This window comes from Dyella ginsengisoli LA-4 (assembly GCF_000334915.1).
In the GTDB taxonomy this organism is placed as follows: Bacteria; Pseudomonadota; Gammaproteobacteria; order Xanthomonadales; family Rhodanobacteraceae; genus Dyella_A; species Dyella_A ginsengisoli_A.
This window is the reverse complement of sequence record NZ_AMSF01000017.1, coordinates 1-56,362: the sequence shown is the minus strand read 5'-3', so window position 1 is coordinate 56,362 and position 56,362 is coordinate 1. Positions and strand designations below refer to the sequence as shown.

55 protein-coding genes (1 of these 55 cut by a window edge) are annotated in these 56,362 nt (G+C 67.0%); 36 read left to right on the top strand and 19 right to left on the bottom strand.

The genetic code is table 11. The annotated features are described in order from the left end of the window. From C693_RS0105925 to C693_RS0105895, 6 genes are all read left to right on the top strand, one after another. On the top strand, window positions 1-557 hold the 3' portion of the coding sequence (locus C693_RS0105925; protein WP_017461331.1) for a response regulator. 85 nt of this gene lie to the left of the window's left edge; only the last 557 of its 642 coding nucleotides appear in the window; its start codon lies beyond the left edge, outside the window; it ends in the stop codon at window positions 555-557. Window positions 558-834: 277 nt separating this feature from the next. Continuing rightward, the gene (locus C693_RS0105915; protein WP_017461329.1) at window positions 835-2,208 is read left to right on the top strand and encodes a hypothetical protein; all 1,374 of its coding nucleotides are present in this window, start codon (window positions 835-837) and stop codon (window positions 2,206-2,208) included. Window positions 2,209-2,387: 179 nt separating this feature from the next. After that, entirely contained in the window at window positions 2,388-3,320 is a 933-nt protein-coding gene (locus C693_RS0105910) for an ABC transporter ATP-binding protein (RefSeq protein WP_017461328.1), read from the top strand. Beyond that, a complete protein-coding gene (locus C693_RS0105905) occupies window positions 3,317-4,051 on the top strand; it encodes an ABC transporter permease subunit (RefSeq protein ID WP_017461327.1) in 735 nt (244 codons plus the stop codon). Before C693_RS0105910 ends, C693_RS0105905 begins: the two co-directional genes overlap by 4 nt. 2 nt (window positions 4,052-4,053) lie before the next feature. After that, on the top strand, window positions 4,054-5,931 hold the full coding sequence (locus C693_RS0105900; protein WP_017461326.1) for a GldG family protein: 1,878 nt from the start codon (window positions 4,054-4,056) through the stop codon (window positions 5,929-5,931). An 85-nt stretch (window positions 5,932-6,016) separates the two neighbouring features. Next, a complete protein-coding gene (locus C693_RS0105895; protein ID WP_017461325.1) occupies window positions 6,017-6,886 on the top strand; it encodes a cytochrome c oxidase assembly protein in 870 nt (289 codons plus the stop codon). A gap of 12 nt (window positions 6,887-6,898) precedes the next feature. Here the strand turns inward: C693_RS0105895 and C693_RS0105890 are convergent, their stop codons facing one another. Further along, window positions 6,899-7,375, bottom strand: a complete 477-nt coding sequence (locus tag C693_RS0105890) for a copper chaperone PCu(A)C (RefSeq protein ID WP_017461324.1) — start codon at window positions 7,373-7,375, stop codon at window positions 6,899-6,901. Beyond that, the gene (locus C693_RS0105885) at window positions 7,372-7,989 is read right to left on the bottom strand and encodes an SCO family protein (protein WP_017461323.1); all 618 of its coding nucleotides are present in this window, start codon (window positions 7,987-7,989) and stop codon (window positions 7,372-7,374) included. Before C693_RS0105885 ends, C693_RS0105890 begins: the two co-directional genes overlap by 4 nt. 81 nt (window positions 7,990-8,070) lie before the next feature. Here C693_RS0105885 and C693_RS24365 point away from each other — a divergent pair, with 81 nt between their 5' ends. Both C693_RS24365 and C693_RS0105875 read left to right on the top strand, forming a co-directional pair. Beyond that, the gene (locus tag C693_RS24365) at window positions 8,071-8,451 is read left to right on the top strand and encodes a DUF423 domain-containing protein (protein ID WP_043598493.1); all 381 of its coding nucleotides are present in this window, start codon (window positions 8,071-8,073) and stop codon (window positions 8,449-8,451) included. A 40-nt stretch (window positions 8,452-8,491) separates the two neighbouring features. Next, complete coding sequence (locus C693_RS0105875; protein ID WP_017461321.1) at window positions 8,492-8,887, top strand: hypothetical protein; 396 nt, start codon at window positions 8,492-8,494, stop codon at window positions 8,885-8,887. 21 nt (window positions 8,888-8,908) lie between these two features. Here the strand turns inward: C693_RS0105875 and C693_RS21165 are convergent, their stop codons facing one another. The 4 genes from C693_RS21165 to C693_RS0105855 form a co-directional block, all read right to left on the bottom strand. Beyond that, window positions 8,909-10,252, bottom strand: coding sequence for a serine aminopeptidase domain-containing protein (locus tag C693_RS21165; RefSeq protein ID WP_198506837.1), 1,344 nt, complete (start codon window positions 10,250-10,252; stop codon window positions 8,909-8,911). Window positions 10,253-10,262: 10 nt separating this feature from the next. Then, window positions 10,263-10,448, bottom strand: coding sequence for an Arc family DNA-binding protein (locus tag C693_RS0105865; protein WP_017461319.1), 186 nt, complete (start codon window positions 10,446-10,448; stop codon window positions 10,263-10,265). Between the two features lie 88 nt (window positions 10,449-10,536). After that, the gene (locus C693_RS0105860; protein WP_017461318.1) at window positions 10,537-11,406 is read right to left on the bottom strand and encodes an SPFH domain-containing protein; all 870 of its coding nucleotides are present in this window, start codon (window positions 11,404-11,406) and stop codon (window positions 10,537-10,539) included. 60 nt (window positions 11,407-11,466) lie between these two features. Continuing rightward, on the bottom strand, window positions 11,467-12,984 hold the full coding sequence (locus tag C693_RS0105855; protein ID WP_017461317.1) for a transglutaminase-like domain-containing protein: 1,518 nt from the start codon (window positions 12,982-12,984) through the stop codon (window positions 11,467-11,469). Window positions 12,985-13,097: 113 nt separating this feature from the next. Here C693_RS0105855 and purT point away from each other — a divergent pair, with 113 nt between their 5' ends. Then, window positions 13,098-14,288 carry a formate-dependent phosphoribosylglycinamide formyltransferase gene (purT, locus tag C693_RS0105850; RefSeq protein WP_017461316.1) on the top strand — a complete coding sequence of 397 codons (1,191 nt, stop codon included), beginning with the start codon at window positions 13,098-13,100 and terminating at the stop codon, window positions 14,286-14,288. Between the two features lie 43 nt (window positions 14,289-14,331). Then, a complete protein-coding gene (locus C693_RS0105845; RefSeq protein WP_017461315.1) occupies window positions 14,332-15,840 on the top strand; it encodes an FMN-binding glutamate synthase family protein in 1,509 nt (502 codons plus the stop codon). Between the two features lie 321 nt (window positions 15,841-16,161). On the opposite strand, the gene C693_RS0105840 is transcribed toward C693_RS0105845, so the two are convergent. The 3 genes from C693_RS0105840 to tesB all read right to left on the bottom strand — a co-directional run bounded on the left by C693_RS0105840 (window position 16,162) and on the right by tesB (window position 18,272). Continuing rightward, the gene (locus tag C693_RS0105840; protein WP_017461314.1) at window positions 16,162-16,875 is read right to left on the bottom strand and encodes an arginyltransferase; all 714 of its coding nucleotides are present in this window, start codon (window positions 16,873-16,875) and stop codon (window positions 16,162-16,164) included. A gap of 124 nt (window positions 16,876-16,999) precedes the next feature. Further along, window positions 17,000-17,392 (bottom strand): putative signal transducing protein, encoded by a 393-nt coding sequence (locus C693_RS0105835; RefSeq protein ID WP_017461313.1) that lies wholly within the window; start codon window positions 17,390-17,392, stop codon window positions 17,000-17,002. 13 nt (window positions 17,393-17,405) lie between these two features. Beyond that, entirely contained in the window at window positions 17,406-18,272 is an 867-nt protein-coding gene (gene tesB, locus C693_RS0105830) for an acyl-CoA thioesterase II (RefSeq protein ID WP_017461312.1), read from the bottom strand. 95 nt (window positions 18,273-18,367) lie between these two features. Between tesB and tgt the strand changes: the two genes are divergently transcribed. From tgt to motB, 6 genes are all read left to right on the top strand, one after another. Beyond that, on the top strand, window positions 18,368-19,492 hold the full coding sequence (gene tgt / locus C693_RS0105825; protein ID WP_017461311.1) for a tRNA guanosine(34) transglycosylase Tgt: 1,125 nt from the start codon (window positions 18,368-18,370) through the stop codon (window positions 19,490-19,492). A gap of 179 nt (window positions 19,493-19,671) precedes the next feature. After that, a complete protein-coding gene (gene yajC, locus C693_RS0105820) occupies window positions 19,672-20,007 on the top strand; it encodes a preprotein translocase subunit YajC (RefSeq protein ID WP_017461310.1) in 336 nt (111 codons plus the stop codon). Between the two features lie 87 nt (window positions 20,008-20,094). Further along, entirely contained in the window at window positions 20,095-21,981 is a 1,887-nt protein-coding gene (gene secD / locus C693_RS0105815; RefSeq protein WP_017461309.1) for a protein translocase subunit SecD, read from the top strand. A 139-nt stretch (window positions 21,982-22,120) separates the two neighbouring features. Beyond that, window positions 22,121-23,098: a protein translocase subunit SecF gene (gene secF / locus C693_RS0105810; protein ID WP_017461308.1), complete on the top strand. Its 978-nt coding sequence runs from the start codon at window positions 22,121-22,123 to the stop codon at window positions 23,096-23,098. A gap of 166 nt (window positions 23,099-23,264) precedes the next feature. After that, a complete protein-coding gene (gene motA / locus C693_RS0105805; RefSeq protein ID WP_017461307.1) occupies window positions 23,265-24,125 on the top strand; it encodes a flagellar motor stator protein MotA in 861 nt (286 codons plus the stop codon). Beyond that, entirely contained in the window at window positions 24,122-25,363 is a 1,242-nt protein-coding gene (gene motB, locus C693_RS0105800; RefSeq protein ID WP_017461306.1) for a flagellar motor protein MotB, read from the top strand. Before motA ends, motB begins: the two co-directional genes overlap by 4 nt. Here the strand turns inward: motB and murU are convergent. Both murU and C693_RS0105790 read right to left on the bottom strand, forming a co-directional pair. Beyond that, window positions 25,360-26,067 (bottom strand): N-acetylmuramate alpha-1-phosphate uridylyltransferase MurU, encoded by a 708-nt coding sequence (murU, locus tag C693_RS0105795; RefSeq protein WP_020379885.1) that lies wholly within the window; start codon window positions 26,065-26,067, stop codon window positions 25,360-25,362. The two genes, motB and murU, sit on opposite strands and share 4 nt — an antisense overlap. Continuing rightward, window positions 26,064-27,089 carry an aminoglycoside phosphotransferase family protein gene (locus C693_RS0105790; RefSeq protein WP_017461305.1) on the bottom strand — a complete coding sequence of 342 codons (1,026 nt, stop codon included), beginning with the start codon at window positions 27,087-27,089 and terminating at the stop codon, window positions 26,064-26,066. The genes murU and C693_RS0105790 overlap by 4 nt, the downstream gene beginning before the upstream one ends. 387 nt (window positions 27,090-27,476) lie before the next feature. On the opposite strand from C693_RS0105790, the gene C693_RS0105785 reads away from it, so the two are divergent. Both C693_RS0105785 and C693_RS0105780 read left to right on the top strand, forming a co-directional pair. Beyond that, complete coding sequence (locus C693_RS0105785) at window positions 27,477-28,700, top strand: HD-GYP domain-containing protein (RefSeq protein WP_017461304.1); 1,224 nt, start codon at window positions 27,477-27,479, stop codon at window positions 28,698-28,700. 40 nt (window positions 28,701-28,740) lie between these two features. Beyond that, entirely contained in the window at window positions 28,741-29,973 is a 1,233-nt protein-coding gene (locus C693_RS0105780; protein ID WP_017461303.1) for a putative bifunctional diguanylate cyclase/phosphodiesterase, read from the top strand. A gap of 66 nt (window positions 29,974-30,039) precedes the next feature. On the opposite strand, the gene C693_RS0105775 is transcribed toward C693_RS0105780, so the two are convergent. Next, a complete protein-coding gene (locus C693_RS0105775; RefSeq protein ID WP_017461302.1) occupies window positions 30,040-31,374 on the bottom strand; it encodes an ammonium transporter in 1,335 nt (444 codons plus the stop codon). After that, window positions 31,364-31,702 (bottom strand): P-II family nitrogen regulator, encoded by a 339-nt coding sequence (locus C693_RS0105770; RefSeq protein ID WP_017461301.1) that lies wholly within the window; start codon window positions 31,700-31,702, stop codon window positions 31,364-31,366. Before C693_RS0105770 ends, C693_RS0105775 begins: the two co-directional genes overlap by 11 nt. A gap of 268 nt (window positions 31,703-31,970) precedes the next feature. Here C693_RS0105770 and C693_RS0105765 point away from each other — a divergent pair, with 268 nt between their 5' ends. From C693_RS0105765 to C693_RS0105735, 7 genes are all read left to right on the top strand, one after another. Next, window positions 31,971-32,429: an SUF system Fe-S cluster assembly regulator gene (locus tag C693_RS0105765; protein ID WP_017461300.1), complete on the top strand. Its 459-nt coding sequence runs from the start codon at window positions 31,971-31,973 to the stop codon at window positions 32,427-32,429. Then, on the top strand, window positions 32,426-33,892 hold the full coding sequence (sufB, locus tag C693_RS0105760) for a Fe-S cluster assembly protein SufB (RefSeq protein WP_017461299.1): 1,467 nt from the start codon (window positions 32,426-32,428) through the stop codon (window positions 33,890-33,892). Before C693_RS0105765 ends, sufB begins: the two co-directional genes overlap by 4 nt. Continuing rightward, window positions 33,889-34,377: a lysozyme inhibitor LprI family protein gene (locus tag C693_RS22540; RefSeq protein WP_017461298.1), complete on the top strand. Its 489-nt coding sequence runs from the start codon at window positions 33,889-33,891 to the stop codon at window positions 34,375-34,377. Before sufB ends, C693_RS22540 begins: the two co-directional genes overlap by 4 nt. 25 nt (window positions 34,378-34,402) lie before the next feature. Next, complete coding sequence (sufC, locus tag C693_RS0105750; RefSeq protein ID WP_017461297.1) at window positions 34,403-35,164, top strand: Fe-S cluster assembly ATPase SufC; 762 nt, start codon at window positions 34,403-34,405, stop codon at window positions 35,162-35,164. After that, window positions 35,161-36,471, top strand: a complete 1,311-nt coding sequence (gene sufD, locus C693_RS0105745; RefSeq protein ID WP_017461296.1) for a Fe-S cluster assembly protein SufD — start codon at window positions 35,161-35,163, stop codon at window positions 36,469-36,471. Before sufC ends, sufD begins: the two co-directional genes overlap by 4 nt. A gap of 23 nt (window positions 36,472-36,494) precedes the next feature. Beyond that, window positions 36,495-37,739, top strand: coding sequence for a cysteine desulfurase (locus tag C693_RS0105740; RefSeq protein WP_017461295.1), 1,245 nt, complete (start codon window positions 36,495-36,497; stop codon window positions 37,737-37,739). A 352-nt stretch (window positions 37,740-38,091) separates the two neighbouring features. Further along, the gene (locus C693_RS0105735; protein ID WP_017461294.1) at window positions 38,092-38,982 is read left to right on the top strand and encodes an acyltransferase; all 891 of its coding nucleotides are present in this window, start codon (window positions 38,092-38,094) and stop codon (window positions 38,980-38,982) included. 45 nt (window positions 38,983-39,027) lie between these two features. On the opposite strand, the gene C693_RS0105730 is transcribed toward C693_RS0105735, so the two are convergent. The 5 genes from C693_RS0105730 to C693_RS0105710 form a co-directional block, all read right to left on the bottom strand. Continuing rightward, complete coding sequence (locus C693_RS0105730) at window positions 39,028-39,642, bottom strand: hypothetical protein (protein ID WP_241762637.1); 615 nt, start codon at window positions 39,640-39,642, stop codon at window positions 39,028-39,030. Beyond that, complete coding sequence (locus C693_RS0105725; protein WP_157798557.1) at window positions 39,639-40,634, bottom strand: alpha/beta hydrolase; 996 nt, start codon at window positions 40,632-40,634, stop codon at window positions 39,639-39,641. The genes C693_RS0105730 and C693_RS0105725 overlap by 4 nt, the downstream gene beginning before the upstream one ends. Window positions 40,635-40,645: 11 nt before the next feature. Next, window positions 40,646-41,824: a hypothetical protein gene (locus tag C693_RS21155; protein WP_157798556.1), complete on the bottom strand. Its 1,179-nt coding sequence runs from the start codon at window positions 41,822-41,824 to the stop codon at window positions 40,646-40,648. Between the two features lie 421 nt (window positions 41,825-42,245). Continuing rightward, on the bottom strand, window positions 42,246-42,617 hold the full coding sequence (locus C693_RS0105715; protein ID WP_017461290.1) for a YciI family protein: 372 nt from the start codon (window positions 42,615-42,617) through the stop codon (window positions 42,246-42,248). Window positions 42,618-42,807: 190 nt separating this feature from the next. Continuing rightward, window positions 42,808-43,380 carry a hypothetical protein gene (locus C693_RS0105710; protein WP_017461289.1) on the bottom strand — a complete coding sequence of 191 codons (573 nt, stop codon included), beginning with the start codon at window positions 43,378-43,380 and terminating at the stop codon, window positions 42,808-42,810. Window positions 43,381-43,755: 375 nt separating this feature from the next. Between C693_RS0105710 and C693_RS0105705 the strand changes: the two genes are divergently transcribed. Further along, window positions 43,756-45,564: an amidase gene (locus C693_RS0105705; protein ID WP_017461288.1), complete on the top strand. Its 1,809-nt coding sequence runs from the start codon at window positions 43,756-43,758 to the stop codon at window positions 45,562-45,564. A 215-nt stretch (window positions 45,565-45,779) separates the two neighbouring features. Here C693_RS0105705 and C693_RS0105700 read toward each other — a convergent pair whose 3' ends face one another. Further along, entirely contained in the window at window positions 45,780-47,180 is a 1,401-nt protein-coding gene (locus C693_RS0105700; protein WP_017461287.1) for a serine hydrolase domain-containing protein, read from the bottom strand. 155 nt (window positions 47,181-47,335) lie between these two features. Here C693_RS0105700 and C693_RS21150 point away from each other — a divergent pair, with 155 nt between their 5' ends. The 10 genes from C693_RS21150 (at window position 47,336) to C693_RS23980 (ending at window position 56,306) form a co-directional block, all read left to right on the top strand. Next, window positions 47,336-47,761, top strand: a complete 426-nt coding sequence (locus C693_RS21150) for a hypothetical protein (protein WP_017461286.1) — start codon at window positions 47,336-47,338, stop codon at window positions 47,759-47,761. 85 nt (window positions 47,762-47,846) lie between these two features. After that, window positions 47,847-48,650 (top strand): hypothetical protein, encoded by an 804-nt coding sequence (locus C693_RS0105690; RefSeq protein ID WP_017461285.1) that lies wholly within the window; start codon window positions 47,847-47,849, stop codon window positions 48,648-48,650. A 167-nt stretch (window positions 48,651-48,817) separates the two neighbouring features. Beyond that, entirely contained in the window at window positions 48,818-49,471 is a 654-nt protein-coding gene (locus C693_RS0105685; RefSeq protein WP_017461284.1) for a glutathione S-transferase family protein, read from the top strand. A 77-nt stretch (window positions 49,472-49,548) separates the two neighbouring features. After that, window positions 49,549-50,625, top strand: a complete 1,077-nt coding sequence (locus C693_RS0105680) for a serine hydrolase domain-containing protein (RefSeq protein ID WP_017461283.1) — start codon at window positions 49,549-49,551, stop codon at window positions 50,623-50,625. Between the two features lie 208 nt (window positions 50,626-50,833). Beyond that, window positions 50,834-51,181: a hypothetical protein gene (locus C693_RS0105675; protein ID WP_017461282.1), complete on the top strand. Its 348-nt coding sequence runs from the start codon at window positions 50,834-50,836 to the stop codon at window positions 51,179-51,181. Window positions 51,182-51,341: 160 nt separating this feature from the next. Next, complete coding sequence (locus C693_RS23575; RefSeq protein ID WP_157798555.1) at window positions 51,342-52,799, top strand: P-loop ATPase, Sll1717 family; 1,458 nt, start codon at window positions 51,342-51,344, stop codon at window positions 52,797-52,799. 123 nt (window positions 52,800-52,922) lie between these two features. Continuing rightward, window positions 52,923-53,342 (top strand): hypothetical protein, encoded by a 420-nt coding sequence (locus C693_RS23570; RefSeq protein WP_157798554.1) that lies wholly within the window; start codon window positions 52,923-52,925, stop codon window positions 53,340-53,342. Window positions 53,343-53,511: 169 nt separating this feature from the next. After that, on the top strand, window positions 53,512-54,960 hold the full coding sequence (locus C693_RS0105670; RefSeq protein ID WP_017461281.1) for an esterase-like activity of phytase family protein: 1,449 nt from the start codon (window positions 53,512-53,514) through the stop codon (window positions 54,958-54,960). Window positions 54,961-55,179: 219 nt separating this feature from the next. Next, window positions 55,180-56,022 (top strand): helix-turn-helix transcriptional regulator, encoded by an 843-nt coding sequence (locus C693_RS0105665; RefSeq protein WP_017461280.1) that lies wholly within the window; start codon window positions 55,180-55,182, stop codon window positions 56,020-56,022. A gap of 146 nt (window positions 56,023-56,168) precedes the next feature. Continuing rightward, window positions 56,169-56,306: a hypothetical protein gene (locus tag C693_RS23980; RefSeq protein ID WP_017461279.1), complete on the top strand. Its 138-nt coding sequence runs from the start codon at window positions 56,169-56,171 to the stop codon at window positions 56,304-56,306. Window positions 56,307-56,362 lie beyond the last annotated feature (56 nt).

Here is a 56,362-nt window from a genome sequence, read left to right as displayed (position 1 = left end):
TGGTGGCCGAGTGCGCCGACGGTGCCCAGGCGGTGCTGGAGATACCCCGGATCAAGCCGGACGTGGTGCTGCTGGACCTGCGCATGCCCAACATGAGCGGGCTGGAGGTGCTGCAGGCGCTGTCGGCCCGCAACGAGCTGCCGCCGACCATCATCCTGACCACCTTCGACGACGACCAGCTGGTGCTGCAGGGCCTGAAGGCCGGCGCACGCGGCTACCTGCTCAAGGATGTGTCGCTCGAACAACTGGTCGAGGCCGTGCGGACGGTGGCCGCCGGCGGTTCGCTGGTCGCGCCGATGGTGACCCAGCGCCTGCTGGCCGGCGTGGGGCGGATCCAGAACCAGTTCACCAGCCTGGAGCAGCCGGACCCGCTGACCGAGCGCGAGACCGAGATCCTGCGGCTCCTGTCCGGCGGCTACTCCAACAAGGAGATCGCCAACTCGCTGAAGGTGGCCGAGGGCACGGTGAAGAACCACGTGTCCAACATCCTCTCCAAGCTGGGCGTGCGCGACCGCACCCGGGCGGTGCTGAAGGCACTGGAGCTGGGTATCGTCTGAGCGATTCGGGCGTCCGGCCGTCCATTCGGCGACGCATGTTGGCGGTCCGGGCATGGGCCGCGGAGGCCCGCTGCGCCTCATTTTCGGCCATGGAACGGGTGTTGCGGGTGCGGATGGCGTTCCTCCGCGCGAGCAAGTAACATCCGTCGCTTCGGCATATGCCTCCCCCCCACGGCCGGTTTCCCGGGAAGTCTTCTTGGCGGAGACGGCAATGCTTTCAAGTGCTGCGTAGAGACGCTCGGAGAACCTTGGAATGATGCGTGTTCTTGAATTACTTATGGCCCTGGTCATCGTGGCCGTGCTGGCCGTGGTGGTGGGCATTGCGATGCCTGGCAGCGGCCATGTGGAGAGGTCGCTGGTCATCGGCAAGGACATCCGTCAGGTCTATGACGTGCTGAACAATTTCCGCCGCTTCCCGGACTACTCCGAGTTGAACGGCAGCGATCCGAGCATCAAGTACCAGCTCGCCGGCAAGGCCTATGGCCCGGGCGCCGAGATCGACTGGACCGGCGATCCGAAGAAGGCCGGCGACGGCAAGCTGACCGTGGCCAGTGCGGAGCCGGGCTTCGCGAGCATCAATGCCGCGGTGAACAACGCCAAGATCGTCTGGAACCTGGACAACGACTGGCGCGGTGCCGACAAGCACTTCACCCTCGACATGTCGCGCGAAGGCCGCACGCACAAGCTGACCCGCGTGAACTGGGCCTATGACGTGCAGTACGGCTGGAACCTGATCGACCGCTACTCCAATCTGTATATCCACGGTTCGCCCGACGCGTTCATCGAGTACAGCCTGAGTGGCCTGCAGAACATGATGGCCTCGGTGAAGAACGTCGACTATTCCGACCTCATTCCCTACATCGTGCAGACCAAGCCGACGCCGGTGCTGATGGTGTCGACCCAGATCGAGCGCAAGGGCGGTCTGGATGCGCTGAACGAGACCACCAACGACGCGGTCAAGCTGCTCACCGACACCGCCAAGAAGCTGGGTGTCAACGTCACCGGTCCGCGCATCCTCGTGGTCAGCAACTACGGTGACCAGACCTTCACCTTCGACATCGCGCTGCCGATCGACTCGACCACGATCACCGTGGCCGGCCAGAGCCACGACCTGACCGCTGCGGCCCAGCCGCAGCTGCCGAACGCCGCTCCGGCCGCTGCCGGCAGTGCTGCTGCCCCGGCCTCGTCCTCGTCCGCCGCCGCTCCGGCCGCGGTGGCCGCCAACACCCCGGGCAGCAACGACAAGTACGGTCGCCTGATCATCGACCAGGACGTCCGCGCCACCATGCTGGCCGGTGGCCCGGCGCTGAAGGGCGAGTGGAACGGCACCTACGCCGGCGTGCCGCAGACCCGCGACGAGCTGGAAGCGTACGCGCAGACCCACGGCTACAAGTACGACACCGTGGTGAACCGCTTCTACGACATCCTGGCCCGCCCGGAGAAGATCGACACCGACAACAACATCACGCAGTACGCGCGTTACGACGTGTACCTGCCGCTGAGCGACGCGCCGGAGCAGACCCCGGAGCAGGAAGCCGGCATGCAGCCGCCGAGCCTCGACGCGCCGGCCGCCTCGGGCAGCGCCGCCGCCCCGGCCTCGTCGTCGACCGCCGCCGCGCCGGCGGACTCGTCCAGCGCCGCGTCGAACTGATCCGCGCGTTGCCGGTCAGAGAAACCCCGTCCGTTCGCGGACGGGGTTTTTTGTTGTCCGCGTTGCCGTCGGCGATCTTTTCGTCCGCGGCCGTGCTTGCGCTACATTGATCCGCTACGCGAACCTGCCATCGGATTGTCCGGGGCACGGGGCGCAACCGCTCGCTTCCTGGCCCTTCGATGATCGAGACCGACCAGCTCACCCGACGCTACGGCAGGTTCACCGCGGTCGACGCCCTGAGCATCCGTGCCGAGCCCGGGCAGGTACTCGGCCTGCTCGGCCCGAACGGCGCCGGCAAGACCACCGCGATGCGCATGATCTCCGGGTTCCTCACGCCGACCTCGGGCACCGCGCGGGTGTGCGGGCATGACGTGCAGGCCGATCCGATCGCCGCCAAGCGCGCGCTGGGCTACCTGCCCGAAGGTGCGCCCAGCTACGGCGAACTGACGGTGCGCGAGTTCCTGGTGTTCATTGCGCGCATGCGCGGGCTGAAGGGGGTGGTCGGCCGCCGCCGCTTCGAGGAGGTGGTGGGGCGACTCCAGCTCGAAGAGGTGCTCGACCAGTGCATCGACACCCTGTCCAAGGGGCTGCGTCGGCGCGTGGGGCTGGCCCAGGCGATCCTGCACGACCCGCCGGTACTCATGCTGGACGAGCCCACCGACGGCCTGGACCCCAACCAGAAGCATGCGGTGCGCCAGTTGATCGACGCGATGGCGCGCGAGCGCACGATCCTGGTGTCCACCCACCTGCTGGAGGAGGTGCACGCGCTGTGCAACCGGGTGGTGATCATTGCCCGCGGCCGCCTGCTGGCCGACGCCACGCCGGCAGAACTGGAGGCCCGTTCGCGGTACCACGGCGCGGTGTCGTTCAGTGCGCCAGGCAGCGCCGTCTCCCAGGAGATGCTCGGCCGCTTGCCGCAGGTGGCGGCGATCGAGGTCGATCCGCTGGACGGGCGCATCACGGCGTTCCCGCGGCCGGGCGAGCGGATCCTCGAGCCGGTGGAGCAGCTGCTGCGGGCACAGGGGCTGGAGGTGTCGGAGATCCAGCTCGAGCGCGGTCGCCTGGATGAGGTGTTCCGGCAGATCACCACGGCGCCGGAGGTGCAGCCATGAGTCCGCTCCAGGCCATCGTACGGCGTGAACTGCGCAGCTATTTCGTCACTCCGGTGGCATACGTGTTCCTGGTGATCTTCCTGGCGCTGGCCGGGATCCTCACGTTCTACGCCGGCGATTTCTACGAGCGGCGGCAGGCCGACCTGCAGCCGTTCTTCGCCATGCATCCATGGCTGTACCTGATCCTGGTGCCGGCGGTGTCGATGCGGCTGTGGGCGGAAGAAGCCAAGGCCGGCAGCCTGGAGCTGCTGCTCACCCTGCCGGTGCGGCTGTGGCAGGCGATGCTCGGCAAGTTCCTCGCGGCGTGGCTGTTCGTCGGGCTGGCGCTGGCGCTGACCTTTCCGATCTGGCTCACGGTGAATTACCTCGGGCATCCGGACAACGGGGTGATCCTTGCCGGCTACCTCGGCAGCTGGCTGATGGCCGGCGCGTTCCTTGCCATCGGGGCATGCCTCTCGACGGTGACCCAGAGCCAGGTGGTGGCGTTCATCCTGAGCGCTCTGGTGTGCGTGCTGCTGCTTCTGGCCGGTCAGGCCCAGGTCGTGGATTTCTTCCAGGAAGCGCTGCCGCGGCGCCTGGTGAACGCGGTGGCACACCTTAGCCTGCTGCGTCATTTCGAGGCGATCGCCCGTGGCGTGCTGGACGTGCGCGATCTGGCCTACTTCGTGCTCAGCATCGTGGCCTGGCTGACCGCCGGTGCATTGCTGCTCGACCTGCGTCGGAGTCGCTGAGCATGTCGCGCCGAACGTCTTCCCGCCGCAGCCGCCTGCGCCTCGCGCTCGCTGCGCTGATCGTGCTGTTCGTGGCGCTCACGCTCGCCCTGAGCCGCTGGGTGCACGTGCCACGGGTGGACCTGACCGCCGACGGCCTCTACACGCTGTCTCCCGGCACGGTGCAGATCGTCGGCACCCTGCACCGGCCGCTGCGGCTGACGCTGTATTTCTCCGAGCACGCCGCGCGCGACCTGCCGCAGCTGCGGAGCTACGAGCAGCGCGTTCGCGAGATGCTGCAGGAAATGGTGGCGCGCTCCTCCGGCAAGCTGCGCCTGCAGATCGTCGACCCGGTGCCGTACTCGGACGACGAGGCCAGCGCCGAGGGCAACGGCCTCACTCCGCTCAGCGGCGGCAGCAACGGGGAGCGGGTGTTTTTCGGCCTGGTCGGTACCACGCTGCCTGCCGATGCCGCGCCCGGCAGCGCGGGCGGCAAGACCCTTTCGGTGCCGTTCTTCGATCCGGCCCGCGAGACCTTCCTCGAATACGACATCGCCAAGCTGCTGTACGAGCTCAACGAAACCAGCAAGCCGAGGATCGGGCTGATCAGTTCGCTGCCGATCGCCGGCAACCCGGTCATCGGCGAGCCGGCGTGGACCGTGCTGGCCCAGCTGCGGCAGCTCTTCTCGGTGGAGACGATCGATCCGGCCACGCTCAAGCACGTGGACGGAAGCCTGAAAGTGCTGCTGCTGGTGCACCCGAAGCACCTGTCCGACGACGCGCAGTACGCGCTGGACCAGTACGTGCTGCACGGCGGCCACCTGGTGGTGTTTGTCGATCCGGACGCCGAACTGGACAACGCGCCGTTCGTCGACGCATCGACCGGCCTCACCGACGATCACAACTCGGATCTGCCGCGCCTGTTCAAAGCCTGGGGCGTGGTCTACGACGATCACAAGGTGGTGCTTGACCGCTCGCGCGCACTGAAGATCGAGCTGGGCGACACCAGCTTCAGTCATCCGGCGATGCTGGGGCTGGGCGCGCAGGAGCTCAACCGCAATGACGCTGTGACCGCCAGCCTGCAGCAGGTGGACGTGTCCTCGGCCGGGTATTTCGACCTGGCGCAGGACGCCACCACGCGTCTGATTCCCCTGCTGCAGACCAGCGCCGAGGCGCACGTGGTGCCGGTACAGCGGGTGCTCGAGGCCAGCAGCGATCCCACGCTGCTGCTGCGCGGCTACACGCCTGACAACACCCGCTACGTGTTGGCGGCGCGGCTGCGCGGGCCGTTCGCCAGCGCCTTCCCCGAGCGCAACTCCCCCGCGCACCTGGCGCAATCGGCGCCGGATGCGGAGGTCATCCTGGTCGCCGACACCGACCTGCTCAGCGACCGGTTGTGGGTGGACACGCAGAGTTTCCTCGGTCAGCCGATGCTGAACGCGTTCGCCAGCAACGGCGACTTCATCACCAACCTGGTGGACAACCTCAGCGGCTCCTCGGCGCTGCTGTCGATCCGCGGACGTTCGACCTCGCAGCGGCCGTTCACCCGCGTGCAGGCACTGCAGAACGCGGCCGACCAGAAGTTCCTGCTCAAGAAGCAGGAGCTCGAGCGGGAGCTGGCCGAGACGCGCAGCCGGCTGGACGAGCTGCAGCCCGCACGCGGTTCGCGCGAGGGGCAGGCGTCGGCCGAGCAGAAGCGCGAGATCGAGCAGTTCCTGCAGCGCAAGCTGGCGATCAGCAAGGAGCTGCGCGACGTGCAGCACCAGCTCAACGCCGAGATCGATGCGCTCGGCCTCAGGGTGAAGTTCATCAACATCGTGGTGATGCCGGCGCTGGTGACGCTGTTCGGACTGCTCTACGGCTGGCGTCGCACCCGTCGCAATCGGCGCCGGCGGGCATGAGGGTGGCAATCTGTCGCGCCAGTGCCGCGGCCGGGCTCGCTAAGCTGAGGGGCTTGGCCGGACGCCGGCCGGGACCGGACGCGTGATGTCGATAGTGCTCAAATGGCTCGTGCCCTGGGAGTTTTCCTGGGTCTTCCTCGCCACGTTCGCGCTTGCGTGCGTTCTTTACGTACGCGGCACGCGCCGGCTCGTGGTACCGAAGGCACGCCAGCTGACTTTCTGGATCGGCATGGCGATGGTCTACGCCTCGCTGCATACGTATTTCGATTACTACGCGGAGCACGAGTTCTTCATGCACCGCATCCAGCAGGTGCTGCTGCATCATCTGGCGCCGCTGCTGATCATCGCGGCCTATCCGGGCAGCGTGTTGCGCGCCGGCGTGCCGTTGCGGGCGCGCATCTGGTTGCGCCGGCTGGCGCGGACCTGGCCGGTGCGGCTGGTGGCGGGGGTGCTGCTCAATCCCACCATCGCCACGCTGACCTTCGTCGCCTTCATCCTGGTCTGGCTGATCCCGCACATGCAGACGCTGGCGATGCTGGACTGGCGCGTCTACCGCTTCATGAACTGGTCGATGGTGGTCAGCGGGCTGATCTACTGGTGGCTGGTACTCGATCATCGGCCACGTCCGCCGGGACGGATGATCCCCGGCATGCGCGTGCTTTCGCCCGGCATCACGATGACGCCGCAGATCGTCGCGGGCGCGATCGTCACGTTCTCCAAGACCGATCTCTATCCGATCTTCGAGATATGCGGTCGTGCATTCACTTTCAACGTGCTCACCGGCCAGCTGATCGGTGGCGTGATCATGTGGGTGCCCGCGGCGATCATCGAGTCGATCGGCGGGCTGCTGGCGCTGCAGCAGTGGCTGCGGCTGTCACGCAGTGGGCGCATCCGTCGCGAGAGCGGGCAGCGCCGGCGCGCGGCGGCGGCGCGCGCGGCTCGTTCGGCGGGCTGATCCCGCAGCGACTCAGTGGTCGTGGCCGGTTGCCGATTCCGGACCGGCATCAACCGCGTTGGCCGGGCGCGCCAGGAACTGCACGGTGGTTTTCGAGCCGTCCGCGAACTGCAGGGTCACCGGCACCTGCACTCCGGCATGCACCGAGGCCGAGCCGTGCATCAGCATGAGGTGGTAGCCGCCCGGCGCCAGGGCGACTTCGCCGTGGGCGGGGATCGCCAGTTTCTCGATCATCTTCATCCGCCCCATGCCGCCCTCGGTGGTGCTCTCGTGCAGCATCACGTGGCCGTAGTCCGGGCTGCTCGCGCCGGTCAGCGCAGCGGCTTCGTCACCGCCGTTGTGCAGGGTGACGTAGCCACCGGCGGGCAGTCCGGCGGGCATCACGCGGATCCAGGCTTGCTCGGCGCGGATCTGCGAGGCCTGGTCGGCATGGGCGGCGCCAGCCATCAGCAGGCCGGCGATCAGGGTGGCGTAGGGGCGTGCCTTCATGATTTCACTCCAGGGGCAAGCAGCAGATGCAGGTCGTGGACCAGGCTGTCCTGCGAATCGGCCGGAGTGGCGAGCAGGCGGGCATGGCCCTCGGCATCGAAGATGTAGATGGCCGAGCTGTGGCTGACCTCGTAGTTGCCGTCTCCCTGGGCGGGCTCACGGCTGAACGAGGCGCGATAGCGCTTGACCAGCGCCTCGACGTCCGCGGCCGAGCCGGTCAGGCCGACCGCACGCTTGTCGAAAGCATTGACGTAGGCGTGCATCACCGCCGGCGTGTCGCGGGCCGGGTCGACCGAGACGAACAGGATGCGCGCACCGTCGGCCAAGGGCCCCAGCCGCTGCATCACCACGTGCAGGTGTGCCAGCGTCAGCGGGCAGACGTCCGGGCAATGCGTGTAGCCGAAGTACAGCAGGTTGACCTTGCCGCGGTAGTCCGCCGCGGTCACCGGCTTGCCCTCGTCGTTGACCAGGTGGAAGTCGAGGTCGGGCATGTGCCCGCTGACCTGGGTCAGCCGGAATGGCAGGGGCTCGTCGTGCTGGCAACCGGCGAGCAGCGCGGCCGCGGCCACCAGCAGCGACACGAGCAGCCAGCGGAGGAGGGTGGATGGCTTCATGCGAGAATCGGAGGTCGACATCTTTCCAGCATACGCCAGCCCATGAGCACTGACCCGCACGACGTTGGAAAACGCAGGAGCCTGCGACATCCTGCCGCCCGCGGCGCCGCGTGGTGGGTGGTGTTTGCCGGTGCCGGTGGCGTGCTGCTGGGCGCCTTCGGAGCGCACGCCCTGCGCGGCCGGCTCGATGCCGCCGCGATGGAGTGGTGGCACACCGCGGTGGAATACCAGTTGTGGCACGCGCTGGCGCTGGCGCTGGCTGTCCACGCCGGACGCGGGCGGGCCGGGCGCGTGGCCGAAGTGGCCTTCGTGGTCGGCATCGTGCTGTTCAGCGGCAGCCTCTACGCGATGGCCCTCGGGGCACCGCGCTGGTTCGGTGCGATCACCCCGCTGGGCGGAATCGGTTTTGTCGTCGGCTGGATAGCACTGGGCCGCTCGCTGAGCCTGTCGGAGCGGTCCTGACCGTCATCGCCCTGTCACCGGGGCGGCGCAGGCTTGCGCCATGGCCGCAATTGCCCACCCGATCCCGACCACGCGCGCATGGCACAGCACCCTGATGCCCGCTCTGGCCGTACTGGCCGTGCTGGCGGGGCTCTGGCTGGTGTCGGCCGGTCCGTCCGATGCGCCGTCGCGCGGTGACGCGCAGGTGAACCGGCTGGTCCGTTGGCAGGACGCCCAGCGCGACTGGCTGCTGGTGGCGGATCGCTCGTCGCACGAGCTGGTGGTCTACGACGCGCGCACCGGCGCGCCGCTGCAGCGGCTGGGCGCCGACGATGGCCTGGGCGAGGTCGATTCGATCGCGCGTGCCGGCGATCGTCTGCTGGTGCAGGGCGGCGAGGGACCGGCGAAAGTGCTGACTCTTCCGGATCTGCACGCCGCTGGCCTGGCCGCGCGTTGATGCCGGGCAGCGCCGGGCGTGTCAGCGCACGGCGTGCCGGCCGAGCATCCAGGTCGCCATGTCGCGTATCACTGCCGGGTCGACGTGTCCGGCCTTGCCGTAGTCGGCCGGCGACGGTGGCGTGCCGGCCGGCATGAACAGATGGCTCAGCCCCGGGTAGCCGTGCAGGCTCACGCGATGGCTGCCACGGAACGACTGCTGCCAGCGCGCGAAGTCCGGCCCGACCTGGTAGTCGGCCAGCCCCTGCAGCACCAGCAGTGGCAGGTGGAGGGCGCGGGCCGTGTCGATCGCATCGTAGTCGCGCAGGCTGAGCCAGTAGGCGGCCGGAGCATGGAAGAACAGGCCCTGCGGAGGATGCCCGGGGTCGGCCTTGGCCATCGCGTCGCGCGCGGCTTCCACCGCGGGGATCTGCCTGCCGGTCGCCGCGTAGGCGCCGCCGAGGCTTTCGATGTAGCGCATCTGGTGGATCACCAGTTCCAGGTTCATGCGCTCGGGAGCGGCCAGCAGCACCGCGCCGGCGAGATGGCCGTCCCTCTGCGCGATACGCGGCGCCATGAGCGCCCCCAGACTGTGGCCGACCACGAAGGTGCGCGAGGGATCGACATGCGGCAGCGTGCGCAGCTGGCGCAGAGCGGCCAGCGCATCGTCGGTCACCTCCTGGTCGATGGTGATCGGCTGGCCGGCCAGTTGCGATCCGTAGGCATGGGTGCGCTTGTCGTAGCGCAGCGTGGCGATGCCTGCTTCGGCCAGCCCGAGCGCGATGTCGCGCAATGGCTTGTTCGGGCCGATCGTCTCGTCCATGTCGTTCGGGCCGGAGCCGGCCACCAGCACGGCGGCCGGGAACGGTCCCTTGCCCGCCGGCAGGGTAAGCACGCCCGGCAGCTTGCCGGGCGGCGAGGGCACGTCCACTGCCACCTCGCGCATGCCGTGCGGCGGGGCGGCAGCGGGGGGCGACGCATCGGCTTCGGCGGGCAGCGGCGCGAAGAACAGGCCGCCAATGCTGCCGTCCGGCTGGCAGGCGACCCGCATCATCAGCGCGCCCCGCTCGAAATGCAGTGGAGTCTGCACCACCGGCATGCCCCCGGCCCGGGTCACGTCCGGCGATCCGCCCGACACGAACCCGCCGACCTTGGCCGGCAGCATCGTGCTCCATACCTCGGCCAGCTTCGAGACGGGCAGGGCGGCGGACATGCGCGCGTCGAAATGCCGGGTGGCATCGGCGTAGCGGCCTCCGTGCAGCGCCTCGAGCACGGCGGCACTTCGGCTGCGGCATAGTGCGGCGGGGTCATCGGCCCTGGCGTGGGCCGGGGCTCCCGCCAACGTGGCGACCAGCAGCAGGCAAGCCTGCATCACTCGGTTCTGCACGGGAATCTCCCTATTCGTCGTCTTCCACCGGCTCGGGCCTGGCCGGCTTGAGCCGGCCGGCCTTGCGCAGGGCATCACGCAGCAGGTACTCGATCTGCGCGTTGACGCTGCGCAGTTCGTCCTCGGACCAGCGCTGCACCGCTTCGAGCACGGCCGCGCTGATCCGCAGGGGATAGGCTTTTTTCTCTGCCGCCATGCGCCTAACGGGTACGATGGCGTCGTGATGCCATGACGGCGACCAGCACGATCAATACGACTGTGACTGCGTACATGTTTCCGCTCCTTCAGTTGTAGAGGCTGCCGGCGTTGACCACCGGCTGGGTCGCGCGGTCGCCGCACAGCACCACCAGCAGGTTGCTGACCATGGCGGCCTTGCGCTCTTCGTCCAGCTCCACCACGCCCTGTTCGCGCAGCCGGTCGAGCGCCATCGCCACCATGCCCACGGCGCCCTCGACGATGCGCTCGCGCGCCGCGACGATGGCGTTGGCCTGCTGGCGCTGCAGCATCGCCTGGGCGATTTCCTGGGCGTAGGCCAGATGGCTGATGCGCGCCTCGATCACCTGCACGCCGGCCTTCTCCAGCCGCGCCTGGATCTCGTCGCGCAGGTGGTTGTTGATTACCTCGCCGTGGCTGCGCAGCGAGGGCTTCTTGTCGTCGTGCGCGTCGTACGGGTAGTTCTGCGCCATCTGGCGCAGTGCCGATTCGCTCTGGATGTGCACGAAGTTCTCGTAGTCGTCGACGCAGAACACCGCCTCGGCCGTGTCCAGCACCTGCCACACCACCACCGCGGCGATCTCGATCGGGTTGCCGTCGCTGTCGTTGACCTTCAGTTTGCCGCTCTCGAAGTTGCGCACGCGCAGCGAGACGCGACGCCGGCTGTAGAACGGGTTGGTCCAGCGCAGGCCCTCATCGCGCACGGTGCCGGCGTACTTGCCGAACAGCTGCAGGACCTGGCCCTCGTTCGGTGCGACCTGGAAGAACCCCTTGACCAGAAATCCGTCCAGCACCAGCAGTCCGACGCCCAGGAACAGCGGCGTCCCCGGAGCGCCGCCATCTTTCAGGCCGATCAGCTGGCTGATGCCGAAGCCGGCCACGACCAGGCAAACCACCACGAACGGGATGCCTGCAATGGAAAACCCCTGACGCTCGTTCATGACACTTCTCTCCCTCTGATTTGGGGAGATTTGATATCAAAAAGATATCTAATGCAAGTGCTAGCCGCGGCCCGTGGGCGTACCCGTCGTCGGTGGCGGGGCGGTCGGGGGCGATACCGGTGGGTTGAACTCGTTGCTGGGGCGCACGCTTTCGATCTTCAGTTGCCCGAACAACTGGGTGGCACTGAAGTACCGCGACGGGTCGCCATCGCCGGTGGTGAGCGCGATGTGGGTCGAGTCGAACTGGCGCAGCGCGGCGTCGTAGCTCTCCCAGCGGCCGTCCACCCAGGACTGCACCCACGCGTGCGGAACGAATACCCGCAAGGTACCGGCGTAGCGGTCGGCGTAGACCATGCCGGTCACCACCCGGGTCGGAATGCCCTGCGCGCGCGCGAGCGCGGCGAGCAGCACGGCGAATTCCGTGCAGTCGCCCCGGCGGTTCTTCAGCACCTCGAGCGCCGAGGCGTAGCCCACGTCCAGCCCGTGCTCGGTCACGTAGCCACTGACGAACATGCGCAGCCGGCGCATCTTGTCGCGCGGATCGTGCACATGCCCGACCACCTTGGCCGCGAGGTCGGCAATCGCCGGTGCATCGGACTGCACCCAGGGATTGGCGGCGGTGTCCGCCGGTACCGGGCCAGCCTCCTTGCCAGCCTGCGCGCGATGGACGTCCACGAACACCTCGCGGGCGTCGATCGGGCGGACGTCCTGTTCGTCGGTCTGGATGAGCAGCCCGGTGGCTGCCTTGCCCAGCCTGATCCGGTAGGTCAGCGGCACGGCGCGCAGGTTCACCGTGAGCGGTCGCGGCGACTCCACCATCGCCGTGCGGAACATGTCCACGCTCTGCACCGGCGCCAGCGCGCACGCCTTGTCGCAGGCAAGCATGTCCAGTCGCTGGCCGAGCAGTTGCAGCTCGCCCTTCTGCGCGATGCCCTGGTCATCCAGCCAGAGGTCGACGACCTGGTCCCCGTTCGGCAGGCGCAGCCGCTGGCGCTGGTGGCTGAGCGTGCGCGAGCCGTCGGGCAGGTTTACGGTCTCCGGCCCGATCACCTGCATCTCCACCTGCATGATCTGCTGGCTGACCGGGTCGAACTGGCGCAGCTGGTAGGTAGTCCCTTTTTCTCCCGCGGCCGCCTTCATTGCACGGCGCTGGCCGTCGAACATCAGCGTGCCCGGCGGCAGCGTGACCTTGCCCACGCGGTGCTGTCCACCGACGCTGGTGGTGACCTCGAACGTGCCAGGATCCAGGCGTTTGGCCGCGACCGTGTTGTCGACCGAGGACAGCGCGCTGGTTGCGGAAAACCCCAGCGGCTCGCCGTCGATGCCTTCCGTGGTGCCGATCACGCTCTGCAGCCGCAGTGGCTTGCCGGCGCGAAGCAGCTCGATCGACAAAGTCTGCGTGGTGGTGATCCGTGCGCCGTCGAAGTCCCGGTCCACGCGCAGCGAACCGATCTTGCGGCCGTCGATCAGCACCGTCATCCAGGTGGTCTGGTGCGGTGGGCGCGTGTCGGCCGCGGAGTGGGCCAGGGACAGGCCGGCCAGGCCGATGTACAGCAGCATGACTGCAGTCAGGCGCATGGATCGCTCTTGGGCCGAACGGTACGGTCAGTGGAGCGTGTCGCGCAGGATCCGTCAATGCGCGGTGCAGCGGGCATTAGAATGCGGGGTCACCCCCGCCTGGAGATTGCCCCATGAAGCCGTTCGGTACACCTCTCTCCCGCCGCGCGCTGCGCGTGCTCCTGCTCGGTTCCGGCGAGCTGGGCAAGGAGGTGGCGATCGAGCTGCAGCGCTTCGCGGTGGAGGTGATCGCGGTGGACCGCTACGCCGATGCGCCGGCGATGCAGGTGGCGCATCGCAGCCACGTGATCGACATGCTGGATGGCGCGGCCCTGCGCTCGGTGATCGAGGCCGAGCAGCCGGACCTGGTGGTGCCGGAGATCGAGGCGATCCACACGCCGACGCTGGTGGAACTGGAACAGGGCGGGCTGAAGGTGATTCCGACCGCGCGCGCGGCCTGGCTGACGATGGACCGCGAAGGCATCCGCCGGCTGGCCGCCGAAGAGCTGCAGCTGCCGACCTCGCCCTACCGCTTCTGCGATGACGAGACGCAGTACCGCGCCGCGGCCGAGACGCTGGGCTTTCCGTTCGTGGTCAAGCCGGTGATGAGTTCGTCCGGCAAGGGCCAGAGCGTGGTGCGCGACGCCTCGCAGCTCGAGGCCGCGTGGGACTACGCACAGTCCGGCGGCCGCGCGGGCAAGGGCCGGGTGATCGTCGAGGGCTTCGTCGATTTCGACTACGAGATCACCCTGCTGACCGTGCGCCACCGCGACGGCACCAGCTTCTGCGCGCCGATCGGCCACCGCCAGGAAGACGGCGACTACCGCGAGTCCTGGCAGCCGCAGCCGATGAGCGATGCGGCGCTGGCCGACGCGCAGCGCCAGGCCGAGGCGATCACCGCCGCGCTGGGCGGCTGGGGCGTGTTCGGCGTGGAGTTCTTCGTCAAGGGCGACGCGGTGATCTTCTCCGAGGTCAGCCCGCGCCCGCACGACACCGGCCTGGTCACCCTGGTCTCGCAGGACCTGTCCGAATTCGCCCTGCACGCGCGCGCCATCCTCGGTCTGCCGGTGCCGGCGATCCGCCAGTTCGGTCCGTCCGCGTCCTGCGCGAAGCTGGTGGAGGGCGAGGGCGTGGCGCCGCGGTATTTCGGCGTGGCCGAGGCGCTGGCCGAGCCGGACACGCAACTGCGCATCTTCGGCAAGCCGGCGGTGAAGGGCCGCCGGCGCATGGCGGTGACGCTGGCCCGCGACGAAAGCATCGATGCCGCCAAGGCCAAGGCGATCCGCGCCGCCGCGGCACTGAAGGTGGAGCTGCCGCAGGACTGATCGCGCTCGGCAAGCATTCTCACGCAAGACAACGGAGGCAGGGATGGAGACGTCTGGATTCGCGCATTGGCTGGTCGTGGTGGTGGAGGTGTTCGCCGCGCTGACCCTGCTGCTGCTGGTGGCTGCGGTGCTGGTGGTGCTGGTGACCTGGTTCGTCGACCGCAACCAGACGTCCAATTCGGTGTTGCGCAACTTCCCGGTGATCGGGCATTTCCGTTACGGCTTCCTGCGCCTGGGCGAGTTCTTCCGGCAGTACCTGTATTCCAGCGACCGCGAGGAGCTGCCGTTCAACCGCGCCGAGCGGGTCTGGGTGTACCGCGCGGCGAAGAACGCCGAGAACACCAATGCGTTCGGCTCCACCCGCGACCTGCATACCGAAGGCGTGCCGTTCTTCGTCAACGCGCCGTTTCCCGCGCTGGGCGACCGGCACATCAAGCCGAAGCCGCTGCGGATCGGTCCCTATGCCCGAGAGCCGTACGACCATGCGGCGTTCTTCAACATCTCGGCGATGAGCTTCGGCGCGCTGTCGGCGCCGGCGGTGCGCGCGCTGTCGATGGGCGCGGCGCAGGCCGGCATCTGGATGGACACCGGCGAGGGCGGGCTGGCGCCGTACCACCTGGAGGGTGGTTGCGACATCGTCTTCGAGATCGGCACGGCCAAGTACGGCGTGCGCACGCCGGACGGACGGCTGGACGACGACAAGCTCAAGGCGGTGTGCGCCCACAAGCAGGTGAAGATGGTCTCGATCAAGCTCGGCCAGGGCGCCAAGCCCGGCATGGGCGGGCTGCTGCCGGCGGCCAAGGTGACGCCGGAGATCGCGGCGATCCGCGGCATCCCGGTCGGTACCGATTCGCAGAGCCCCAACCGCCACCTGGACATCGGCAACGTCGCCGAGCTGATGGACGCCACCGCGCACATCCGCGAGCTCACCGGCAAGCCGACCGGCTTCAAGGCAGTGTTCGGCGGCATGGCCTGGATCGAGCAGCTGTGCGACGAGATCGACCGGCGCGGTATCGAGAGCGCGCCGGATTTCATCATCGTCGACGGCGCCGAAGGTGGCACCGGCGCGGCACCGCAGACCCTGATGGAAGGCGTCGGCCTGCCGCTGCGCGAGGCGCTGCCGGAACTGGTCAACACCCTGATCGCGCGCGGGCTGCGCGAGCGCATCAAGGTGGTCTGCTCGGGCAAGTGCATCACTGCCTACGACGTGGCCTGGGCGCTGGCGATGGGCGCGGACTTCGTCAATTCCGCGCGCGGCTTCATGCTGTCGCTGGGCTGCATCCAGTCGCTGCAGTGCAACCGCAACACCTGCCCGACCGGCATCACCACGCAGAACCCGAAGCTGCAGCGCGGGCTGGTGGTGATGGACAAGCGCGAGAAGGTGGCCAACTACGCGCGCAACGTGATGCACGAGGTGGGCATCATCGCGCACAGCTGCGGGCTGGAGGACCCGCGCCAGCTCGACCGCACGCACTGCCGCGTGATGGGCGACGACGGCGTCTCCGTGCCGCTGGTCAAGCTGTTTCCCTATCCGGCCGGTCAGCGGCCCTGAGCCACTGCCGGGAGGCCGCCATGGCTCCGGTCAATCCCACCGCGCCCGGGCTTCGCTCCCGGCGCCATGAGCGCGGCGGAAGCCATCGCCATGCAGGTCCACGTGGAGTAATGGACCGCCCCGGTGGCGGAGGGGGAGGTGGTCGCGCTCGGTCCGGTCGCCGATCCCCGGGGAGCCTGCGGCATCGATGTGGTCACACTGGAAGACGGTGACGATCGGCAGGCGCTGGCCGATCGCGATCCTGCCGTGCAGGCAGGCATCCGTTCCAGCGTCGAGATCCTGCCCATGCCGGGGCGGGTCGTCCGCGACCGAGGCGGTCGTTCAGTCCTGATCAGGCATCGGCTTCCAGCCGTCCGGCCCGCGAATCTGCAGCGGGCGGAACCGCCGCTTGTAGTCCATCTTCGGATGGCCTTCGATCCAGAAGCCCAGATACAGCCAGGGGATGCCGCGCCGACGCGCCAGCTCCACCTGCTGCAGGATGGCAAAGGTGCCCAGGCTGCGCGCGGTTTCCTCGGGATCGAAAAACGTATAGACGGCCGAGATGCCGGTCAGGCAGACGTCGGTCACCGCCACGCCAAGCAGCCGCGTGCCCAGCCGGAACTCCAGGAACAGGGTCGGGCTCCACGGCGCGGTGAGGAAGCGGCGGAAGTCGCTGGCCTCTGCCTCGTCCATGCCGCCGCCGGCATGGCGGGTGCGCAGGTAGCGCTCGTACAGGGCGTGGCGCTCGGCGTTGTAGCCCGGGATCGACTCGGTGATGGCCAGATCCGCGTTGCGGCGCAGGCAGCGCTTCTGCGCGCGGTCCGGCACGAAGCGCTCCACGTCGATGCGGCAGGGCGTGCAGGCCTGGCACTGCGGGCAGCTGGGGTAGTACAGGTGCCCGCCCGCCCGGCGGAAACCGCGCTCCAGCGCCGGCCCGTACAGCTGGTCCAGCTGCGGGGCGGCCGGATCGATCACCAGGTTCTGCGCCGTGCGCTCGGCGAAATAGCCGCAGGCGTGGGGCAGGGTCTGGAACAGGCGGACGCGTTCGGAGCGCATGGCCCGATTCTATGCCGCGCCGCGGCATGCGGGGCAATCATCGAATGCAGCGGGTGTTGCTGGGCCGGCATGTGCCGCCGGTGGCGTCAGATCCGTCGGTCCGGCGGACTTCCGGGGGCGGTCCTCAGACCAGCCCCATGTAGCGCAGCATCAGCAGCAGGAACGCGCCGGTCACCGCGAGCAGCACGATGCGGCGGACCCGCGTCACCGTGCTGCGCCGCTGGGCGCCCGGCGTCGGGTTGCGTGCCTCGGCGAGTGCCTCGCCGTGGCGGACCACCGGCTCCAGGCCGATTTCCTTGAGCAGTTCGCGGGCCCGGGTGTAGTCGTCGGCATGGGTTACCCAGACCTGCGGCCACTGCTCGCGGCTCTCGCGCTGCTGCTGGTAACTGAAGCGCTGGTAGGCGCGCTTGTTCCAGCGCGAGACGTTCTGCACGGAACACTCGATGCCGCGCTCGCGAAGCAGGGCGACGAGGCGGTCGATGTTGGCCTGGTGGGGCGAGGTGAACAGCTGGCGCATGGTCGGACTCCGCTCAGTCGCCGTGAAGGCGGATCAGGCCTTCCTGCGCGGTCGAGGCGACCAGCCGGCCGTCGCGGCTGAAGATCTGTCCGCGCGCCAGGCCCCGCGCGCCCTGCGCCGTCGGGCTGTCGAAGGAGTACAGCAGCCACTCGTCCACGCGGAACGGGCGGTGGAACCACAGCGCGTGATCCAGGCTGGCCATCTGCACGTTGTGGGTCATGTAGGAGATGCCGTGCGGCAGGGTGGCCGTACCGATCAGATGGAAGTCCGAGGCGTAGGCCAGCAGCGCGCGGTGCAGGATCGCCGCGTCGCTGATCGGCGCGGTGAGGCGGAACCAGATGTGCTGGATCGGCGGACGCTTGACCGGGTGCAGGTCGTCGCGCGGCCACACCTGGCGGAACTCGAACGGACCGTCGATGCCCAGCCAGCGCTGCAGCTTCACCGGCAGCTTGGCCAGCTCCTCCGGGGAGAGGTGGCGCATCGGCTCCACATCCTCGGGCGCCGGTACCTCCGGCATCGAGGTCTGGTGCTCGAAGCCCTTCTCCGGCTCCTGGAAGGAGACCGAACCGTTGAGTATCGGCTGGCCGTGCTGGATCGCCACGACCCGGCGCGAGGAGAACGTGCCGCCGTCGCGGGTGCGCTCCACGTTGTAGACGATCGGTGCCTCGATATCGCCGGCGCGCAGGAAATAGGCGTGCAGCGAATGGGCTTCGCGGCGCGGGTCCACCGTGCGCTGGGCGGCGGACAGCGCCTGGCCCAGCACCTGGCCGCCGAACACGAAGCGGGTGCCGATGTCCCGGCTCTGGCCGCGGAACAGATTGTCTTCGAGCCGTTCCAGTTCGAGCAGGTCGACCAGTTCCCGGACGTGTTCCTCGCGCATGTGACGCCTGTGCTTGCCGTGTGGGCCGACAAGTATAGCCGGCGAGGCCGGCGGCACCGGGCGGGTCGGCCCCCGGCCCGGCTACAATGCGCCGGATGACTTCCCTGACTTTCGATCTCAAGGCCACCGACGGCGCGGCCCGTCGCGGGCAGCTGACCTTCGCCCGCGGTACGGTGCAGACCCCGGCGTTCATGCCGGTGGGCACCTATGGCTCGGTCAAGGCGATGACCCCCCGCGACATCGTCGACATCGGTGCGGAGATCATCCTCGGCAATACCTTCCACCTGTTCCTGCGCCCCGGGCTGGAGATCGTGGAGAAGTTCGGCGGGCTGCACCGGTTCATCGGCTGGAACAAGCCGATCCTCACCGACTCGGGCGGCTTCCAGGTGTTCTCCCTGGCGCACAAGCGCAAGCTGGCCGAGGAGGGCGTGACCTTCGCCTCGCCGGTGGACGGCTCCAAGGTGTTCCTGTCGCCGGAAGTCTCGATGAAGATCCAGACCGTGCTCGATTCGGACATCGCGATGATCTTCGACGAGTGCACGCCGTACCCGGCCACCGAGAAGGTCGCCAGCGACTCGATGGAGCTGAGCCTGCGCTGGGCCGAGCGCTCGCGCCGCGCGTTCGATGAATTGAACAACCCCAACAACCTGTTCGGCATCGTGCAGGGCAGCGTGTACGAGCCGCTGCGCCGGCGTTCGGCCGAAGGGCTGGTGAAGATCGGCTTCGATGGCTATGCGGTCGGCGGGCTTGCCGTGGGCGAGCCGGAGGCCGAGCGCAACCACACGCTGGACTTCACCGTCTCGCTGCTGCCGGCGGACAAGCCGCGGTATCTCATGGGCGTGGGCCGGCCGGAGGACATCGTCGAGGCGGTGCGCCGCGGTATCGACATGTTCGACTGCGTGATGCCGACCCGCAACGCGCGCAACGGCTTCCTGTTCGTGCCGGAGGGCACGCTGCGCATCCGCAACGCGAAGTTCGCCGACGACACCCGGGTGATCGAGGAGGGCTGCGACTGCTATGCCTGTGCCAACGGCTTCAGCCGCGCCTACCTGCGCCACCTGGACCGCTGCAACGAGATCCTCGCCAGCCAGCTGGCCACGATGCACAACCTGCGTCACTACCAGCGACTGATGGCCGGGCTGCGCGGGGCGATCGAGGCCGGCACGCTGGACGATTTCACCGCGCGCTTCTACGCCCTGCGCCAGGGCGCGAAGGCCTGACCGGCACGCAGGCAGGGAACCAAACGGTGCCGCTGGCGCTCCATGGAGCGGCATGCCGGCGGCGAGGGGCTGTCGGCAGGTTCCGGTGCAGCCCCCCGGGGGGCATGGCATAATCCGGGATCTTTTATCGGGCGTTCAGCGGAAACAGCAGCTGGCGCCGTCACTTACGGGACAACCAGATGAGTTTTGCCATGACCTCCGTGATCGCCCAGGCCGCACCGGCCGCCGGCCAGGCGCCGAACCCGCTGATGACCTTCCTGCCGCTGATCGTCCTGTTCGGCGTGATGTATTTCCTGATGATCCGCCCGCAGATGAAGCGCCAGAAGGAGCATCGCCAGATGGTCTCGGCGCTGGCCAAGGGCGACGAGGTGGTCACCAACGGTGGCATCGCCGGCCGGGTGGAAGAGGTGGGCGAGGCCTTCCTCACGGTCGAGATCGCGCCCAACGTCAAGGTGCGCGTGCAGAAGGGCTCGATCTCCCAGGTGCTGCCCAAGGGCTCGCTGAAGGCCTCCTGACGACAAGCTCGGCGCGCCCCAGGGGCGTGCCGTGTCCGTTTTTTACGTTACCGCCGCCGCCGCAGGTGGCTTTGATGGATGCAAGGCATGAGTGATTTCCCCCGCTGGAAATACGCGCTGGTCGCGCTGGCTTTGGTGTTCGGCATCATCTACGCGCTGCCCAACGCCTTCCCGCCGGTGCCGGCGGTGCAGGTGCAGGCGAACCACGGCGCGCCGCTGGATGCCAGCGTGCAGCAGAAGGTGGCCGACGCCCTGGCCGCGCAGAAGATCGCCTACACCGGACTGGCGATCGACGGCGATCACCTGGTGGCCAACTTCTCGAACGCGGACGTGCAGGCCAAGGCCTCCGACGTGATCAAGGCCGCGCTCGGCGACAACAACAACTACACCGTCGCGCTGAACCTGGCGCCGACCGTGCCGGCCTGGCTGCGCGCGATCCACGCCAAGTCGATGCCGCTGGGCCTGGATCTGCAGGGTGGCGTGCACTTCCTGATGGCGGTCGACCAGAACAGCGTGATCGACCAGCAGGAGGAGCGCTACGCGGATGACATCCGCAGTCTGCTGCGGCAGAAGAACATCCGCTACGAGTCGGTGACGCGCGCCAAGGGGCGCGGCAACGGCATCAACATCGCGCTGCGCTCGGATGCCGACCGCAACGCGGCGGCCAGCGACATCGCCAGCGAGTATCCCGACCTCAACGTCAACAACGGCGACAGCAGTGGCGACCGCTTCATGCTCAACGCCGCGGTCAAGCCGCAGAAGCTGCAGGAGATCGCGCTGGGGGCGATCAAGCAGAACGTCAGCACGTTGCGCAACCGCGTCAACGCGCTGGGTGTGTCCGAGCCGGTGATCCAGCAGCAGGGCGAGAACCAGATCGTGGTCGAGCTGGCCGGCATGCAGAACCCGGCCGAGGCGAAGAAGGTGATCGGCGCGGTGGCCACGCTGGAATACCACCCCGGCATCGGTTATCCGGGGGATCCGCAGGCCGTGGATGCCGCGAAGACCGGCAACGTGCCGCCGAATGCGCGCCTGTACTACATGCGCGGTACGCACCAGCCGGTGCTGGTGGCCAAGCAGCTCATCGTCAGCGGCGACCAGCTGGCCAATGCCACCTCCGGCACCGACCCGCAGAGCGGCACGCCGACGGTCAATGTCACGCTGACCGCGGCCGGCGCCAAGCGGATGCTGGACTTCACCACCAACAACGTCGGCAAGCCGATGGCGGTGGTCTACGTGGAGACCACGTACGACACCAAGACCGTCGACGGCAAGGAAGTGCGTACGCCGCGCGTTACCGAGGAAGTGATCAGCGACGCGCGCATCGACGGCGTGTTCGGCAAGAACTTCCAGACCACCGGCCTGGGCAGCCCGAAGGAAGCCTCCGAGCTGGCGCTGCTGCTCAAGGGCGGCTCGCTGGCCGCGCCGGTGGACATCGTGTCGGAGTCGGCACTGAGCCCGAGTCTGGGCCAGGACAACATCAACAAGGGCTTCAAGGCGGTGATGCTGGGCCTGGCGCTGGTGCTGCTGGCCGCGGCGATCTACTACAAGCTGTTCGGCCTGGTGGCGGACATCGCGCTGTTCTTCAACCTGGTGATCCTGGTCGCGGTGATGTCGCTCATCGGCGTGACCCTGACCATGCCGGGCATCGCCGGTATCGTGCTGACCCTCGGCATGGCAATCGATGCCAACGTGCTGATCTGCGAGCGCATACGCGAAGAGCTGCGCAACGGCTCGACGCCGCACGCCTCGATCCGCGCTGGCTACGAGAAGGCCTGGGCAACGATTCTCGATGCCAACGTCACCCACCTGATCGCCGCGCTGGCACTGACCACGATGGGCTCGGGTCCGATCCGCGGCTTCGGCGTCACGCTGCTGATCGGCATCCTGACCTCGATGTTCACCTCGGTCACGGTGACCCACGCCATCACCGCGCTGATCCACGGCAACCGCAAGCTCAAGACGCTGTCGGTGTAGTTGTTGTGCCGCCGGCCGCCCGTCCCGGGCGGCCGGCGACTCGTCCGGTCCGGCACCTGTCCGTACCGGGCTCCGCGCAGCGGACGGGTCTGCGGCGCGACCGGCCATCCATGGCCGGGATCCCTTGAAGGAATGGTTCATGGAAATCTTCAATCACAACGCCAACGTCAACTTCCTCGGCATCCGCAAGTACACGATCGGTCTGGCCGTGCTGCTGATGATCGCGTCGGTCGGGCTGATCTTCACCAAGGGCCTGAACTACGCGCTGGACTTCACCGGCGGTATCTCGGTGGAAGTGAGCTATCCGCAGCCGACCGACGTCGGCCAGGTGCGCGCGGCGCTGCAGAAGCACGGCTTCGAGAGCCCGCTGGTGCAGAGCCTGGGTGGTTCGCGGCAGATGTCGATCCGCCTGCAGGCCAAGGAGGACACCGCCGACGCCGCCGCGGACAAGAGCGGCGCGACCAGCTCAGCCGCCGCCGACAAGGTGGCCAACGACGTGCTCGCTGCGCTGAAGGCCGAGACGCCCGGCGTGACCATGACCAGCCACAGCTTCGTCACATCCGCCGTGGGCGACGAGGTGAAGAGCGACGGTTCGGTGGCGGCGATCTTCGTGATCATCGGCATCGGCCTGTACCTGTGGATGCGATTCGAGCGCCGCTTTGCAATCGCCGCGCTGGTCACCGAGGTCCACGACGTGCTGGTCACCCTGGGCGTGATCGCCCTGGTCCAGCGCGAGTTCGACCTGACCGTGCTGGCGTCGGTGCTGGCGGTGATCGGTTACTCGATCAACGACAAGGTGGTGGTGTTCGACCGTATCCGCGAGCTATTCCGCTCCGCGCGCAAGGCCGAGCCGGAGGAGATCCTCAACCGCTCGATCAACACCACGTTGTCGCGAACCATCATCACTTCGCTTTTCACTGGCATCACCATGGCCGCGCTGTACTTCATCGGCGGTCCGGCGGTGGAAGGTTTCGCGGTGACGATGCTGATCGGCATCGTGGTCGGCACGCTGTCCTCGATCTTCGTCGCCAGCCCGATCCTGCTGTGGCTGGGTGTGTCGAAGAAGGACCTGATGCCGGTCACCAAGGAGAACCCGGAGCTGGCCCGCCGCCCCTGACCGGCGTTCCGCCCCGCAACGGAAAAAGCCCGGCTCCGGCCGGGCTTTTCTTTTGTGCGCACGTTCATGCAACCGTTCGCATGAACGGCCTCAACTTGCCGGCGGGTCCGCCGATAAACGGAAGGTGCCGGGGTCACGGCATCTTCAATCAAAGGCGGAATGGAACATGCTTGTCGTCGTCGGTGCCCTGGTCGTGATCGTCGCCGTGGTGGGCGGCTTCGTGCTGTCCCACGGACATCTCGCCGCGTTGTGGCAACCCTACGAGCTGCTGATCATCGGTGGCGGGGCGCTCGGCGCGTTCCTCAGCGCCAATCCATCGAAGATCGTCAAGGCATCGATCCAGGATGCCATCGGTCTCATCAAGGGACCGAAGTACAAGAAGCAGGACTACGTGGACCTGCTCTCGCTGCTCTACGACATCTTCAGCGTGGCGCGGAAGGAGGGCCTGCTGGCACTCGAGTCGCACATCGAGAGCCCGGAAGAGAGTCCGATCTTCACCAAGTACCCGCGGTTGATCCGCGAGCACCATCTCGTCGACTTCATCACCGACTGCCTGCGCCTGATGGTCAGCGGCAGCATGAACGCGCACGAGCTCGAGCCGCTGCTCGACTACGAGCTGGAAACCCATCACCACGAAGCCGAGGCGCCGGCGCACGCGGTGGCCAAGATGGCCGACGCGATGCCCGGCTTCGGCATCGTGGCGGCAGTGCTCGGCATCGTGATCACGATGGGCTCGCTCAACGGCGGCGACACCTCGGCCATCGGCGAGCACATTGCCGCCGCGCTGGTCGGCACCTTCCTCGGCATCCTGCTGGCCTACGGCTTCATCGGCCCGCTGGCGCAGGCGATGGAGTCGAAGGTGAAGGAGGACAGCAAGGCGTTCGAGTGCGTGAAGGTGGCGCTGATCGCCAACCTGCGCGGCTACAACCCCAAGGTGGCGGTGGAGTTCGCCCGCAAGTCGCTGTCCTCGCAGTCCCGCCCGAGCTTCCAGGATCTCGAACTGCACCTCAAGGGCGCTGCGGCATGAGTGAGGATCAGGGCGAACCGGTCATCGTCGTCCGCAAGATCAAGCGGATCAGCGGCGGACACCATGGTGGTGCCTGGAAAGTCGCCTATGCCGACTTCGTGACGGCGATGATGGCGTTCTTTCTGGTCATGTGGCTGCTCGGCCAGGGCACCAAGCAGCAGAAAGCGGCGATCGCCGAATACTTCAACAACCCGAGCATGCAGCAGGGCCAGGCCACGGTCGCGCCACCGGGCCAGGTGGGCGCCGGCGGCGCGAGCGACAGCATGATCAAGCTCGGCGGTGCGATGGACATTCCGAAGGGCCCGGGCAACGAGCGCCAGTATGCCAAGCCGCAGACCTCCAAGGCAGACCTCGAGAAGCTCGCCAAGGCGCAGGAAAAGGCGCGCCTGGAAGACCTGATGCAGCAGCTGAATGCGGCCATCGAAAAGAGCCAGGCGCTGGCGCCGTTCAAGGATCAGCTGCTGCTGGACATCACCTCCGAAGGGCTGCGCATCCAGATCGTCGACAAGCAGAACCGGCCGATGTTCGACCTCGGCAGCGCCCGGTTGAAGGACTACACCGTCGACATCCTCCATGAGCTGGCGGGCTTCATCAACAAGGTGCCGAACCCGATCAGCATCTCCGGCCATACCGACGACGCGCCGTATTCGAATGGCCGCGACTACAGCAACTGGGAGCTTTCCGCCGATCGCGCCAATGCCGCGCGACGGGCATTGATCGAGGGTGGCCTGCAGAACGGCAAGATCGCCCGTGTGGTCGGACTGGCCGATTCCGTGCCGTTCGACAAGAACAACCCGGGGGCGGCCATCAATCGGCGCATCAGCATCATCGTCATGACCCACGAGGCCGCCGAGGCAGCCAAGTCCCCGGAAGGCGCCGACAGCGCGCCGGCGGCGGCCGCTTCGGCCCGGCCGATGGCGGATGCCGCCCCGGCCATCGCCGCTTCGCTTGCCGCCTCGCCGGTGGCACCGGCGATGACGGTGACCGCGCCGTCGACACCGACGGTGGTCGAGTCGCGCCCCGCCGCGACCGGGGCGGCCGCCGACGCGGCACCGGTCGGCCTGGCGACGCCTGCTGCCCAGGGTCTGCCCTCGATGCCGGCCGCGGTGCGGGCCGTGCAGGACGCAGGCATGTCCACGACAGTCAGACCCGGTCGGGAGGGCGCGATGCCCGCGGCGGTGCGCGCGATCCAGGCCGCTGGCTACCCGGCGGCGGCAACGACGACGCGATTGCCCTAGCGGCTGCCTGGGGGCAGCGTCCGGTCCAGCTCGGCCAGGCGCTCGGGCGTGCCCACATCGGTCCAGCGCCCGCGGTGATGCATGCCATCCACCGCGGCAGCGGCCATCGCGGTGCGCAGCAGGGGCGCGAGCGGGAAGCGCGGCTGCTGGCCGGGCCGCATCGTCGAAGCATGCTCCTGCCAGCCATCGAGTACCTCCCGGCGATAGACCCCCACGCCGGCGAAGGTGAGACGTGGCTCGCCCTGGGCGTGCAGGTGCCCGTCGGCATCCAGATGAAAGTCGCCCGCCGGGTGGTGCGGCGGGTTGTCGACCATCACCAGGTGTGCCAGGCCACGCGGTTCGGTCGGCAGGCGGGCGAAATCGAGATCGGTCCAGATGTCGCCATTGATCGCCAGGAACGGTTCCGGCCCCAGCAGCGGCAATGCGTTGAGCATGCCGCCGCCGGTCTCCAGCGGCGTCGTCCCCTCGTACGCGTAGCGGATGCGCAGTCCCCAGCGGGCGCCGTCGCCCAGCGCTTCGGGAAACCGGTCGGCCAGGTGCGAGGTGTTGACCACCACGTAATGCACGCCGAGCGCCGCCAGTTTCTCCAGGTGCCACACGATCAGCGGCTTGCCGCCGACAGAGAGCAGGGGTTTGGGTGTGCTGTCGGTGAGCGGGCGCATGCGTTCGCCCAGTCCCGCGGCGAAGATCAGCGCATGTCTCATGCGAGTGCCGGCTCCGTGGTCAGGTCGCGGTCGCCGACGTGCCGCGCCAGCAGGTCGGCCATCGGCTGCAGTTCGGGGTAGCTGCCGGCGATGTCGATCACGTAGTCGAACACGCGGGGCAGGTCGGCCAGGTAGCCGCGCTTGCCGTCGCGGTAGGCGAGCCGGCAGAAGATGCCCAGCACCTTCAGGTGCCGCTGCAGGCCGATCAGGTCGAACCAGCGCAGGAAAGTGGCGGCGTCGACCTCGTCGTCGATCAGCCCGGCGCCGTGTAGGCGCTTGCGATAGGCCTCGACCCAGGACTCGACGCGCTCGCGCGGCCAGGCGATGTAGCAGTCGCGCAGCAGCGAGGCGAGGTCGTAGGCGATCGGGCCGGCCAGCGCGCCCTGGAAATCGATGATGCCGGGGCTGGCCAGCGGCGTGTCGTCGTCGATCACCAGCAGGTTGCGGCTGTGGAAGTCGCGGTGCACGAACACGGTCGGTTGCGCCAGCGCGCTGTCCAGCAGCACGCCGAAGGCTTCCTCCAGCGTTTCCAGTTCGTCGTCGTCGGGCGTCACGCCCAGGTGCCGGCCAAGGAACCACTCCGGCAGGATCGCCAGCTCGCGGGCCAGGAATGCGCGGTCGTAGTGGGCCAGATCCGAGGTACCCATGCGTGTCTGGATGCGCAGCAACGCGTCGAGCGCGGCGCCGTAGAGCTGCTCGACCGAAGCCTCGTTCAATTCCGGCAGGTAGGTGCGGGTGCCGAGATCCTCGATCAGCAGGAAGCCCTGCGCGAGATCGGCTTCATGCACCGCCGGCACGTGCAGGCCGGCGTCGGCCAGACGGCGGCCGATCGCCAGCCACGGCGCCGGGTCCTCCTGGGCCGGGGGCGAATCCATCACGATCCAGCTGCGGCCGCCGTGGCGGGTGCGCCAGTAGCTGCGGAAACTGGCGTCGGACGATGCGCTTTCCAGCGTGAGGCGGTCGTCGCCGAGCGTGCGGCGCAGCCAGGCCAGGCGTTCGGTGGCGCGGTCGGTGGAGGTCATCGGCGGCAAGGACAGGGCGGAAAATGCCAGTCTAGCGTCAGTGCCCGTTCGCGGAAGCCGGGAGGGCGGCCGCGGTGCGAAACCGTTTTCCTGTCGATCACCGGCAAGTCTCTGGCCAAACTGATTTTTTCCGGTGCTGCGTTACCGCTTGAACCGGCGCGCATTGTGGGCCACCTTAGGCAGACGGCGGCCGCAGCGCTCGGGTGGTGCGGGTCGGCCAGCCGAGGGAATTTCTGCCTTTGAGTTCGATGCATCTGGTCTTGTCGTCGCATTTGTCCGGACTGTGGTCGCCGGTGATCGCCGCGTGCGCGGCGACATCGTCGGGCAAGGTGGGCGGAACATGCCGCCGGGCCTGTCCGCGGCGCCCGCCCGCCAGGGGTGTCCGCCATGGCGCTTGAACTGGAAGAGCGCTGCATCGATGTGGCCGACATCAAGCTCGGCATGTACGTCTCGCGACTCGACCTGCCGTGGGAGCAGACCCCGTTCCCGCTGCAGGGGCTCGAGGTGCGTTCGCTGGAAGACATCGAGAAACTGCGCGAGTTCTGCAGTTTCGTCTACGTCGACACGCGTCGGCAGGTGCTGCTGGACAACGTCCCGCTGAAGATCCTCAACCGCACCGAATTGCCCGAGGCACGCTTCCAGGCGCGCATCGGCTATCGCGACGAGGTGGACTTCGCCGAGGAACTGCCCCGCGCCCGCGAGGCGATGGAACAGGCGTCCACCCTCGTCGACCGGGTCTTCGACGACGTGATGCAGGGACGCGAGCTGCCGGTGGAGAGCGTCGAGCAGGCCGTGCGCCCGCTGGTTGCCAGCGTGCTGCGCAGCGCCGATGCGTTCTTCTGGGTCGAGGGCCTGCGCCGCCGCGACAGCTACTCCTACAACCACGCCATCCACTGCAGCGTGCTGGCCGCGCTGTTCGGTCGGCACATGGGCTTCGCCGAGGAAACCATCGTCAGCCTCGCCGCTGGCGGCCTGTTGATGGATGTCGGCAAGGCGCGGGTCCCCGGTGAGCTGCTGACCCATCCCGGCAAGCCGACCGCGGAGGAGATGGAGCAGATCCGCCAGCACGTGGCCCACGGCCTGGACATCCTGCACGCGTCGGAGCTGCGCGATGCCGACGTGATCGACATCGTCCGCACCCACCACGAGCGACACGACGGCCAGGGCTATCCGGCCGGGCTGGCCGGCGTGGAGATCCCGCTGGCCGGCCGCATGCTGTCGATCATCGACGCCTACCATTCGATGATCAGCGAGCACACCTACCGGCCGGCGGTGTCCCGCCACCAGGCGCTGCGGGCGATCTACGCGGCCAAGGGAACCCAGTTCCAGGCCGAGCTGGTCGAGCAGTTCCAGGTCTGTCTGGGCGTCTACCCCACCGGCTCGATGGTGGAACTGACCACGGGCGAGGTTGCGGTGGTGCTGGCGCAGAACCAGGCGCGGCGGCTGACGCCGCGGGTGGTGATCCTGAGTACGCCGGACAAGCTGGCGTTGACCACGTTCCAGGTGATGGACCTGATGAACCAGCCCGAGGGCAAGCCGCAGGTCCACATCCGCCGGGGCCTGGCGCCGGGCGAGTACGGCATCGATACCGCGGATCTGTTCCTGCAATGATGCCCGCAGCCGCCGACCGGTGGGGACGGGGAGTCGTCGCTTGCTGAACCGCGATGCGTTGCTGTCGGCCTTCGATGCCGCGATCCGGGCCCGGGCGGGAGAGGACCGCGTTGCCGCGGTCGTGCTCCGGATCGAGGGGCTGCGCGAGCGCCGGCTGCGTTTCGGTTATGCCGCCGCGGACGCTGCGGTTGCCCAGGTGATCGCCCTGATCGCCGACGCGTTGCGGCCGGCGGATCGCGTGTTTCGTATCGGCGAAGACCTTTTCGCGTTGCTGCTTCCGGGCATGCGCAATGCGCAGCATGCGCTGCTGGCCGCAACCCGGCTCATGCAGGCATTCGAGCAACCGGTCGCCGGCCAGGGCGAGCCGTGGCGGGCCCGGCCGGTCATGGGCATCGCACTCTATCCGGACCATGGTGAAGGCCCCGAGTCGGTGCTGTTGCGGGCCGACATGGCGATGGACGAGGCGCTGCGCCTGGGCGAACAGCATGCGGTCCACGATGGCGCCAGCGATCCGGTGGCGGTGCGCTACGGCGAGCTTCGCGACGCCATCGAGAGCAATCGCCTGGCGGTGTTCCTGCAGCCGATCTTCGATCTGCAGGCCGGCGGTGTGGTGGCGGCCGAATCGTTGGCGCGCTGGCCGGCGGGAGGCGCCAGCGGCGGCATATCGCCTGCGGATTTCGTGCCGTTCGCCGAACAGAGCGGACTGATCGGTGCGCTCACCCACTGGAGCATCAACGCCACGCTCCGCCATGCGGCGCAGTTGCCGCCGGCGGCGGGAATGAAATTCTCCATCAACCTTTCGCCGCGGGTGTTCGACCAGCCGGGGCTGGTAGAGAAGCTCACCGGCGCGCTGGAGATCTGGGGCATTGCGCCCGAGCGCGTCGTCGCCGAGGTGACCGAGACGGCGCTGGTGAACGACCTGGAGCAGACCGTGCGCGTGCTCCGTCGCCTGCGCGATCGTGGACTCGGCGTGGCGATCGACGACTTCGGCACCGGCTACGCCAGCATTGCCTACCTGCGCAAATTCCCGGCGACCGAGCTGAAGATCGACATATCGCTGGTGCGCGGGCTCGAGGCCGATGCGCGCGGCGCCGCGCTGATGCGCGCGATCATCGACATGGCGCACCACCTCGATCTGGTCACCGTGGCCGAGGGCATCGAAGACCCGGCGACACGGACGCTGCTGGCCCGGATGGGCTGCGACTTCGGCCAGGGGCACCATCTGGGCGAACCCATGCCGGCCGGGGACTTCATCTCGCGCTTCGGTGCCTAGGCTGCCGCGTCGGCCGGAGATCCGGCCGCTGCGGGGCGGCCGGATGGCCACCCCGCGACGGTTCGATCAGAGGTTGTAGGCCTTCTCTTCGTGCTGCGACAGGTCCAGGCCGATCTGCTCCTGCTCGGCATCCACGCGCAGGCCGATGGCGATGTCCAGGATCTTCAGGATCGCGTAGCTCAGCACCGCGCTCCACGCGATGGTGAAGCCGACGCCCTTGGCCTGGATCCACAACTGGCCGCCCAGCGAGGTGACGTTGCCGAAGCCGCCCAGCGCGGCCGCTGCCAGCGGACCGGTGAGCAGACCGCCGATGATGCCGGCGATGGCATGTACGCCGAACACGTCGAGCGAGTCGTCGTAGCCGAGCTTGTTCTTCAGCTTGGTGGCGGTGAAGAAACACGCAGCGCCAGCGATCAGGCCCAGTACCAGCGCGCCGCCGGGGCCGCAGGTGCCCGAGGCCGGCGTCACCGCGACCAGGCCGGCCACCGCACCGGAAACCGCACCGAGCACGCTGGGCCGCTTGTGCACGAACCACTCCACCGCGGTCCAGCCGATCACCGCGCCGGCGGTGGCGATCTGGGTCACCAGCATCGCCATGCCGGCGCTGCCGTTGGAGGCCACCGCCGAGCCGGCGTTGAAGCCGAACCAGCCCAGCCACAAAAGGCTGGCTCCGATCACCGTGTAGCCCAGGTTGTGCGGCGGCATCGGCGTGGTCGGGTAGCCCTTGCGCTTGCCGATGACCAGGCACGCCACCAGGCCGGCGATGCCGGCGTTGATGTGCACCACCGTGCCGCCGGCGAAGTCCAGCACACCCAGGTCGCCGAGCAGCGAGCCGGGGCCGCCCCACACCATGTGCGCCATCGGCAGGTAGACGAAGGTCAGCCACAGTCCGGTGAACCACAGCAGCGCGCTGAACTTCATGCGCTCGGCGAAAGCGCCGATGATCAGCGCCGGGGTGATGATCGCGAACGTGAGCTGGAACATCACGAACACGCTTTCCGGCACCGTGTTGTACAGCGAGTCCGGCTTGAGTCCGGCCAGCATGAAGCGATCCAGTCCGCCGATGATCGAATGCAGGTCCACGCGGCCGGCGTGCATGCCCTCGGTGCTGAAGGCCAGCGAGTAGCCGTAGACCATCCACAGCACGGTCACCAGCGCGGTGATCGCGAAGCACTGCATCAGCACCGACAGCAGGTTCTTGGCGCGTACCATGCCGCCGTAGAACAGCGCCAGGCCGGGGATCGTCATCAGCAGCACCAGCATGGAGGCGGTGAGCATCCAGGCGGTGTCGCCGCTGTCGAGCTTGGGCGCGGTGCCCTGGGCGAAGGCGGGCATGGCGAACAGCAGGCCGGCGAGGAGCGCGGCGGGACGGCGCAGGGCGAGCAGGCGGTCAGAGCGCATCGGCGTCGACCTCCTGCGTGCGGATGCGGATCACCTGCTCGAGGTCGAACACCATGATCTTGCCGTCGCCGACCTTGCCGGTACGGGCGGCGGTGCCGATCGCCTCGATCGCGCGCTCGGCCTGGTCGTCGCTGACCGCGATCTCGATCTTCAGCTTGGGCAGGAAATCGACCACGTACTCGGCGCCGCGGTACAGCTCGGTGTGGCCGTGCTGGCGGCCGAAGCCCTTCACCTCGGTCACGGTCATCCCCTGCACGCCGGCCTCGGCCAGCGCCTCGCGCACTTCGTCGAGCTTGAACGGTTTGATGATGGCGGTAATCCACTTCATGACGTGCGCTTCCCCTCGCGACTGGTTCTGCTGCAGCACAGCAGATTGCGTGCCAGTACTCGTCGGTCCGCGGCCGACGCCGCAAAACGGGGCTGCCGTTGCGCCTGGGCGGTCCGGACGGGGTGTGGCCGGGGTAGTGGCGCCCGGAAGCGGTGCGATGAATTGCCCGTGATTGGTGCAATGAGGCCCGCGACGCCGTGTCCGGATTGACCGCTGCGGCGGTAATCCGTACCATTTTGGTCTGATTTGTCGGAATCCCCTCCCCGCCATGCTCCGCGTCAGCCGACTCACCGATTACGCCGCCGTGGTGATGACCTGCATCGCCGCGCACCCCGATGACGTGCTCAGCACGGCGCAGATCGCCGACGAGGCGCATCTGGAGCTGCCGACGGTGAGCAAGCTGCTGAAGTCGCTCGGGCACGCCGGGCTGGTCGAGTCGTTCCGCGGCGTCAACGGCGGCTACCGCCTCGCCCGCCCGGCCCGCGAGATCAACCTCGCCGAGATCGTCGAGGCGATGGAAGGGCGCATCGGCATGACCGAGTGCGGCACCGACGGCCAGTGCGAGCGCGAGTCGCAGTGCGGCGTGCGCGGCAGCTGGCGGCGGATCAACCAGGTGCTCGACGACGCCCTGCGCGGCGTGAGCCTGGCCGACATGCTTCAACCGCCGGCCCGGCCGGCGCTGGCGACCATCGCCATCAGCGAGATCAAGGGCAGGACCACCGCATGAGCAGCGAACACACCGAGACCACCGCGCCGGTGGAAAACGCCGAGGTCATCGAGGCGCTCGGCCGTCGCTACGCCGCCGGCTTCGTCACCGACATCGAGACCGACTACCTGCCGCCGGGCCTCAACGAGGACATCGTGCGCGCGCTCTCCGCGCGCAAGGGCGAGCCGGAGTGGATGACCGAGTGGCGACTGAAGGCCTATCGCCACTGGCTGACCATGCCCACCCCGGACTGGGCCAAGCTCAACGTGCCGGCGGTGGACTACCAGGCGATCAGCTACTACGCCGCGCCGAAGCAGGCGCCCAAGTCGCTGGACGAGGTCGACCCCAAGCTGCTGGAAACCTACGAGAAGCTCGGCGTGCCGCTGCACGAGCGCGCCAAGCTGGCCGGCGTGGCGGTGGACGCGGTGTTCGACTCGGTCTCCGTCGGCACCACCTTCCGCAAGGAGCTGGCCGCGGCCGGCGTGATCTTCTGCTCGATCAGCGAGGCGATCCGCGAATACCCCGAACTGGTGCAGCAGTACCTCGGCAGCGTGGTGCCGGTGGGCGACAACTACTTCGCCGCGCTCAACTCGGCGGTGTTCTCCGATGGCTCGTTCGTGTTCGTGCCCAAGGGCGTGCGCTGCCCGATGGAGCTGTCCACCTACTTCCGCATCAACGCGATGAACACCGGGCAGTTCGAGCGCACGTTGATCATCTGCGAGGACGACGCCCACGTCTCCTACCTGGAAGGCTGCACCGCGCCGCAGCGCGATGAGAACCAGCTGCACGCCGCGGTGGTGGAACTGGTCGCGCTGGAGCGCGCCACCATCAAGTACTCCACCGTGCAGAACTGGTACCCCGGCGACGAGAACGGCGTCGGCGGCATCTACAACTTCGTGACCAAGCGCGGCGACTGCCGCGGCCACGATTCGAAGATCAGCTGGACCCAGGTGGAAACCGGTTCGGCGATCACCTGGAAATACCCCAGCTGCGTGCTGCGCGGCGACCGCTCGGTGGGCGAGTTCTATTCGGTGGCGCTCACCCATCACCACCAGCAGGCCGACACCGGCACCAAGATGATCCACCTCGGTCGCGACACCAAGTCGAAGATCGTCTCCAAGGGCATCTCCGCCGGCAAGAGCTCCAACAGCTACCGCGGCCTGGTGAAGGTGGAGAAGGGCGCCGAGAACGCGCGCAACTACACCCAGTGCGACAGCCTGCTGATCGGCAAGCAGTGCGGCGCGCACACCTTCCCCTACATGGAAGTGAAGAACCCCAGCGCCATCGTCGAGCACGAGGCGACGACGTCGAAGATCTCCGACGACCAGCTGTTCTACTGCCGCGCCCGCGGCATCGGCGAGGAAGACGCCGTGTCGATGATCGTCGACGGCTTCTGCAAGCAGGTCTTCCGCGAGCTGCCGATGGAGTTCGCGGTGGAGGCGAAGAAGCTGCTGGAAGTGTCGCTGGAGGGAGCAGTCGGATGAGGTATGTCGCGTTTTTTGCGGTGCTTGTCCTTGGCAGCCTGCTGGTGACGCCAGCGCGCGCCGATCAGCCGCCGGCCGATAGCGCAGTCGTGGCACGGTTTTGTGCCAAGGCCGCCACCCAGTACGACATGAACCAGTGCGCTGGCCAGGTCGGCGAGGCGGCCGACAAGGAGCTCAACGCGACCTACCGGGCCGTGTTGAAGAAGTGGGCCGCGTACCCGGAAATGATCGCGAAGCTGCGCAAGGCGCAGCGGGCCTGGCTGAGCTATCGCGATGCGGACCTTGCGGCCCGTTTTGCCAATGCCGAAGGCCCCGATCGCGGCACCGCCTACCCGGCTGCCTACGCGCTCTACCAGGCCGGCCTCGAGCGCGAACGGACCGCCCGTCTTTGTGACTACCTGCGCGGCGACGCCTATGGCGAGCAGGACAGCGCTCCCTGCGCCGATCTCGTCCGTCATCCGTTCGTCGTCCCCAAGGCGCCCTGACGCCATTACTGCGAAAACCCAAGCCATGCTCATCATCGAAAACCTCCACGCCCGCGTGGAAGGCAAGGAAATCCTCAAGGGCCTCAGCCTCACCGTGAAGCCGGGCGAGGTGCACGCCATCATGGGCCCGAATGGTGCCGGCAAGTCCACCCTGGGCAACGTGCTGTCCGGGCGCGAGGGCTACGAGGTCACCGCCGGCTCGGTCAGCTTCAACGGCGTCGACCTGCTGGCGATGGAGCCGGAGGCGCGCGCCGCCGCCGGCGTGTTCCTGGCCTTCCAGTACCCGGTGGAAATCCCCGGCGTGAACAACACCTACTTCCTGCGCACCGCGCTCAACGCGCAGCGCAAGGCGCGCGGCGAGAAGGAACTGGACTCCATGGCCTTCCTCAAGCTGGTGCGCGAGAAGCTCAAGGACATGCAGATCTCCGACGAGCTGCTGCACCGCGCCGTCAACGAGGGCTTCTCCGGTGGCGAGAAGAAGCGCAACGAGATCTTCCAGATGGCGGTGCTGGAGCCGAAGCTGGCAATCCTCGACGAGACCGACTCAGGGCTCGACATCGACGCACTCAAGCAGGTCGCCGCCGGCGTCAACGCGCAGCGCTCGCCCGAGCGCGCGGTGCTGATGATCACCCACTACCAGCGCCTGCTCGACTACATCCAGCCGGACTTCGTGCACGTGCTGGCCGATGGCCGCATCGTGGAGAGCGGCGACAAGACGCTGGCGCTCAAGCTCGAGGCGCAGGGCTACGCCTGGCTGCGCGAGGAACCGGCTGGAGCCTCGGCATGAGCCAGGCCGCGGCCCCCGTTCCGTTCGTCGAGGCGCAGCGCGAGGCGGCGCTGCCGGTCAGCGGCATCGCCTGGCTGGACGCGGCGCGACGCGACAACCTCGACGCCTTCCTCGCCGCCGGCCTGCCGGACACGCGCGTGGAAGCGTTCAAGTACACCGCGCTGCGCGCGCTGGGCCAGCGCCGCTACGCCGTCGGTGATGCGGCGGCCGCCACGTTGGCGATCGATGCGGCGGCGCTGGCGCTGCCGGGTGTCGACGGCCCGCGGCTGGTGTTCGTCAACGGCGTGCTGCGTGCCGACCTGTCCTCGCTCGATGCGCTGCCTGCCGGCCTGAGCCTGCAGCCGCTGTCGCAGGCGTTGGCTACCGATGCCGAGCCATTGCGCTTCGCGCTGGCGCGCGCCTACCGCGAAGCCGGCGACGCGTTCGTCCAGCTCAACGCGGCGTTCGCCGCCGAGGGTGTAGTGCTGCGCGTGGCAGCGGGCGCGCAGATCGAGGTGCCGGTGCACCTGTGCTTCGTCGGCGCCGCCTCGGAAGGCGACGCGATGTGGCACCTGCGCCAGGTGATCGAGCTGGGTGAGGGCGCTTCGCTCTCGCTCGCCGAGCATCATCTGGGTCATGGCGAGCACGCCCACCTGGGCACCGTGGTCACCGATATTTCGCTGGGCGAGCGCGCAAAGCTGCAGCACGTGATCCTGCAGTCGGCCGCCGAAGCCAGCACCCTGGTGCGTCGCACCGGCGTGCAGCTGCGCGCCGGCGCGCACGCCACCCTGCACGCGCTGGAACTGGGCGGGGCGCTGAGCCGCCACGAACTGCAGGCCGACGTGGCCGGCGACGGCGCGCGGCTGGAAACGCGCGGCGCCTTCGTGCTGCACGGCCGCCAGCATGCGGACACGCAGATGCTGGTGCGCCACACCGCGCGCAACTCGTCTTCCGAGGCCCTGTGGCGCGGCGTCGCCGACGGCCGCGCGCGCGGCGTGTTCCGCGGCGCGATCTACGTGGCACCGGGCGCCGACGGCACCGATGCCAGCCTCAGCAACAAGAACCTGCTGCTGTCCGCCAACGCCGAGATCGACACCAAGCCCGAGCTGGAGATCCACGCCGACGAGGTGAAGGCCGCGCACGGCGCCACCGTCGGCCAGCTCGATCCGCGCGCGCTGTTCTACCTGCGCTCGCGCGGCATCCCCGAGGCGCAGGCGCGCGCCATGCTTACTGCCGCGTTCTGCCGCGCGGTGCTGGACGACCTGCCGAACGAAGCGCTGCGCGAGCACCTGTCCGACCTCGTGGCCCGGCACCTGCCGCAGGCCTGAACCCCTTCGCCACCGGATCGCCGATGAACGCCGCCACCGCCACCCCGATCGCCCTCGACGTGCAGCGCGTGCGCGCCGACTTCCCGCTGCTGTCGCGCTCGGTGCACGGCAAGCCGCTGGTGTACTTCGACAACGCCAACACCAGCCAGAAGCCCGCGGCGGTCATCGACGCGGTGGACCGTTACTACCGCGAGTACAACGCCAACGTCTCGCGCGCCGTGCATTTCCTCGGCGAGGAGGCGACCAGCGCCTACGAGGGCGCGCGCGACAAGCTGGCGAAGTTCATCAACGCCACCTCGCGCAACGAGCTGGTGCTCACCTCCGGCACCACCCAGGCCACCAACCTGGTCGCCTACAGCTACGCGCTGCCGCGGCTGAAACCGGGAGACGCCATCCTCACCACGGTGATGGAGCACCACGCCAACATCGTGCCGTGGCAGCTCGTCGCCCAGCGCGCCGGCGCCACGGTGAAGGCGGCGCCGATCGACGCGCGCGGCGAGCTGATCGTCGAGCGCTTCATCGACCTGCTCACGCCGGAAGTGAAGCTCGCCTGCGTCACCCATGTCTCCAACGTGCTGGGCACGGTGAACCCGGTGCGCGAGATCGCCCGCGAATGCCGCAAGCGCGGCATCGCGCTGCTGGTCGATGGCTCCCAGGCGCTGCCCCATCGCCCGGTCGACGTGCAGGCGCTGGGCTGCGATTTCTACGCGCTCACCGGCCACAAGATGCTCTCGCCCACCGGCACCGGCGCGCTGTGGGCGAAGAAGGAGCACCTCGCCGCGATGCCGCCGTTCTTCGGTGGCGGCGAGATGATCCGCGAGGTGCGTTTCGACGGCACCACCTTCGCCGAGCCGCCGCACAAGTTCGAGGCCGGCACGCCGAACATCGCCGGCTTCGTCGGCCTGGGCGCGGCGATCGATTACTACCAGTCGCTCGGCTTCGAGGCGATCCACACCCACGAACAGGGTCTGCTCGCCTACGCCACCGAGCGCCTGCGCGAGGTGCCCGGCCTGCGCATCTTCGGCGAGGCGGCGGAGAAGGAGCCGGTGATCTCGTTCCTGGTCGAAGGCGCCCAGGCGACGGATCTCGCCACCCTGCTCGACCTGCAGGGCGTCGCCGTGCGCTCCGGCCACCACTGCGCCCACCCGCTGATGCAGTTCTTCGGCGTGCCCGCCACGCTGCGCGCCTCGCTGGCGTTCTACAACACCCGCGAGGAAGTGGACGCCTTTGTCGAGGCGTTGCTGAAGGTGCGCAAGCTGTTGATGTGATGGGTTGGTCTGGGTTCGGCCCCCCTTCGCCGGATGCCCCGGGTTCCCTCGACCTCCATGGCCCTCACCGTCATCCCAGCGAAGGCTGGGATCCAGCGCCTTCGCTTTTGGGTCCCCGGCACAAGTCACTGGATGACCGGCATTCGCCGTTGAAAGGCGCTTCCAGCTTCCGCTGGGATGACGAGCGTGGGGCTCTAGGCATTACCTCAGCGTCCCGGGTCTGTGTGCCCATGCCGAGCGAGCCAGCAGCGCAACCGCGTCGCCAAGCCGAAGCCGCCCCGCCACCTGACCCCAATCAAACCAACAACCCACCGCCGCGCTACGCTGTCACCCATTCCATGACGGTCCTCCCATGCTCGCCTCGCTCCCCGCCTTCCTGCGCATCCCGCTCGCCATCACGGCGTTGATCCTCAACACGATCGTGCACGTGCTGCCGCTGTTCGCGCTCACCTTCGTCAAGCTGCTGCTGCCGGTGCACGGCGCCCGCGTGGCCCTGTCGCGCGTACTGGTGGCCATTGCCGAGAGCTGGATCGGCGTCAACAGCGCGCTGTTCGACCTGTTCACCCGCACCCGCTGGCAGATCGAGGGCCTGGAGGGCCTCAAGCGCGACGGCAACTACCTGGTGCTGTGCAACCACCAGAGCTGGGTCGACATCCCGGTGCTGCAGAAGGTGTTCAACCGCCGCATCCCGTTCCTGCGCTTCTTCCTGAAGAGCCAGCTGATCTGGGTGCCGCTGCTCGGCCCCGCCTGGTGGGCGCTGGACTTCCCCTTCATGAAGCGCCACTCGCGCGAGGAACTGGCCAGGCATCCCGAGCTGGCCGGCAAGGACCGCGAGACCACCCGCAAGGCCTGCGAGAAATTCCGTCACATGCCTGTGTCGGTGATGAACTTCGTGGAAGGTACGCGCTTCACCCGCGCCAAGCACGACGCCCAGGGCGCGCCCTACACCCATCTGCTGCGCCCCAAGGCCGGCGGCGTCGCCTTCGTGCTGGACGCGATGGGCGAAGGCCTGCACGCCATCGTCGACGTCACCATCGTCTACGCCCAGGGCGCCGGCTCGATGATGGATCTGATCGCCGGCCGCGTGCGCGACATCCGCGTACACATCCGCCAGCGCGTCATCGACCCCGCCCTGCGCGGCGACTACGAGAACGACGCGGCTTTCCGCGAGCGCTTCCAGGCGTGGATCAACACGCTGTGGGCGGAGAAGGATGCGGAAGTGGGGCGGTTGCTCAAGGGCTGAGGCGAACCATCCCTCCACCTGGGCTGGGCCGCTACCTGATCTCGCTCAGGACCGTGGCCGAGGCTTTTTGGGCAGCGGGCCTGGTTCGACGAAAGCAACGCCCGCAATGGCTGCCTCCGCGACGATCTTCTCCAGGGCCGCCTTGCCCGCATCGTTGACATAGATGGATGCGGCCGCCGTCAGTGGGTCCTTGAACACGGCGGGTTCGACCGGTACTGCATGCTCGAAGAACGCTTCCTTCACGATGGATCCGCTGGGTCGCCTGGTTGACCGGCTCTCATCGATACAGGGAATCAGGTTCGTCACGTTGTAGAACCAGCGGGTTTGTCCCCCGCAGTCCATCGCCAGGAACTGGCCGAAAGCGGACAGGAAGGGTTCCAGCGCCGCCTTGGCCTCGTCATTCATGGCCAGTGCGCCTGGGGTTAGTGCGCTGACGTCAGCCAGAGATTTGGGCTTTTTCTTTCCGGGCTCGACGAACACTTCGACCCTCGGTCTTGTCGGCCAGGTGAGTCGAATACCGGATGCGTCGAACATGCCGGACTCCATGTCCTCCTCGTGCGCAAAAACCAGAGGCGCGTAGTCGTTGACCGAGCCGCTCCTAAGCTCCCAGACTTCTGGAGTAACCGTCTTGGCATGCGATGTCGTCATGGCTGCTTTCATCCCTGATGTCTCGTGACGCGCTCGCCATCATGCCGTAACCAGGTGGCGAAGAACGAGAGGATGTGCGCGCGGTACGCCGGGCCCGCATAGCGATCCAGATCCACGTGCCGGGCGCCGGGGACCACCCACAGCTGCTTGGGGCTGGCCGTGGCGCGATACATGGCCAGCGACTCGCCGAGGGTGGTGCGCCGGTCGGCGGAGCCGGCGACGAGCAGCTTGGGTACGCCAAGTGCGCGGATGCGATCGATCGGGCGCATCTGCTGCAGGGACAGCCCGAGATGCGGCTTCACCGTCATCGCCAGCAGCGGTTCAAGCCATGTGCCGACGACGCCGGCATACAGCCGCAGCCGGTCGTCGAGCGCCTGCGCCAGGGTGGGGTAGACCTGTTCCAGCACCATCGCGTCGACCTCAAGCCTTGGCTGCGCCAGCAGGGCAGCGGCCCCGCCCATCGAGGTGCCGATGAGGCCGATGGGTTGTCCGGGCGCCAGCTTCCTCAGTTCCGCGACGGCCGCCTGGGCGTCGCGCGATTCCAGGTAGCCGAAGGTGATCACCCGACCCGGACTCTCACCCGAGGCCTGGAAGTCGATCAACAGCACCGCATAGCCCGCCCGATGCAGGAAGCGCGCACGGTCCAGCATGCCCAAGCGATTGGCGCGCACGCCATGCAGCAGAAGCACCGCACCGATGCCCCGGCCTGGGACGAACCAGCCGTGGATCATCGAGCCGGAGTTGCTGCCGAACACCACCGCGCGTGCGGGGAGGTCGATGGGTGGCGGCCCGACGTTGGCGGGCACTGGATGGATCAGCAGATCGCCTGCGAACCAGATCGCGGCGCCAGCCATCAGGACGCAGAGCACCAGCCCGGCCACCAGCCGGGTCATCCAGTGAGAGATATTCATGTTCCCGCGCCCAAGCCGCCATGTCCGCGGGTAACGCTCGCCGGGGCGATTGGCTTTTGCGTGGCCAGCGTGAGGCTCGTCGGTGGCGATCAAAGACGGGCTGCTCAATTTTCGCCGCCACCTTCTGCCTCAGACGACTCCATTGACCATGCACTGAGTAGGAAGCCGCCGCGCACCTTGCCGGTCACCATTCCGAGCACTGGCTCGAATGCCTTTCCATTCCAGCACCAGATTCCTAGCAATAGATCTTCGCTTTCCCGCCATCCAAGTGAGGCGTTGCCGACACGCCCAAGCAGCAGCTGCCCTTGCCAATGAACGGGGAAGAAGGCGCTGTCAGAGCCGAAGCTTCTGTAGACGGCAGCGTCAGCAAAATGAGTCTTTCCCTCGAAGGTAGGTAGCGAGGTCAGGCTTTTGTCTCGTCCCAGCATATCCCTGTAGCGCTCGCGGTCATCCTTTGACAGCCCAGCTATTAGCGGACTGACGTCTTGGGTCTTGTCGAACTGCCGAACGAATTTTTCGGCAAAGGCTTCCAGTGCTGTGCAATTGGTCTCGCTGCAGTACGAGCGGGACGGCTGGAAATGGACGTCGTAGTGGAGTTCGAGTTGGACATCGTCTCCCCATTGCCCACCCACAAAAGCCTGGGCTGTCAACACGCTCCGATCCAGGGGGGCGTCATAGTAAGACAAGGCATACGCGATGCCCTGGTGCTCGACCAGTGCTCCAAGATTTGTCCACTCTGTATCGGAGAATGCGTCAGGCAGGACGACGCCTTTAACAGCATGGCCATCCCAGCTGAAGAGTCGCCACGACACCGAATGCATGGTGCCGCTCTCAGAGTAGACACCGCCCAATCGCTGCGCTCTGAGCAAGGCCAGCGTGCGGTAGTCGTCTGCTGAGTCGGGAAAGGTGATCAGCTCCCTTACGTCTTCCAGCCGAAAAGGGAGAGATTTGGCGTCTTGGACGGGCGATTCTTCGGCCATGGTGAATGCGTCCCCGCCCCCACCAATGCCCCCCCAGCCGCTGATGACATAACCACGTCCCGCGGAGGCCGCCGGATGAGCTTCGACAAAGGCCTGAATCGCTGCCAGTAAGGGAGATGGTAATTCTTTGTCCTGAAAAATCTTGTCGAGGAACTCTATGCGATTCCTATAGACGTTGGCGGCACGTCCTGCATCAGAAATGGCCGCCTTGTTGCGTTCGCCCAACCAGTTCCGTTGGTCGCGCAACAGCGCATCCACATGAGGTCCGGCGCGGTGGCGAGCACGGTCGTAGGCACCGGCCATTTTGCTGTCCAACCTGGAAAGGGTCTCGTCCTGGCAAATATGTCGCTCGACAACAGAGACTGCGCGATGGCAGTCAAAGCTCGCAGCGTACGAGCCGGCGCTCGGAAGCAAACAGCAAACCACCATCCCACCACGCTTCCATAGCTGACGCATATCTCTCTCCAAGAGATCAAATATTGGGTTGGAAATGCCGACCTGACATCACCGCAGCCATACGGACCGATACGCGGCGCATGATGACGCGCCAGCGTGCTGCCGATCGGTTGAGGTAAGGCATAACAATGCGTGCTTCGGGTCGATTGCTGCCCTGGGGGCGTGCTTGCTTACGGTGTTGAAGCTGATACCCGTGTGACGGTGAGCCAAGCCGTAAGAATACCTGCGGAGAACAGTGCCAACGCGCATCAGCGGAGATGCCGGCCCTTCACGGCACCAGATAGAAATCCAACGGAATCAACTCCACCGCCCAGTCCCCTTCCTCCCCGATCTGCGCGGCCGGGTGCATCCCGGCGATGCGCAGCGCTTCCTCCTGGCTGTCCGCCTCGATGATGAACAGGCCGCCGACCACTTCCTTCGACTCGATGTAGGGCCCGTCGGTGATCTGGGTCTTGCCGGCGCGCGGGCGCAGGGTGCGCCAGTGCTCCAGGTCGCCGAGCGAGGCGGAGACCAGCACCTTGCCGGTGGCGCGCATCTTCTCGTCCAGTGCCGGGCACTGGCTGACGATGGCTTTCACGGCGTCGGGCGCCAGGGCGGCGAATTTCTCCGGGGTGAAGTAGGCCAGGCCGAGGTATTTCATGGAAGGTCCTTGTGGGGTGGCATGCATGTACATGTACGACGGGCCGCAGGATCGCAGATCGACAGCGCCCTGAAGCAACTTCCGGCGATTCGGAGCTGGTGCATGCGGGCGGGTTCGCGGACTGCTTCCGCCTGCGGACCGTGGTGCGATGCGCCGGGTGCGGAGGGAGCGTGCAACGCCTGCTTCACCGTCAGTCGAATTGCCCGACCTGGTGCGGCGGTGCCTCGGGTGTCTGCATTCGCACGATGCCGCTGTAGCGACCCAGTTCGGTGCTGCTGAAATAGACCGTGACCGCGCCGTCCAATCGCCAGTCCGCGCGGATGTTGCTGTAGCTTTCGAAGCGCTGCGCCGTGGACAGGTAGCGGGGCGAGGTACGCCCGAAGCGATCTTCCAGCGCCCGCAAGTCGGCACTGTCCTGTCCTGCGCCGTGCGTTCTCACGGCCACACTCTGCACCCGACCATCGCGGAGCGTGACCATGGCATCACCACCCTGCATGAAGGAGGGGCGATCGGCCAGGGCGACGTTCACCATGATCCGACCGTTTGCGGGAATGCTTGCCGCTTCGCCCGATGGCGCCGGGCCGGACGGGAGCTCGAAACAGGTGGTGCGATCGTCGGCGAGATAACTGCGCTGGCGCTCCGGGCATTCATCGAGTTGCGGCCGTTCGCGCAGGGTGATGCCGGCGAGTGCGGGCTCGTTTGCTGCATGGGCCTGGCTGGCTGCCGCGGCCAGGGCAAGGGCGAACAATGCGTTGCGTGCCATGGGTAAACCTCCTGGATCCGTCCGGGATGTTGCGTGGTCGACACCCGGTGGGGCGGGCGATGACTTGCTGCGCAAGGTTCCGTTCTGTCATCGGCGCGGCCGGCGGTCAAGCAGCGCGTCCGACTTCCCCTCCGGCTCCACCGGGCCGGTCTGGCGGGTTTCGCCGGACGGGGAGGATGGAGGCGCGCCGCAAGGTTTTGCGGGGCTGCCCACCCCATCGCGCCTCACCGCACCTAAGTCGAGTTGTCCCCGTGCCGGTGCTCGTTCACAGTAAACAGCCATTCCGGCACGGCCGGAGCGCTGCCTCGGCGCGATGGGGTGCCGGCATCGGATTCGACAGCAACGCGCCCCGCTCGGGGCGCATCGGGGAGAACCATGAAGACGCGTCGCGATTTCCTGACCCAGGCGCCGCTCGGCCTGCTGGGTGCAGTGGTGGCCGGTGGTGCCATCGCCCAGACCGGCGAGAACCCGGCGCCGACGAGCCCGCCGCCCGGTTCGCCCGGCGCGTTCAACACCGCGCCACCAGTGGGCCCGAAGCTCACCACCGCCACCTTCGCCGAGGCGGAGAAGCTGGTGCAGGTGACGATGACCGAGCCGCAGCGCGAAATGGCCGTGGCCAACTGGCCGACCTCGCTGGCCGGCCTGCTGGAGCGTCGCACCGGCCCGCGCAAGGTGGCGCTGGAGGAGGGGCTGGCGCCGGCCACCACCTGGTTCCCGGCGATGGGGCGGGCGCACGTCGGCCCGGCCCACGACCGCTTCGCGCCGTCCAGGGTGGCGGCCATGCCGCTGCCGGCGAAGGACGAGGACATCGCGTTCGCCTCTGTGGCCCAGCTCGGCGCGTGGATCCGCAGCCGCAAGCTCAGCTCCACCCGGCTGACGAAGATCTACCTCGCGCGCCTGAAGCGCTTCGATCCGCAGCTTCATTGCGTGATCACGCTGTGCGAGGAGCATGCGCTGAAGCAGGCCGCGCAGGCCGACAGGGAGATCGCCGCCGGCCATTACCGCGGCCCGCTGCACGGCATTCCGTGGGGCGCGAAGGACCTGCTCGACACCGCCGGCATTCCCACCACCTACGGCGCCGAGCCGTTCAGGCATCGCGTGCCGAAGGAAGACGGTGCGGTGACCCGCAAGCTCAACGAAGCCGGCGCCGTGCTGGTGGCCAAGCTCAGCCTGGGCGCGCTGGCGCTCAACGACATCTGGTTCGGCGGCCAGACCATGAACCCGTGGCTGCTGCAGGAGGGCTCCTCCGGCTCCAGCGCCGGCCCGGCCTCGGCCACCGCGGCCGGCCTGGTGGCGTTCGCCATCGGCAGCGAAACCCAGGGCAGCATCATCAGCCCGTGCATGCGCTGCGGCACCACCGGTCTGCGCCCGACCTACGGCCGCGTGCCGCGCACCGGCGCGATGACGCTGTGCTGGACGATGGACAAGCTGGGCCCGATCACCCGCTCGGTGGAGGACACCATGCTGGTGCTCGACACCATCCGCGGCACCGATCCGGGCGACAGCGCCAGCGTGGCCGCGCACTTCGACTACGACGCGGCCGCCTCGATCAAGGGCCTGAAGGTCGGCTATTTCCCCGCCTGGATGAAGGAGGCGCCGGCCACGGATCTCGACCGCGCCGCGCTCGAGCAGCTGCGTTCGCTCGGCCTGGTGCCGACCGAAGTGTCGCTGCCCGACTGGCCGTACGACAACCTCAACCTGCTGCTGTTCGCCGAAGCCGCCGCCGCGTTCGAGGAGCTGACGCTCTCCGGCGAAGCCGACCACATGCGCGAGCAGACGCCGGACGCGTGGCCGAACCTGTTCCGCGAATCGCGCTTCCTCTCCGCGGTGGATTTCGTGCAGGCCGACCGCATGCGCCGCCGGGTGGCGAAGGAGATGGAGCGCGTGATGGGCGAGGTGGATCTGCTGCTGGTGCCCTCGCTGCGCGACGAGATGATGGTGATCTCCAACATGACCGGCCAGCCTTCGCTGACCCTGCGCACCGGCTTCGTCGAGGTGAACCAGGTGCGCAGCGACTGGGCCCCCAATCCGGCGCACCCGCAGCCGATGCTGGCCAAGCCCCATCGCGTCCCCTACGGCATCACCCTGGTCGGCCGACTGTTCGAGGAGGGCACGCTGGGTCGCGTCGGCCGTGCGCTGGAGGCGAAGGTGGCGGTGGCCGGGGAGCGGCCGGTGGGGTTCTGAGCGCCGGCCTTGTTGCGGCGAGAGCCATCGCCCTCGAGTCGGGGCGATGACTCCCAGGCTCGTCATCCCGGCGAAAGCCGGAGGCGCGCCACAACGGCGAATGCCGGTCATCCAGCGTCTTTGCTTTCCATGGCGCGAAAGTCACGGGGTGCCCGGCGCTCTCTGTTGAGGAGCGCTTCGAGCTCTTGCCGGCATGACGGGGCGTCGCGGTTCCCTCAGGGGGCCGGGGGCGTGTCGCCGGTCGCGGCGATCACGTCGCTGACCAGGCGCGCCAGTCCCGGCATGTCGTAGTTGGGTGGATCGATCGTGCTGCCCAGGCGGGCAATCACCAGATGCTGCGACGGCACCACCACGATGCGCTGGCCGTTGAGTCCCGACGCGTAGAACGCATCGGCGGGCATGCCATGACGGACCCGCCAGCGCGCGTTCGGCGTGTCACTGGCATTGATCCAGAAGCCGGCCGCGTAGTCGCTGTCCAGCGTGCGCCGGGTCGAGTAGGCCACCCAGCCCGGAGGCAGGATGCGCTTGTCACCCATCTTGCCGTCATCGAGATAGAGCTCGCCGAAACGCGCCCAGTCGCGTGCGGAGGCATAGATGCGGGTCGAGCCGATCGGCGTGCCGGCCGCATCGAATTCCATCACGACGTGGTGCATGCCGGCAGGACCGAACAGATTGTCCCGGGCGAAGCGAAGCACGTCATCGGCGTGCCCGCCAACAGCATCGCGAATGATGGCCGAGACGATCAGCGTGTTGCCGCTGGTGTATTCCCAAACCTGTCCGGGCTTTTGCTTGAGCCTCGCCTGTTCGGCGAAGCCGGCCATATCCGGTTCCAGGAACAGCATGCGCGAGACCGGATCGAACCCCGTCTCGCTCTCGGTCAGGTCGAGCCCGCTGGTCATGCGCAGCAGCTGGTCGAGCGTGATGGTGCGGCGCGGGTCGTCGGGATGATTCCATGCGGCTACGGGCGCCCGGCTTTCGACGCTCAGGCGGTGCTCGCGGACGAGGATGCCGACCAGCGCGTTGGTGACCGACTTGCTGACTGAAAATCCGAGTAGCGGCGTGTCCACACCCACATCGTCGGCATAGCGCTCCGCGATGATTTGGCCGCCGCGCATGACCACGATGGCGTGGACATGCCGGAAGGGTGGTCTGGATGGCTCGGCAAACGCACGGGCCAGCGCCGCCTGCAGGGCCGGCGTGCCGGGTTCAATCGGTGGTTCCGGTGACGGATGGGGCGGGGCGGAGATCGGCGGGCGGTGAACCGGCACGCGGCCCAGCGTGCAGCCGTAGCCGGGCTGGAAATACGCCGCGCTTTGGAAAAGGCCAAGCCAGTTGGCGCTGACCGAGTGCTCGTTGAAATCGATGGTGTAGCGCAGGTGCCGCCGGATCGTGGACATCGCTGGATTGGCGGCAATGTCCTCGGCGAAAACCCGGTCGGGTGCGCGACCCGAGACGAACACGCCACCGCACAGCGCTTCGCTCACGACCCCGGTGCCGACACGTAACGCGCGATCGGGCCGAAACCAGATGACGCCAAGGAGGATGGCGCCGATGACCGTGATGCCGATGATGATGCGCCGCCGCGTTCGGCCTGCGGCTTGTCTGGAAGGCTTCATGCGATTCCTTTCGTCGTGGCCATTCTGCGGTGCTGGCGATGCACATGTCAGTGATGACTGTCAGGCGTCGTTGCCCGGTGGTGTCTTCGCCGCGCCGACCAGGGATCCATAATGCGTTCGTACGCGCCAGATTGGCGCAACCACGAGCCCTGCCGATGTCCCATTCCGATGCCTTCCCTTATGCCGGCGTGCTGGCAAGCCTCGATGCCGGCGACTTTGCGGGCTTGGCCGCCGAGCTCGTCGACACGCTGCAGAAGCGCGAGGCGCTGCACGCGCTGCTGAAAGCCGCCGAAGCCGTGCACCGCGCGGCGGTCGGCACTACCCAAGTGGCCGATGCGCTGCGCCGCGATCAGAAGTTCGTCCGCCCCGGACCGCCGTCACCGCACCTGGTGCGCTTGCGCCAGCAGCAGGCGGCAGCGCGCCAGGCGACAAATCAGGCGCGGCAGGCGTTCATCGTGGCGGCGGATGCGTGGATTAGGGTGTTCGGCTTTGCCGTGCCGCCCAAGATCCGGCTGGAATCGTACGCCGAGGGGTGGCTGCGCGAGCTCGCTGACATGATCGAGGCGAAGCCACCTGGATGAGGTCTGGGATGTTGCAGTCGTCCATCCGATCCGGACGGCGGTGGCCGTCCGATCTGTCCCAATCATCTTTCGACGAGAGCTCCATGTGGACAAGCGTGCACTGAAAATCCTGATGGACGCCTTCTGGTCGCCGGCCGGTTGGAAGCCGGAAACCATGCGTGACGCACCAGGCGAGGACTTCGAATACGCGAAGTCCAGGGGAGCGATGTTCGATCCGGTGATGCTCGATCACGCGTCGGTTCAGGCCGAGATTACTGCGCTCGTACAGCGGCTGGACCGGCGACGTGTCGCGGATGCCTTCCTCGCGAGCCTTTCCACGCGCCGGCTCGACTGGCGGTCGGCTTTCGGCAGCTACGTGGTGTTCCAGCACATGCCCCATCACGCCGAACCTTCCGCCGGTCGGTCGTGCAGCGTTTGCGGCATGTATTCGGGGCGGCGTGAAGAGGACCTGAGTCTGCTGAACTTCGAACGCTTCAAGTGGGGCGGAGTCCGGCACGATCACCTCGGCTATGCCGCGTTTGATCTTGGGCAGTTTCTTCGTGGCACGATCCCGTCCCCGACCGCGGAGGATGTCCGGATTTTCCACGCCCTGATCGACGCCATCCGGACGGCCCCAGGCGAGACCACGAGTACGGCCGTTCAGGCCCGACTGCCCAAGGCGCTCAAGTCCACCAAGGCCGAGCGCGATGTCCTGGTCGCCCTGTTCGGGTTTGCCGGCATCCTCGAGACCTCGGGCTATCCCGGTTACTCGGACGCCTTTGTTCCCGTCACCCGGAGGCTGCTGCCGGGCCGTCGCTTTGTGGACATGCCGTATCCCGCCTGCTGGTGGAAGGCGAGCCATGGACTCAATCAGGAGAAGCTCGGCGAATATTTCGGCCATGTGCTGTGAGGCTTCCGGGAGCAATGGCAACGCCGCGCGAGGTCTGATGTCGAAAGCCAGGCGTCTGGTTCGTCGCTCCCGAGTACGGCGGCGGTCGGATCGGTGAACTTCCCGTGGTGTATCGCGATACTCGACCGCGTCGCTGGCTTTCATTCCTGCCCAAAAGGAGCGTCCCCATGACCATCACCATCACCGCTTTCGAGCGCTCCCCCGACGGCGGCATGGGCCTGGCCCGCGATACACGCGTGCGCTGGGCGCTGGAGGAAGTGGGCCAGCCCTACGCCGTGCGCTACGTGTCGTTCCAGGCGATGAAGGAGCCGGCGCATCTGCGGCTGCATCCGTTCGGCCAGATCCCCACCTACGAGGAGGGCGGGCTGGCGCTGTTCGAGACCGGGGCGATCGTCTTCCACATTGCCGACCGGCATGCGGGCCTGTTGCCGGAGGACGCCGATGCGCGGGCGCGGGCGGTGATGTGGATGTTCGCCGCGCTCAGTTCGGTCGAGCCGTGCATCCTGGAGCTCGTCACCGCGCGGTTCCAGGAGGGCGACAAGCCGTGGACGCCGGAGCGCCTGCCGCTGGTGAAGGATCGCATCCGCCAGCGCCTCTCTCTACTCGCCACACGCCTGGGTGACGCCGAGTGGCTGGACGGCGCGTTCAGCGCGGGTGACCTGATGATGGTCTCGGTGCTGCTGCGGACGCGGCCCTCCGGCATCCTCGACGAGTTCCCCAGCCTCGCCGCCTACGTCGCGCGCGGCGAGGCGCGCCCGGCCTACCAGCGCGCGTTCGCCGCGCAGCTGGAGGCGAACACCGGCAAGCCTGGCGCGGGTTGATCAAACGCGGCGAAGCAGGCGGCGGTCGTGTAAGGTCGTGGCTTGCTGCGCCACGGAGCTGGGGAGGCCGCCGCCGCATGAACAAGAAAGTGAAGCCTGTCGTTCGCGTGCTTCGGGTCGTCATGCCCATCGTGGCGCTGGTCTGCGCCATCACGCTCCCGCCCTGGGCGGGCGTCGGCGCCTGGCTGGCACCCTTGCCGGATACCGTCCAGCAGCAACTGGACAATGCCGTCGATGACGGTCTGGACGGCATCATCGTCTACGTCGATCGGGCCGGTCAGCCGCCGCGCTCCTACGCGGCCGGCTGGAAGGACTTCGCGCACCGCGTGCCGGCCGATCCACACGCGCTGTTCAAGATCGCCAGCATCAGCAAGCTCTATATCGCCGCGGCCACCGCCAAGCTGGTCAGCCAGCACGTGCTGTCGCTGGACGACACCGTAGCGCAGCGCCTGCCGGAGCTGGCTGCGCACATCGCGAATGCCGATCGCATCACCCTGCGCATGCTGCTGCAGCATCGCAGCGGTATTCCCAACTTCGTCGACGCCAAGGGTTTCGACTGGGGCAACCAACAGGGCGACCACCACGACCCTCTGAAACTGGTGCTGGACCAGCCCGCCGACTTCGCGCCCGATGCGAAGCGCGAATATTCCAATACCAACTACCTGCTGATCGGCGCCATCCTCGACCGGGTGCTCGGCTATCCGCACCAGCGCTACATCGAGCAGCAGATCCTGCAGCCGCTGGGGCTCACCCACACGTACACCTCGATGCACCAGGTGAACCTCGACGAGCTGGCCAGTGGCCACCACTACCACGTGGATGCCGACATGAAAGCGCTGGACTTCGAGACGCCCGGCGGCTCGATGATCGCCACGGCGCAGGATGTCGGCGTGTTCCTGCGCGCGCTGAACGACGGCACGCTGCTGGGCAAGGACGCGCAGGCCATCTACGCCTCCACCTACGATTTCGGCCACAAGGGCTGGCTCCCCGGCTACCAGAGCATCGCCCGCTATGACAAGGACATCGACACGGTGGTGGTGGAGTTCGCCAGCAACACCGGCGGAGACGTGGAGCTGCTGGTGAATGTGGTCTACGGGCGGGTGGTGCGGATTGTGCGAGCGCAGTCGGGCGCGAGTGGCCAACCGGCGGATTGAGGGGGCCGCGTCGATACGGCGGGCTTGCGTCTTCGTGTGGGATCCGCCAGCGCGGGAAGAGGCAACCGGGCTCACTGGCCAGCGGCCTGCCGCTGGGTGTGTCGGGTGATGGGTTGCCTCAAACCTCGGCCTCAACCCGGAGCAGACATGCGATAACTGAATCTGCCGCCCGGCTTTTGAACACACGGCACGGAATTCTGGAGGCGTCATGACACCCCACGACTTCGTATCGAAACTCAACGCGGCCGTCGTGGAGGAAAACCACGCCATCTACCGCGACCTGCTGCTGAACACCGACATCGATCGGGCTTCCGATCCCTACTGGCGGCGCGTTCTGAGCGTCTTCCGCGACCTGTCCGCCGACCAGCGGGAGGTGCTGCTGGAGCTGACCCGTCAGGTGACCATCGATGCCACCGCCAATGTGCTCGGCGTGATCGACGGCAGCTGCCCGCTCGGCGGCGAGGAGTGCCGGTTTCGTCTGATCAGCGACGGCCGGGATCTGTCGGGTGATCTGCAGAGCTTGTTCCTGGAGCAGGCGGAGCAGAATTCGCCATAGATGTCGGCTTGCGACCCGAAGCGGTCGTTGCGGAAGTGAATCCGACCCCGTTCTTCAGTGGAAAGTGAGTCTAATTGCTTATCTGCGCGGATAACACCTTTGCCGGCATTCTATGTAATATACATCGCTATTAATTCAACTGGCTTTTCAGGTGGCACAGATGGGATCAATCTCGCTCCGCGGGTTAATGTCTTTCGGTGATGTGGCCGCCGAAGATGATGCGGTTCTTGAATATTTTCTGACAACGGAAGCCGTGGAGCGGCTCCGTGTTGGAGATGCATTTGTTGTTTTGGGGCGAAAAGGGGCTGGGAAAACCGCTCTTGTGCGCCATTTTTCTGAGGGGCAAGTGGGGCAGTTATCCAGGGCGCTCAACCTCCGCGGATACCCATGGTCATTGCATTCCAGACGCGTCGATTCAGGGGCCTCGCCTATTGAGGCGTTTGTATCTTCATGGCGTTACCTAATAGCAATTGAGGTTGCTGCTATCATTCTTGAAGCCTCCGAGAGGCCGCAGTCTCAGAAGTATCTGGATCTGAAAGAATTTTTTAAGGAGAATTATGGCGGGCCATCTCCGCAATTGAGCGATATTCTTCGGCCGCCGCGGCTCAAGGTTAGTCGGGCATCCATTCAGCCATCTGTTCTTGGGGCGATGCTTGGAGGAATAGATCTGGAGAGAGGGGGTGGAGATTATCGCCTCGGATTAGAGTTGAATGCTCTCTCTTCCACGCTCCTAAAAACTGCGATAGATATCGCAAAGAACGAGGCGCTGCCGAGCATCTCCCTTCATTTTGATGAGTTGGACCAGGGTCTTTCGACTTTTGATGAGGATCGAAGGCGGATGCTGATTGGCCTGATATTAGCCGCGCGTGAGCTGAGAAGGGAGTCGGCAGCCGCAGGTTATATGGTGAATCCTATTGTTTATCTCAGAACGGATTTGTGGGACGACCTGGACTTCTCCGACAAAAACAAGATAACTGAGACAACGGCAATTAATCTCGATTGGACTAGTGATACATTGTTTGCTCTAGTGGGCGCTAGAACTGGGGCGAAGCTCGGGGATGGTGCGACTTGGGACGATATTGCTTCACCTGGATTGATGCGTGGCTCTCAAACAAAGTGGAACCACATTATCTCGCGAACCTTTCTAAGGCCGAGGGATGTAATCAAATTTATGAATGCAGCATTGAGTAAGGCTAAGACTCGTTCCGAGGAGCCGCTTGTATTTGAAAATCACGATATTGTAAATGCACGAGAAGAGTACTCGGCCTATCTAAAGCGAGAGCTTGATGACGAGATCCTTCCCCATTGGTCTCAATGGGGTGAGGCGCTGCAGGCCTTTTCGGCGATTAGTACTGTCACATTTGATAAGGCTGACTTTGAGAGAGAGTACAGTAGTAAGCGGTCTTCAAAAAACATGGTTGCCTCGGAAGATGCGCTCGGCCTTCTATTTAGGTTTTCTGTTATTGGCTATGAAAAGCGCAGCGGCTATGGTGGGAGTTCGTGGGTTTTCCAGTATTCAGACCCGCAAGCTGGTTGGGACGCCGCTGCGATCAAATTTAAGGTGCATCCGGGCCTAAAAGAATATGCAAAGCTGAGTGAAACTCGCCAGATCGGATGATGGCCAAAATGCAAGAAGTGGTTTTCGATATAAAGTCTGGGATCGCAGGTTGCAGGCTTTGTTGTGAGTCGTTTTTAGCCTGTTTCGCGCATTTGGGTTTTCTTTCATTCTAAGGTGCGGTGAATGTTGAGTATTTCTGGCGTTTTGGCAGATCATGGCGAGGCCATAAAGAAAATTGAACGCGACGCAGCCGAAAAGCGCGCTTTTTTTGTGAACTACCTTGAGAAGTACAGGGATGAAATTGTTAGTAGATTTCCTCGCTGCAATGCGACTCGGCTGAATTTTCCACGGCCAATACCGGGCGAAGGAGATTTAGAGATCGGGTTTACATATTTGCCAAGGCCTGAGGTTGATACGGAGGCCTATGTTTGGATAAGGTGGTCGGAAAGGTCGCCTAATCTCGTTAAGATAGTGGGCAGCATGGGAAGTGAGCAAGTAAAGCCCGTTTCGCTATTTAAGGGGGCATGCGTTGATATTGTCGGTTTTGTGGCTGAAGTATTGCGAGATGACTTGATTCTACTCCGTCGCTCTATGTCTTTATAGCGAAATGGGGGGCGTGGCCAGGAGTTGGTCAAAGTGCACTTTCGAGGAATAACCGGTTCCACCGAGAGCATCGGCCTTCGATCCCTCCGCCCCCGTAGCCCCAGGGTCATGCCACTGCCACACACCCGATGCACGCTCGCTGGACTTTTTCCTCCAGCGGAGACGCACGATGATCGGATGCACGCGTGTTGCCCTGTTTGCGGCCCTTGGGTTGGCGATGGCTGCTCCGGCGTTTGCCGGGGTGGACCTGATTGCCGCGGGCCAGCTCGACGGTCATGGCGGTGACCTGGCGCATCGCACGGCGGGGCCGCTTGAGAACAACGTGCCGGGCAATCTGCTCGGTGGCCTGGGTTCGGGCCTGGCCTATGCCGGCTGCGACACCTTTCTTGCGCTGCCCGATCGCGGCCCGAATGCGGTGGCCTACGACGCGCTGGCGGACGACACCGCCTCGTACATCGACCGCTTCCAGACGCTGCGCATGACGCTGGAGCCGAGCGCGTCGGGCGCGGCGCTGCCGTTCACGCTGTCGCCGCAGCTGCGCGATACCACGCTGCTGGCCGACCGGCTTCCGCTGTACTACGGCGACGGCGCCGCGGTGAACCTGCCCAACGGCCGGCCCGCGTTGAACCGGCCGTTCCGCCATTACTTCACCGGCCGCTCTGACAACGCCGCGCCGGGCCAGCCGTCCAGCTCGCCGTTCAACGCGCGGCTGGATCCGGAAGGCATCCGGGTGAGCGGCGATGGCGAGTCGGTGTACGTGTCCGACGAGTACGGCCCCTACCTCTACCGCTTCGATCGCCGCAGCGGCGTGCGCACCAGGGCCTACCGCCTACCCGCGATGCTGGGCGTGGCGCATGCCGCACCCACCGGCGATGCGGAGATCGACGGCAACACCAGCGGCCGCCTGGCGAACAAGGGCATGGAAGGTCTGGCGATTTCGCCGGACGGCCGCATGCTCACCGGCATCATGCAGAGCCCGCTTTTGCAGGACGGGGGCAAAAAGGCCGGCACCACGCGCATCGTGCAGCTGGACCTGGCGACCGGGCGCACGCGACAGTACGCCTACCCGCTGACCAACGTGGGCAGTGCGAGCAAGCCCAAGTACACCATCGTGAGCGAGATCGTGGCGATCAACGACCACGAGTTCCTGGTGGACGAGCGCGACGGCAAGGGTCTGGGCGACGGCAGCAGCGCCAGCTTCAAGCACCTGATGCGTATCGACCTCAGCCACGCGCAGGACGTCAGCGAGCTCAGCGGCGCGGACGCGCTGGCCGCGGCGGCGGTGAGCAAGCAGGACTTCCTCGACCTTGTGGCGGTGCTCGGCGCCCACGGGTTCTCGCCCGAGGCGATCCCGGCCAAGATCGAGGGCGTGGCGTTCGGCCCCGACGTGATGCGCGACGGTCACCGCGTGCACACGTTGTTTGTCGCCAACGACAACGACTTTCTCCCCACAGTGACCGACGACGTCTACCCGCAGGGCGTGGACAACCCCAACCGCTTCTTCGTGTTCGGCTTCGACGACGCCGACCTGCCGGGCTACCAGCCGCAGCGCTTCACCCGCGCGCACGGTAGGGGCCACGGCTTCGGCCACGACGACGAGCGCTGCCACGGGGAGTAAGGCGCGGCGGTTCGCTCACCGCTCCTGCGCACGTGTGCCGGAGCACCCTGTCCATCGCGATGGGCGGGGTGCTCCGTTTTCGGCCAGGTCCGGGAGACCGGGTCGGGGGCAACGGCGATTTTTCAGCGCGGCCACAGAGAACGCGCGCTGCACCCTGTTCGGGACGTTTCCCAGGCGGACTCCTCCCGCGGGCCGCTCCCCGTTGGCCATAATCGCTGCATGTCCGCGGAGCATCCCGATTTCCACGTCCACACGCTGCTCAGCACGCCGATGGTCGAGCTGCGCGACGTGGTTTGTGCGGGCAGCTGCCGGCACAAGAGTGCGATCGAGCGTGCCAGCCGCACGCATCTGGTGTTTCCCTACCGCGGCACTTACGTGCGCCATGTCGACGCTGACGATGCGGTGGCGGACGCCAGCCAGGTGCTGTTCTTCAACGCCGGCGAGGACTACCGGATCAGCCATCCGAACCCGGGCGGCGACGCCAGCCTGTCGATGACGCTGGACGAGGTGCTGCTGCGCGAGATCGCCCCGGCCGAGCTGCTGGCGCCGGGGGAGCCGCTGCGCTTTTGCCAGACGCGCTTGCGCATCGACCCGCGCGCGCAGGTGCTGGTGGCCTTGCTGCGCCATTCGCTGCGCGAGGGCGTGGCCGAGCCGCTGGAAGGCGAGAGCCTGGCGTTGACGCTCGCGCACCGTGCGTTGGCGCCGCGCACGACCCACGCGGCCGGTGCCAGCCAGGCGCGTCAGCGGTTGGTGGATCGCGCCAAGCTGGTGCTGGTGCGTGACCTGGCACGGCGCTGGACGCTGGCCGAGGTGGCGGCGGAAGTCGGCGTCTCGGCGGTCTACCTCACCCAGAGCTTCCACCAGGTGGAGGGCGTGCCGCTGTACCGCTACCAGCTGCGGCTGCGGCTGGCGCGCGCCCTGGACCTGCTGCGCGACTACGAGGATCTGGCTGCGCTGGGCATGGAGCTGGGCTTCTCCAGCCACAGCCACTTCACCGCGGCGTTCCAGAAAATGTACGGACGCACGCCCAGTGAGTTCCGGCAGATCGCGCTGCGGCGCTGATCGCTAAAGTTTTCGATAGCTGCCGGAAGTCGCGCGGGGGTCTACTGTCTCCACCCCGCGCGGGGTCGATCACCTTCCTGCCCGGCCCCCGCATGCGCGGGGCGGCGCTGGAAGGTCTCTCTTCCCGTTTTGCAAGGAGATCCGACATGAGCAAGCGAACCTGTGCTGCCTGCGATTACGAACTGGACGACACCGCCATCCAGGTGCGGATCGGCGGGGCGGTCGTCGAGGTGTGCTGCGACGAGTGTGCGACGAAGCTGAAGGCGACGTCCCCCCACTTTTGAGTAGCACCGTGGTTTGGAGTCCAATCCCCCAACTGATGGAGATTGGACGTGAAAAA

Coding starts and splice junctions, on each gene's coding strand:
- C693_RS22540 (WP_017461298.1), top strand. CDS start 33,889: ATGAGGTATGTCGCGTTTTTTGCGGTGCTTGTCCTTGGCAGCCTGCTG.
- C693_RS0105910 (WP_017461328.1), top strand. CDS start 2,388: ATGATCGAGACCGACCAGCTCACCCGACGCTACGGCAGGTTCACCGCG.
- secD (WP_017461309.1), top strand. CDS start 20,095: ATGAGTGATTTCCCCCGCTGGAAATACGCGCTGGTCGCGCTGGCTTTG.
- C693_RS23575 (WP_157798555.1), top strand. CDS start 51,342: ATGGGATCAATCTCGCTCCGCGGGTTAATGTCTTTCGGTGATGTGGCC.
- tgt (WP_017461311.1), top strand. CDS start 18,368: ATGACTTCCCTGACTTTCGATCTCAAGGCCACCGACGGCGCGGCCCGT.
- tesB (WP_017461312.1), bottom strand. CDS start 18,272: ATGCGCGAGGAACACGTCCGGGAACTGGTCGACCTGCTCGAACTGGAA.
- C693_RS0105740 (WP_017461295.1), top strand. CDS start 36,495: ATGAACGCCGCCACCGCCACCCCGATCGCCCTCGACGTGCAGCGCGTG.
- C693_RS0105895 (WP_017461325.1), top strand. CDS start 6,017: ATGTCGATAGTGCTCAAATGGCTCGTGCCCTGGGAGTTTTCCTGGGTC.
- sufD (WP_017461296.1), top strand. CDS start 35,161: ATGAGCCAGGCCGCGGCCCCCGTTCCGTTCGTCGAGGCGCAGCGCGAG.
- C693_RS0105840 (WP_017461314.1), bottom strand. CDS start 16,875: ATGCGCTCCGAACGCGTCCGCCTGTTCCAGACCCTGCCCCACGCCTGC.
- C693_RS0105865 (WP_017461319.1), bottom strand. CDS start 10,448: ATGGCGGCAGAGAAAAAAGCCTATCCCCTGCGGATCAGCGCGGCCGTG.
- C693_RS0105730 (WP_241762637.1), bottom strand. CDS start 39,642: ATGAAAGCAGCCATGACGACATCGCATGCCAAGACGGTTACTCCAGAA.
- secF (WP_017461308.1), top strand. CDS start 22,121: ATGGAAATCTTCAATCACAACGCCAACGTCAACTTCCTCGGCATCCGC.
- C693_RS23980 (WP_017461279.1), top strand. CDS start 56,169: ATGAGCAAGCGAACCTGTGCTGCCTGCGATTACGAACTGGACGACACC.
- C693_RS21150 (WP_017461286.1), top strand. CDS start 47,336: ATGTCCCATTCCGATGCCTTCCCTTATGCCGGCGTGCTGGCAAGCCTC.
- C693_RS0105835 (WP_017461313.1), bottom strand. CDS start 17,392: ATGCGCCAGCTGTTCACCTCGCCCCACCAGGCCAACATCGACCGCCTC.
- motA (WP_017461307.1), top strand. CDS start 23,265: ATGCTTGTCGTCGTCGGTGCCCTGGTCGTGATCGTCGCCGTGGTGGGC.
- C693_RS0105790 (WP_017461305.1), bottom strand. CDS start 27,089: ATGACCTCCACCGACCGCGCCACCGAACGCCTGGCCTGGCTGCGCCGC.
- C693_RS0105735 (WP_017461294.1), top strand. CDS start 38,092: ATGCTCGCCTCGCTCCCCGCCTTCCTGCGCATCCCGCTCGCCATCACG.
- C693_RS0105785 (WP_017461304.1), top strand. CDS start 27,477: ATGGCGCTTGAACTGGAAGAGCGCTGCATCGATGTGGCCGACATCAAG.
- murU (WP_020379885.1), bottom strand. CDS start 26,067: ATGAGACATGCGCTGATCTTCGCCGCGGGACTGGGCGAACGCATGCGC.
- C693_RS0105685 (WP_017461284.1), top strand. CDS start 48,818: ATGACCATCACCATCACCGCTTTCGAGCGCTCCCCCGACGGCGGCATG.
- C693_RS0105915 (WP_017461329.1), top strand. CDS start 835: ATGGCCCTGGTCATCGTGGCCGTGCTGGCCGTGGTGGTGGGCATTGCG.
- C693_RS0105845 (WP_017461315.1), top strand. CDS start 14,332: ATGGAGACGTCTGGATTCGCGCATTGGCTGGTCGTGGTGGTGGAGGTG.
- sufC (WP_017461297.1), top strand. CDS start 34,403: ATGCTCATCATCGAAAACCTCCACGCCCGCGTGGAAGGCAAGGAAATC.
- C693_RS0105765 (WP_017461300.1), top strand. CDS start 31,971: ATGCTCCGCGTCAGCCGACTCACCGATTACGCCGCCGTGGTGATGACC.
- C693_RS0105680 (WP_017461283.1), top strand. CDS start 49,549: ATGAACAAGAAAGTGAAGCCTGTCGTTCGCGTGCTTCGGGTCGTCATG.
- C693_RS0105705 (WP_017461288.1), top strand. CDS start 43,756: ATGAAGACGCGTCGCGATTTCCTGACCCAGGCGCCGCTCGGCCTGCTG.
- sufB (WP_017461299.1), top strand. CDS start 32,426: ATGAGCAGCGAACACACCGAGACCACCGCGCCGGTGGAAAACGCCGAG.
- C693_RS23570 (WP_157798554.1), top strand. CDS start 52,923: ATGTTGAGTATTTCTGGCGTTTTGGCAGATCATGGCGAGGCCATAAAG.
- C693_RS0105710 (WP_017461289.1), bottom strand. CDS start 43,380: ATGGCACGCAACGCATTGTTCGCCCTTGCCCTGGCCGCGGCAGCCAGC.
- C693_RS0105890 (WP_017461324.1), bottom strand. CDS start 7,375: ATGAAGGCACGCCCCTACGCCACCCTGATCGCCGGCCTGCTGATGGCT.
- purT (WP_017461316.1), top strand. CDS start 13,098: ATGAAGCCGTTCGGTACACCTCTCTCCCGCCGCGCGCTGCGCGTGCTC.
- C693_RS0105855 (WP_017461317.1), bottom strand. CDS start 12,984: ATGCGCCTGACTGCAGTCATGCTGCTGTACATCGGCCTGGCCGGCCTG.
- C693_RS0105665 (WP_017461280.1), top strand. CDS start 55,180: ATGTCCGCGGAGCATCCCGATTTCCACGTCCACACGCTGCTCAGCACG.
- C693_RS0105875 (WP_017461321.1), top strand. CDS start 8,492: ATGGCCGCAATTGCCCACCCGATCCCGACCACGCGCGCATGGCACAGC.
- C693_RS0105675 (WP_017461282.1), top strand. CDS start 50,834: ATGACACCCCACGACTTCGTATCGAAACTCAACGCGGCCGTCGTGGAG.
- motB (WP_017461306.1), top strand. CDS start 24,122: ATGAGTGAGGATCAGGGCGAACCGGTCATCGTCGTCCGCAAGATCAAG.
- C693_RS0105775 (WP_017461302.1), bottom strand. CDS start 31,374: ATGCGCTCTGACCGCCTGCTCGCCCTGCGCCGTCCCGCCGCGCTCCTC.
- C693_RS0105700 (WP_017461287.1), bottom strand. CDS start 47,180: ATGAAGCCTTCCAGACAAGCCGCAGGCCGAACGCGGCGGCGCATCATC.
- C693_RS0105670 (WP_017461281.1), top strand. CDS start 53,512: ATGATCGGATGCACGCGTGTTGCCCTGTTTGCGGCCCTTGGGTTGGCG.
- C693_RS0105905 (WP_017461327.1), top strand. CDS start 3,317: ATGAGTCCGCTCCAGGCCATCGTACGGCGTGAACTGCGCAGCTATTTC.
- C693_RS0105885 (WP_017461323.1), bottom strand. CDS start 7,989: ATGAAGCCATCCACCCTCCTCCGCTGGCTGCTCGTGTCGCTGCTGGTG.
- C693_RS21155 (WP_157798556.1), bottom strand. CDS start 41,824: ATGGCCGGTGCCTACGACCGTGCTCGCCACCGCGCCGGACCTCATGTG.
- C693_RS0105715 (WP_017461290.1), bottom strand. CDS start 42,617: ATGAAATACCTCGGCCTGGCCTACTTCACCCCGGAGAAATTCGCCGCC.
- yajC (WP_017461310.1), top strand. CDS start 19,672: ATGAGTTTTGCCATGACCTCCGTGATCGCCCAGGCCGCACCGGCCGCC.
- C693_RS0105860 (WP_017461318.1), bottom strand. CDS start 11,406: ATGAACGAGCGTCAGGGGTTTTCCATTGCAGGCATCCCGTTCGTGGTG.
- C693_RS0105900 (WP_017461326.1), top strand. CDS start 4,054: ATGTCGCGCCGAACGTCTTCCCGCCGCAGCCGCCTGCGCCTCGCGCTC.
- C693_RS0105770 (WP_017461301.1), bottom strand. CDS start 31,702: ATGAAGTGGATTACCGCCATCATCAAACCGTTCAAGCTCGACGAAGTG.